General features: G+C 68.1%; 46 protein-coding genes (2 of these 46 only partly in view). 17 read left to right on the plus strand and 29 right to left on the minus strand.

The window, feature by feature from the left end:
- The 3 genes from ASG43_RS04100 to ASG43_RS04110 all read right to left on the minus strand — a co-directional run.
- Window positions 1–1,654, minus strand: partial view of a TRAP transporter large permease subunit gene (locus ASG43_RS04100; RefSeq protein WP_056500433.1) — the 5' portion only. Its footprint begins 176 nt before the window's first position; only the first 1,654 of its 1,830 coding nucleotides appear in the window; it begins with the start codon at window positions 1,652–1,654; the stop codon falls past the left edge of the window.
- 205 nt (window positions 1,655–1,859) lie between these two features.
- On the minus strand, window positions 1,860–4,256 hold the full coding sequence (locus ASG43_RS04105; RefSeq protein WP_082490583.1) for a methyl-accepting chemotaxis protein: 2,397 nt from the start codon (window positions 4,254–4,256) through the stop codon (window positions 1,860–1,862).
- Window positions 4,257–4,302: 46 nt separating this feature from the next.
- Window positions 4,303–5,253 (minus strand): substrate-binding domain-containing protein, encoded by a 951-nt coding sequence (locus ASG43_RS04110; protein WP_056500436.1) that lies wholly within the window; start codon window positions 5,251–5,253, stop codon window positions 4,303–4,305.
- A 768-nt stretch (window positions 5,254–6,021) separates the two neighbouring features.
- On the opposite strand from ASG43_RS04110, the gene ASG43_RS04115 reads away from it, so the two are divergent.
- Entirely contained in the window at window positions 6,022–7,062 is a 1,041-nt protein-coding gene (locus tag ASG43_RS04115) for a helix-turn-helix domain-containing protein (protein ID WP_056500441.1), read from the plus strand.
- An 883-nt stretch (window positions 7,063–7,945) separates the two neighbouring features.
- Here ASG43_RS04115 and ASG43_RS04120 read toward each other — a convergent pair.
- Window positions 7,946–8,992 (minus strand): glutamine synthetase beta-grasp domain-containing protein, encoded by a 1,047-nt coding sequence (locus ASG43_RS04120; protein ID WP_056500445.1) that lies wholly within the window; start codon window positions 8,990–8,992, stop codon window positions 7,946–7,948.
- A gap of 434 nt (window positions 8,993–9,426) precedes the next feature.
- Here ASG43_RS04120 and ASG43_RS21995 point away from each other — a divergent pair, with 434 nt between their 5' ends.
- Entirely contained in the window at window positions 9,427–9,603 is a 177-nt protein-coding gene (locus tag ASG43_RS21995; RefSeq protein ID WP_082490584.1) for a DUF2735 domain-containing protein, read from the plus strand.
- 208 nt (window positions 9,604–9,811) lie between these two features.
- Here ASG43_RS21995 and ASG43_RS04125 read toward each other — a convergent pair whose 3' ends face one another.
- On the minus strand, window positions 9,812–10,768 hold the full coding sequence (locus ASG43_RS04125; protein ID WP_056500447.1) for a glutaminase: 957 nt from the start codon (window positions 10,766–10,768) through the stop codon (window positions 9,812–9,814).
- A gap of 608 nt (window positions 10,769–11,376) precedes the next feature.
- On the opposite strand from ASG43_RS04125, the gene exbB reads away from it, so the two are divergent.
- From exbB to ASG43_RS04150, 5 genes are all read left to right on the plus strand, one after another.
- Entirely contained in the window at window positions 11,377–12,390 is a 1,014-nt protein-coding gene (exbB, locus tag ASG43_RS04130; protein ID WP_244487957.1) for a tonB-system energizer ExbB, read from the plus strand.
- 4 nt (window positions 12,391–12,394) lie between these two features.
- Entirely contained in the window at window positions 12,395–12,898 is a 504-nt protein-coding gene (exbD, locus tag ASG43_RS04135) for a TonB system transport protein ExbD (RefSeq protein WP_056500451.1), read from the plus strand.
- Window positions 12,895–13,998: an energy transducer TonB gene (locus tag ASG43_RS04140; RefSeq protein ID WP_056500452.1), complete on the plus strand. Its 1,104-nt coding sequence runs from the start codon at window positions 12,895–12,897 to the stop codon at window positions 13,996–13,998. Before exbD ends, ASG43_RS04140 begins: the two co-directional genes overlap by 4 nt.
- A 228-nt stretch (window positions 13,999–14,226) precedes the next feature.
- Window positions 14,227–14,484: a 30S ribosomal protein S21 gene (gene rpsU / locus ASG43_RS04145; protein WP_056500454.1), complete on the plus strand. Its 258-nt coding sequence runs from the start codon at window positions 14,227–14,229 to the stop codon at window positions 14,482–14,484.
- A 368-nt stretch (window positions 14,485–14,852) separates the two neighbouring features.
- The gene (locus ASG43_RS04150; RefSeq protein WP_056500456.1) at window positions 14,853–15,329 is read left to right on the plus strand and encodes an OsmC family protein; all 477 of its coding nucleotides are present in this window, start codon (window positions 14,853–14,855) and stop codon (window positions 15,327–15,329) included.
- A gap of 13 nt (window positions 15,330–15,342) precedes the next feature.
- Here the strand turns inward: ASG43_RS04150 and ASG43_RS04155 are convergent, their stop codons facing one another.
- Entirely contained in the window at window positions 15,343–16,224 is an 882-nt protein-coding gene (locus tag ASG43_RS04155; protein WP_056500457.1) for a rhodanese-related sulfurtransferase, read from the minus strand.
- Between the two features lie 10 nt (window positions 16,225–16,234).
- Window positions 16,235–17,293 carry a succinylglutamate desuccinylase/aspartoacylase family protein gene (locus tag ASG43_RS04160; protein WP_056500458.1) on the minus strand — a complete coding sequence of 353 codons (1,059 nt, stop codon included), beginning with the start codon at window positions 17,291–17,293 and terminating at the stop codon, window positions 16,235–16,237.
- A 182-nt stretch (window positions 17,294–17,475) separates the two neighbouring features.
- Here ASG43_RS04160 and ASG43_RS04165 point away from each other — a divergent pair, with 182 nt between their 5' ends.
- Window positions 17,476–18,177 carry a GntR family transcriptional regulator gene (locus ASG43_RS04165; RefSeq protein ID WP_056500460.1) on the plus strand — a complete coding sequence of 234 codons (702 nt, stop codon included), beginning with the start codon at window positions 17,476–17,478 and terminating at the stop codon, window positions 18,175–18,177.
- The gene (locus ASG43_RS04170) at window positions 18,174–19,115 is read left to right on the plus strand and encodes a sugar kinase (RefSeq protein ID WP_056500463.1); all 942 of its coding nucleotides are present in this window, start codon (window positions 18,174–18,176) and stop codon (window positions 19,113–19,115) included. Before ASG43_RS04165 ends, ASG43_RS04170 begins: the two co-directional genes overlap by 4 nt.
- Before the next feature lie 54 nt (window positions 19,116–19,169).
- Here ASG43_RS04170 and mntR read toward each other — a convergent pair whose 3' ends face one another.
- On the minus strand, window positions 19,170–19,619 hold the full coding sequence (gene mntR / locus ASG43_RS04175) for a manganese-binding transcriptional regulator MntR (protein WP_056500465.1): 450 nt from the start codon (window positions 19,617–19,619) through the stop codon (window positions 19,170–19,172).
- A gap of 366 nt (window positions 19,620–19,985) precedes the next feature.
- Between mntR and ASG43_RS04180 the strand changes: the two genes are divergently transcribed.
- The 4 genes from ASG43_RS04180 to ASG43_RS04195 all read left to right on the plus strand — a co-directional run bounded on the left by ASG43_RS04180 (window position 19,986) and on the right by ASG43_RS04195 (window position 23,878).
- On the plus strand, window positions 19,986–20,936 hold the full coding sequence (locus tag ASG43_RS04180; protein ID WP_056500471.1) for a tripartite tricarboxylate transporter substrate-binding protein: 951 nt from the start codon (window positions 19,986–19,988) through the stop codon (window positions 20,934–20,936).
- 62 nt (window positions 20,937–20,998) lie between these two features.
- Window positions 20,999–21,508, plus strand: coding sequence for a tripartite tricarboxylate transporter TctB family protein (locus ASG43_RS04185; RefSeq protein ID WP_244487958.1), 510 nt, complete (start codon window positions 20,999–21,001; stop codon window positions 21,506–21,508).
- Between the two features lie 11 nt (window positions 21,509–21,519).
- Entirely contained in the window at window positions 21,520–23,037 is a 1,518-nt protein-coding gene (locus ASG43_RS04190) for a tripartite tricarboxylate transporter permease (RefSeq protein WP_056500474.1), read from the plus strand.
- 133 nt (window positions 23,038–23,170) lie between these two features.
- Window positions 23,171–23,878: a TerC family protein gene (locus tag ASG43_RS04195; protein WP_056500476.1), complete on the plus strand. Its 708-nt coding sequence runs from the start codon at window positions 23,171–23,173 to the stop codon at window positions 23,876–23,878.
- Between the two features lie 182 nt (window positions 23,879–24,060).
- Here ASG43_RS04195 and ASG43_RS04200 read toward each other — a convergent pair whose 3' ends face one another.
- From ASG43_RS04200 to ASG43_RS04225, 6 genes are all read right to left on the minus strand, one after another.
- On the minus strand, window positions 24,061–24,246 hold the full coding sequence (locus ASG43_RS04200; protein ID WP_056500478.1) for a hypothetical protein: 186 nt from the start codon (window positions 24,244–24,246) through the stop codon (window positions 24,061–24,063).
- A gap of 174 nt (window positions 24,247–24,420) precedes the next feature.
- On the minus strand, window positions 24,421–26,325 hold the full coding sequence (locus ASG43_RS04205; RefSeq protein WP_056500481.1) for a hypothetical protein: 1,905 nt from the start codon (window positions 26,323–26,325) through the stop codon (window positions 24,421–24,423).
- 212 nt (window positions 26,326–26,537) lie between these two features.
- Window positions 26,538–27,788: an FAD-dependent oxidoreductase gene (locus tag ASG43_RS04210; protein ID WP_056500484.1), complete on the minus strand. Its 1,251-nt coding sequence runs from the start codon at window positions 27,786–27,788 to the stop codon at window positions 26,538–26,540.
- A gap of 188 nt (window positions 27,789–27,976) precedes the next feature.
- On the minus strand, window positions 27,977–29,497 hold the full coding sequence (locus ASG43_RS04215) for an amino acid permease (RefSeq protein WP_056500488.1): 1,521 nt from the start codon (window positions 29,495–29,497) through the stop codon (window positions 27,977–27,979).
- A 99-nt stretch (window positions 29,498–29,596) separates the two neighbouring features.
- Window positions 29,597–30,379, minus strand: a complete 783-nt coding sequence (gene eutC / locus ASG43_RS04220; protein WP_056500491.1) for an ethanolamine ammonia-lyase subunit EutC — start codon at window positions 30,377–30,379, stop codon at window positions 29,597–29,599.
- Between the two features lie 3 nt (window positions 30,380–30,382).
- A complete protein-coding gene (locus ASG43_RS04225) occupies window positions 30,383–31,753 on the minus strand; it encodes an ethanolamine ammonia-lyase subunit EutB (protein ID WP_056500494.1) in 1,371 nt (456 codons plus the stop codon).
- Between the two features lie 167 nt (window positions 31,754–31,920).
- On the opposite strand from ASG43_RS04225, the gene ASG43_RS04230 reads away from it, so the two are divergent.
- Complete coding sequence (locus ASG43_RS04230) at window positions 31,921–34,470, plus strand: heavy metal translocating P-type ATPase (protein ID WP_056500503.1); 2,550 nt, start codon at window positions 31,921–31,923, stop codon at window positions 34,468–34,470.
- 60 nt (window positions 34,471–34,530) lie between these two features.
- Here ASG43_RS04230 and ASG43_RS04235 read toward each other — a convergent pair whose 3' ends face one another.
- On the minus strand, window positions 34,531–36,600 hold the full coding sequence (locus ASG43_RS04235; RefSeq protein ID WP_056500506.1) for an NADH:flavin oxidoreductase: 2,070 nt from the start codon (window positions 36,598–36,600) through the stop codon (window positions 34,531–34,533).
- A 360-nt stretch (window positions 36,601–36,960) separates the two neighbouring features.
- Between ASG43_RS04235 and ASG43_RS04240 the strand changes: the two genes are divergently transcribed.
- Window positions 36,961–38,655, plus strand: coding sequence for a PAS domain-containing methyl-accepting chemotaxis protein (locus ASG43_RS04240; RefSeq protein WP_244487959.1), 1,695 nt, complete (start codon window positions 36,961–36,963; stop codon window positions 38,653–38,655).
- An 81-nt stretch (window positions 38,656–38,736) separates the two neighbouring features.
- On the opposite strand, the gene rpe is transcribed toward ASG43_RS04240, so the two are convergent.
- The 9 genes from rpe to ASG43_RS04285 form a co-directional block, all read right to left on the minus strand.
- Window positions 38,737–39,423 (minus strand): ribulose-phosphate 3-epimerase, encoded by a 687-nt coding sequence (gene rpe / locus ASG43_RS04245; protein ID WP_056500512.1) that lies wholly within the window; start codon window positions 39,421–39,423, stop codon window positions 38,737–38,739.
- Window positions 39,420–40,346 (minus strand): CbbX protein, encoded by a 927-nt coding sequence (gene cbbX, locus ASG43_RS04250; RefSeq protein WP_056500515.1) that lies wholly within the window; start codon window positions 40,344–40,346, stop codon window positions 39,420–39,422. Before cbbX ends, rpe begins: the two co-directional genes overlap by 4 nt.
- A gap of 179 nt (window positions 40,347–40,525) precedes the next feature.
- A complete protein-coding gene (locus tag ASG43_RS04255; protein ID WP_056500518.1) occupies window positions 40,526–40,945 on the minus strand; it encodes a ribulose bisphosphate carboxylase small subunit in 420 nt (139 codons plus the stop codon).
- Between the two features lie 120 nt (window positions 40,946–41,065).
- Window positions 41,066–42,535, minus strand: a complete 1,470-nt coding sequence (locus ASG43_RS04260) for a form I ribulose bisphosphate carboxylase large subunit (RefSeq protein ID WP_056500521.1) — start codon at window positions 42,533–42,535, stop codon at window positions 41,066–41,068.
- A gap of 153 nt (window positions 42,536–42,688) precedes the next feature.
- The gene (gene fba / locus ASG43_RS04265) at window positions 42,689–43,771 is read right to left on the minus strand and encodes a class II fructose-bisphosphate aldolase (protein ID WP_056500524.1); all 1,083 of its coding nucleotides are present in this window, start codon (window positions 43,769–43,771) and stop codon (window positions 42,689–42,691) included.
- A 31-nt stretch (window positions 43,772–43,802) separates the two neighbouring features.
- Window positions 43,803–45,029, minus strand: coding sequence for a phosphoglycerate kinase (locus tag ASG43_RS04270; protein ID WP_056500527.1), 1,227 nt, complete (start codon window positions 45,027–45,029; stop codon window positions 43,803–43,805).
- Entirely contained in the window at window positions 45,026–47,041 is a 2,016-nt protein-coding gene (tkt, locus tag ASG43_RS04275; protein WP_056500528.1) for a transketolase, read from the minus strand. Before tkt ends, ASG43_RS04270 begins: the two co-directional genes overlap by 4 nt.
- Before the next feature lie 15 nt (window positions 47,042–47,056).
- Window positions 47,057–47,932, minus strand: coding sequence for a phosphoribulokinase (locus tag ASG43_RS04280; RefSeq protein WP_056500530.1), 876 nt, complete (start codon window positions 47,930–47,932; stop codon window positions 47,057–47,059).
- 23 nt (window positions 47,933–47,955) lie between these two features.
- Window positions 47,956–48,999: a class 1 fructose-bisphosphatase gene (locus tag ASG43_RS04285; protein ID WP_056500537.1), complete on the minus strand. Its 1,044-nt coding sequence runs from the start codon at window positions 48,997–48,999 to the stop codon at window positions 47,956–47,958.
- Window positions 49,000–49,130: 131 nt separating this feature from the next.
- Between ASG43_RS04285 and ASG43_RS04290 the strand changes: the two genes are divergently transcribed.
- Window positions 49,131–50,090: a LysR family transcriptional regulator gene (locus tag ASG43_RS04290; RefSeq protein ID WP_056500540.1), complete on the plus strand. Its 960-nt coding sequence runs from the start codon at window positions 49,131–49,133 to the stop codon at window positions 50,088–50,090.
- Window positions 50,091–50,117: 27 nt separating this feature from the next.
- Here ASG43_RS04290 and fni read toward each other — a convergent pair whose 3' ends face one another.
- Complete coding sequence (fni, locus tag ASG43_RS04295; RefSeq protein ID WP_056500543.1) at window positions 50,118–51,185, minus strand: type 2 isopentenyl-diphosphate Delta-isomerase; 1,068 nt, start codon at window positions 51,183–51,185, stop codon at window positions 50,118–50,120.
- Between the two features lie 102 nt (window positions 51,186–51,287).
- Here fni and ASG43_RS04300 point away from each other — a divergent pair, with 102 nt between their 5' ends.
- A complete protein-coding gene (locus ASG43_RS04300; RefSeq protein ID WP_082490588.1) occupies window positions 51,288–52,286 on the plus strand; it encodes a polyprenyl synthetase family protein in 999 nt (332 codons plus the stop codon).
- A gap of 186 nt (window positions 52,287–52,472) precedes the next feature.
- Here ASG43_RS04300 and ASG43_RS04305 read toward each other — a convergent pair whose 3' ends face one another.
- The 4 genes in view from ASG43_RS04305 to ASG43_RS04320 are tightly spaced (at most 35 nt apart) and all read right to left on the minus strand, a layout consistent with a single transcriptional unit that may run on beyond the window.
- Complete coding sequence (locus tag ASG43_RS04305) at window positions 52,473–53,453, minus strand: phytoene/squalene synthase family protein (protein WP_244487960.1); 981 nt, start codon at window positions 53,451–53,453, stop codon at window positions 52,473–52,475.
- The gene (locus ASG43_RS04310; RefSeq protein WP_056500546.1) at window positions 53,446–54,972 is read right to left on the minus strand and encodes a phytoene desaturase; all 1,527 of its coding nucleotides are present in this window, start codon (window positions 54,970–54,972) and stop codon (window positions 53,446–53,448) included. The genes ASG43_RS04305 and ASG43_RS04310 overlap by 8 nt, the downstream gene beginning before the upstream one ends.
- Window positions 54,972–56,147: a lycopene beta-cyclase CrtY gene (gene crtY, locus ASG43_RS04315; protein ID WP_056500547.1), complete on the minus strand. Its 1,176-nt coding sequence runs from the start codon at window positions 56,145–56,147 to the stop codon at window positions 54,972–54,974. Before crtY ends, ASG43_RS04310 begins: the two co-directional genes overlap by 1 nt.
- Before the next feature lie 35 nt (window positions 56,148–56,182).
- Window positions 56,183–57,442: the 3' portion of a glycosyltransferase gene (locus tag ASG43_RS04320; RefSeq protein ID WP_056500549.1), read on the minus strand. The gene runs 12 nt beyond the window's last position; only the last 1,260 of its 1,272 coding nucleotides appear in the window; its start codon lies beyond the right edge, outside the window — the gene reads right to left on this strand; its stop codon occupies window positions 56,183–56,185.

Below are 57,442 nucleotides of genomic sequence, written 5' to 3' on the forward strand. Positions count from 1 at the left end.
GGATCACGCCGAAATCCGTGCCGTCGAGGCCTGCCGCGACCGCGAGGGGCACGAGGATCGGCCCGAGGAGCAGGATCGCGGCTCCGATGTCGAGAACGAGGCCGGCGGCGATCAGCACGAGATTGCAGGCGAGAAGGACGCCGACCGGCCCCTCTCCGAGCATCCGCGCCCATCCCGCGACGGCTCCCGCCACGTCGTCCACCGCCAGAAGGAAGGCGAAGGGCGCGGAGGCCGCGATGAGGAGCCCGATCGCGGCCGCCTCCGCGCCCGCCTGAGCGAAGGCGTCCGCGACACCCCTCCAGCCGATGCCGGCGACAAGGGCGAGACAGAGCGTATAGGCTGCCGCCAGCGCCGCCGCCTCCGTCGTCGTCACGATGCCGAACCGGATGCCGGCGACGACGATGATGCCGAGACCGAAGGCAGGCAGTGCCCCCGCAAAGGCCGTCCGTCGCTCGGCCGCGCAAGCACGGGGCTCGGGGACCGAGTCACGCGCCCGCAGCCGGATCGCGACCGCGAGCGCCAGCGCCATGACGCCACCCGCGGCGAAGCCGCCGACGAGCAGACCTCCGATCGACAGATCCGTCGCCGAAGCCAGCAGCAGGAAGGCGATCGAGGGCGGGATGACGTTGTCGAGCGTCGAGGTCGCGGCGATGATCGCGCCGGCCTCGGCGGGCCGCGTTCCACGCCGGACGAGCTCCGGGACGAAGGTACGCGCGCCGAAGGCCGCATTGGCGATGGAGGATCCGGACGCGCCGGAAAACAGCACGCTCGTCAGGAGCGTCGTCTGCGCGAGCCCGCCGCGCGTGTGGCCGACGAGCGCCGAGGCGAGCCGCACGAGCGCGGTGGCGGCGCCGGACGCGGCGAGCAGCCCGCCGACGAGCAGGAAGAAGGGCACGGCGAGGAGCAGGAATTTCGAGGCGCCCGACATCGCGTTCGCGACCAGCGCCGCGCCCGGCAGGACGCCGCCGAAGGGCGCGGCGGCGAAGGCGGCGGCAAAGAGGACGTGCGGCAACGGTGCGCCGACGAGGAGCCCGCCGGCGGCCACCAGCGCCGCGACGAGGCTCGGCGCGATATCGAGATGTGGCGCGCTGGCGTGGAGCGCTCCGCCGATCGCGGCGGCGAGGAGAAGGGCGGCGACGAGCGTTCCCGAACGTCGCTCGTCGAGCCGGCGCAAGGCCAGAGCGAGAAGCGTGGTGCCTCCGGCGATCGCGAAGAGGACGAAGCGCAAGCCCTCGGGCAGGCCGAGCGCAGGCGAAAGCCCGCCGATCTGCAGCGCGGCCTCGGAACCGCCCGCGATCAGGACGCCGGCGGACGACACCACGACGGCATCGGCCAGGGCGTCCGCATAGGCCCGCGCGACGCCCGGCCATTGCGCGACGGCGACGTCGAACCGCATGGCGAGCGGTCCGTCGAGCGCGAGCGGAGCACCGAACGCGATCAGGGCGAGGAACAGCCAGAGCGCCGCCTCCTCCGCTCCGAAAAGCCCGCTGCCGAACCCGTAGCGCAGCGCGACCGCCGCCATCACGTCGAGGAGAAGCAAGGCGAGGAGCAGCCCGCAAACGGCCCGGAGCACGGTCTGGAGGAAGGTGCGAGCCCGGCCCGCTCCGCGGACGCCGAGGGTTCGATCGCCCACAGGGTCCGGCCCGCGCGTCATGCCGACGGACCTTCGCGCCCGGCCGCCGCTTTCGCGACGATCCCGGCCTTTTCCCGGCCGGAGCGACGACGGCGAACGGCCCCGCCGAAACTGTTGATCAGATGCATGGGCGCTCCGGCTCGGCTCAGGCGCTCCCTATAGGCCAGGGCAGCCAGCTTGCGCATCCCCCGCTCCGGTCCGGAGCGGCAGGCGCGGTGCGGTCCGATCAGAACTCCGCCCAACCCTCTTCCTCGACGATCGGCGCCGGGCGAGGCGCGGCGCCCGAACGGCCGGAATGGCGCATCTCGGCGAGCGCAGCGCCGGGCCGAGGCGTTGACGGCCGGGCGACGGTCGGACGCGGTGCCGACGCCGAAGCTCGGGCGCTCGCGCCACGCGGTTCCGATGGCCGCGGCTCGGTCGGTCGAAGGTCCGGTGCCCTTGCCGTCGAGGGCGGCGTTCCGACGGGTCTTGGCGCCGGCCGCCGGATTGGGCCCGCCGAGGTCTGGCCGCCTGAGGTCTGGAAGCGGCCGAGGATCTCGCCGAGGTCGGCCGTTTCGCCGGCCAGCATCCGTGCGGCCGACGTCGTGTCCTCGACCATCGCCGCGTTCTGCTGCGTGACCCGGTCCATGGCGTCGGCAGCGCTGGAAATCTCGCCCAGACTCGTCGCTTGCCCGCGCGCCCCGCTGGCGATCTCAGCGACCACGGCGCTGACATGGCCGACCTCGGCCACGATCTCTTGGAGCGAGCGCCCGGACGCCGTCACGAGGTCGACGCCGTCCTTGACCTGGCTGGATGAGGCCGAGATCAGGGCCTTGATCTCCTTGGCGGCATCCGCGGAGCGCTGGGCGAGACCGCGCACCTCCTGCGCCACCACGGCAAAGCCGCGACCCGCTTCCCCTGCGCGGGCCGCCTCGACGCCCGCGTTGAGGGCGAGAAGATTGGTCTGGAAGGCAATTTCGTCGATGACGCCGATGATCTTGCCGATCTTGCCCGACGAAGCCTCGATCTGCGACATGGCCCCGATGGCCCGTCCGACGATCTCGCCGCCGCGCTCGGCCTTGGTCTTGGCGCTCGATGCCGCCGCATGCGCCTTGCCGGCATCGTCCGCGGTGCCGTTGACCCCGATCGTCACCTCAGACAGCGCCGCGACGGTCTGTTCGAGGTGGGCCGCCTGCTGCCGCGTGCGGTCGGCGAGGTCGCGCGAGGCCATCGCGATCTCGCCGAGCCCGGCGTCGATCGAACCGATCGAACCGCTGACGGACCCGACGGCGCCTTCGAGGGCGGCGATCGCCTGGTTGAACTCGTCGCGAAGGCTGGCGAAGGACGGCTCGACCGCGCCGATCCGCACCGTGAGGTCGCCCCGCGACAGGCCTTGCAGGGCTGCGGCGAGTTGCCCGAGCATCGCCTGCATGGCGGAGGTTTGCATCGCCTTTTCCGCTTCGAGCCGCTGGCGTTCCCGCTCGATCTCCGCGCGGCTGCGCTCGGCGTCGTGCTGTGCCGCGACGTTCGCGCGGCCCGCCTCTTGGAAGACGAGCAGCGAACGCGCCATCGCGCCGAGTTCGTGTCCGTGCTCCTTGCCCGGCACCGGAACGTCGGCCTCGCCGCGCGCGATGTGCTGCATCAATTCCGCCATGCGGCGCACCGATCCGGCGATGACCCGTCCCACGAGATAGGAGAGGACGAGGCCGACGGCGATGAGAAGGCCGCAGATGACGAGCGTCGAGACGCGGGTCGAGCGCGCCAGGGCCTCGGCGGCAGGCTCTACGTCGCGCTCGCGAGCGACGATCGATGGCCCGATCGCATCGAAGGCCGTCGCGATCTTCGCGGCAAGTGGCTTCAGGGTTCCGGTGCCGATCGCCGCGCTGTCGACACGGATCGCCTCGGCCTCCGACAGGCGCGCGCCGTAATGGGTGAGAAGGTGCTGCACGGATCGCGCCCGCTGAACCTGCGTCTCGTCCTTCAGCGCCGCTTGCAGCGCCGCATGTCGTTCGATCGCGATCGCGAGCTTGGCCTTGGCGTCCTCGTAGGCGGCGGCATCGCCGGCGCGGACCGAGCGCTCCGCCGAAACGAGGCTCTCTTCGACGGCCTCGCGCGCGGATCCCGCCAGATACAGCGTCTCGGCGTCCCCGGCTCGCCACGCCGATCGCATGATGTCCGACAGCGCCACCGCGCTCCAGGGTCCGACATCCCTCACCTTGTCGATCACCAACGTGCGCCGGCCCTGCATCTGAACGAGGCGCTCGAAGGCCTCGCCATAGGCGACGACGTCGCGGCGCATGTCCGCGAGCGCCGTGGCGAGCGCGGGATCGGCATCGAAAACGGCCTGCACGGAGGCGTCCTGCGTCGACAAGGCCGCAACGGCGGTCCGCAGGCGATCCACCGAGGCGGCATCGCCCGACAGATCGAAGGACAAGGCGGCGTTCTCCATCTCCTGGAGCATCTGGCGACGGTCGCCGACGACGAGACCCTGGCCGGCGATCTCGCGATAGGTCGAGAAGAGCGCGGAAATTCCGTCGACGCCCCGGATGGCGTTGACGGACATGAACACCATCAGAGCGATGAGCGGGACGAAGCCGAGCGTGATGCGGCTTCGGATGCCGAGGCGGTTCCACATGTCGGTCATTCCAACGGTCGTCGAGAGCGTCTGGGCAACGAGATCGAGGCCAAGGTCATCGAGCGGCGAGATAGGTGTCGACGTTCGCGCGCGTCACGAGTTCGAAGGGCACGAAGATCTTCGCGGGAACGATGCCGCCCGATGCGAGAGCCAGCGCCGCGTCGAGCGCCGCCTCCCCCTGTTGCTCGGCGTTCTGAAGGACCGTCACCTGCATGTCGCCGTCCCGGACCGCGACGAGGCCGTCCTTCGTCGCGTCGATTCCGGCGACGATCATCTCGTCCGTCCAGGCCGCTCCCGCCTTCAGTCCCTCGATCGCGCCGAGCGCCATCTCGTCGTTGTTGGCGATCACCGCATCGAAATCGGCGCCGGCCTCGAGCCATTCGGCGACGAGCGTCTGGGCCTGCTGGCGCGATCCATTGGCCGATTGGCGCTCGACGATCCGGATCCTCGAGCAGTCCTTCCCGGACACGACCTCGTCGATGTCGCGGGTGCGGGCGCGCGCGGCAGAGTGCAGGAGCTCGCCCATCACGACCGCGATACGGCCCTTGCCGCCGAGGAGACGGCAGACCTCCGCGGCCTGCAGCGTCCCCGATTCCCGCTCGTTCGACCCGACATAGACCTGCCCTTCCGGAAGCTCGTCGACATGGATCGGTTCTTTGTTGAGAAAGACGAGCGGAATGCCGGCTTTGCCGGCGAGCTGGCTCATGGGCATCCCCTGCTCGGCGTCGATCGCGACCACGATCACCGCATCGACCCGGTCGGCGATCAGCCCCTTCAGGAGGTCCATCTGCCGATCGGCATTCCCCTGAGCGTCCTCGACGGCGAGGTCGACTTCCCCGAGCGAGCCGGCATGGTCCTCGATCGACAGGCGAAGGAGATTCATGAAGTCGTCGGACCGGGACAGGAGGAGCCCGACCGTCTTCGCGTTCGCTGGCGTCGTCAGAAGAAGCGCGGCGGCGCCGATCACGGCAAGCCAGCGAATGACCGCCCTGTGACCATTCCACATCGTTCGAATCGTCCTGCACCGGAAGAACATCGTTCGCGCGAGATTACGACGATTATGGTTGACGAAACGTAACCAGGCGGAGCGGTGAGCGCCGGCGGGATGGAAAGCCGGGCCGGACGCTCGAGGCCCACGATCGACGGCCGGATGCTCTCGAACTCTCACATGATGGGGCATGCGGCCTGCCAAGCCCGCCGCCATCCACTCGACTGAAGTGTACCTCAGGAGCGCTCCATGATCTCCAGTTGCGCTCGATCAAATATAATACTTTCAAACGAAGACAAACCGAGCATTGCGCATCATTGAAACAGTTCAGTTTTCTACGTATAACTACGCATATCATGCAATTTATCGAACTTCATTTCCCCGCTAGATTGAAGGAATGAATGCTTATCTCTGAAGACGAAAATAAAACAAAACTTATAGTCAGACTTACATAAAACATAGAGCGTTGGGATTCGATGATCAATAGATCGACGGGCCCTGGCGGAATGAAGCGGAACGCCGCAGAGCCGCGGTCCCAGGCTCTGCTTGAGCGAGGAACCGGTACGATGATCAAGGGCCAGCACATCGGCTGAAGCGGCCTTTCGGCCGTTTCGACGTCGAACACCCTCCGTCTGCTGAACGAGACTTTGCGGGACTGCCGGCGAAGGTTCGACCGAATGCCGATGGATCGAAACATCCGCAATGCAACCAATGCCATTCAGAACTGCGGCTTGGATCGGCGCGGCATGAACAAACGTGAAGTGTGATAACAAAGGTTGACGTCAAATGGATGCTCGAACCCATTCGCACGATTTTTCCGCGTCGCCCGAGGGCGTGATCTCCTCGCTCTGCGCCGCCGAGTCGGAATGGAGCCCGGCGAAGACCCGGCGCACACTGGTGACATCGCTCGATGAGCTTGAAGCCTTCCGTCGATCCAGCTGTTTCTTCTCCAACGCGTCTGCGAACGGCCCGAGGATCGATCTCGATACCGAGGAACTGAACGGAGCTGGGTTTCACCTCTGGCGGAGCACCTCCGAAAGCGGCTTCAAGGCAGCCCAACCGGTCCATTCCGAACCGGATCTGATCATGATCCACATCGTGCGGAAGGGGAGCCTCCTGTTTCGAGGCCTCATCGACGAGCATCGCGTCGAAGCCGGCTTCGGCCTGATCGTGCCGTTGAGCGACATGGCGGAGTATCATACGTCCGATGCGCACGAGGCCTTCGGGCTGGTCTTCGACAAAGCATTGCTGCACCGTCACCAGCTGGATGTCCTCGATGCCAGAACGGGAGCTTTGCCGGAGTTCGAGCATCAAGCCGATCTGAGAACCCCGGCTCTCCAGAGCTTGACCCGGAACATGGCGGCGATGCTGTCGCACCGGGGCCATCGAACCGCGGCGGGCATGGACTCCTCACTCCTCTTCGACATGCTGTTGAGCCAGTTGGTGGGCGCATGGCCGCAACGCCCCGCGCGCCAGACCTTCCAGGCTCCGGCCTCGTCGCGTCACATCCTGCGCTCCCTCGAATTCATCGAAGCCAATCTCGCCCGCCAGATGTCCGTGGCGGAGGTCGCAAAGGCGGCCGGCATCGGTGTGCGCGCCCTCCAATCGAGCTTTCGCCGGGATGTCGGTCGGACACCCGTCCAGCACATCATCGATCGACGCCTGCAGGAAACGCACGACGAGTTGCGGCGCAACCACCAATCGTCGATCGCCACGATCGCTGCGCGATGGGGTTTCGTTCACATGAGCGACTTCTCGCGCCGCTATCGCCAACGCTTCGGATGCACGCCGTCCCAGACGCAAATCCGGTCCGCCGGCAACGTCTGAGGTCGACCCGCCCTCGAAGGGGGTCGCCCCGCCGGAGCGGCTTTTGTCCTGCACAAGGAGAGCGGAGGGAACGGCCCCGTCGGCCGAGATCCGAGCCGGAGGACGGGCGATGATCGTCGCTTGAGGTTTCGTCCGGACGGCCCCCTGCTTCGTCGATGCGCGGGAACTCGTCCCGTCACACCCGCGCGCACCGGCCGGACGGGCCGCCAGGAGGCGCAACAGAGCGAGCCCAGACTGCACCTCTTCGACGGAGCGTCCCTTGCGGTGAACGACGCGGGCGACGGGAGCCGTCTTTCGGCCGCGTCGCCCGCACGATGCCCTTCGCGACACGGAGGCCCGCCCTTCGGGTGGGCATTTGCGGGCATGTCGACGTGTATCGCGGCACTCGGGCAGGCCTGCGGCACGCCGGCCGCATCGCTCCTTCCTGAAGAGCGGGGAAAGCCGTCGGCACAGGTCAAATCATCGGATCGCCGGTCGACGATGACGCCAGCCGTCAATTGCGCAGGCCATGACCCCGCGCAGGCCGTGAGATGATGCAGGCTTTGCGACCGCAGAGGTCGAGGACGCTTCGACAGAGCACCGGCGACCGAAGTGACGGTCCAGCACCGGGGCGACGAGCGGGGATCGGAATGGAGTTCATCCGGCGGGGCGGCACGACCACGGAGAGACGCCTTTTACAGACGAGACCATCTCTCGGATCCTTCGCTCGAACGCGCGAGAACGATCGACTTTCCTGATGGAGGCGTCGGTTTCTGCGAGGACCGCGGCTGGGTCGCGGGTCAACACTGCAGGTTCTTGTCAGATCGCCCATCAACGACGAAACCCCGCCGGCTGAGCCGACGGGGTCGAGACGGTTCGATCATCGTCGCAGAGGCGACACCGCTCAGGCGGCTGCGGAAACGCCCGCTTCAGCACCCGTCGGGACTTCGGAGACGGTCTTCAGAACCTGCGAAGCGATCTGGTAGGGGTCCCCCTGGCTGTTCGGACGGCGATCCTCGAGATAGCCGCGATAGCCGTTGTTCACGAAGGAATGGGGAACGCGGATCGAAGCACCGCGATCGGCCACGCCGTAGCTGAACTTGTTCCAGGGCGCCGTCTCGTGCTTGCCGGTCAGACGCAAATGGTTGTCAGGGCCATAGACCGCGATGTGTTCGTCGAGATTCTTCTCGAACGCGGCCATCAGCTTCTCGAAGTATTCCTTACCGCCGACCTCGCGAAGATAGGTCGTCGAGAAGTTGCAATGCATGCCCGAACCGTTCCAGTCGGTGTCGCCGAGCGGCTTGCAGTGATACTCGATGTCGATCTTGTATTTCTCGGTCAGGCGCTGAAGCAGGTACCGCGCCATCCAGACCTCGTCGGCAGCCTTCTTCGAGCCCTTGCCGAAGATCTGGAACTCCCACTGACCCTTCGCGACCTCCGCGTTGATGCCCTCGTGGTTGATCCCCGCAGCGAGACAGAGGTCGAGATGCTCCTCGACGATCTGGCGCGCGATGTCGCCGACATTCGAGTAGCCGACACCGGTATAGTAGGGGCCCTGCGGCGCGGGATAGCCCGTCTCTGGGAAGCCGAGCGGACGACCGTTCTGGTAGAAGAAATATTCCTGCTCGAAGCCGAACCAGGCGCCGTCGTCGTCGAGGATCGTGGCGCGCTTGTTCGAAGCGTGCGGGGTCTTGCCGTCCGGCATCATGACTTCGCACATGACGAGGATGCCGTTGGTGCGGACGGGATCGGGATAGAGCGCGACCGGCTTCAGAACGCAGTCGGAGCTGCGACCTTCGGCCTGCATGGTCGACGATCCGTCGAAGCCCCAGAGCGGCAGCTGATCGAGGGTCGGGAACTCCGAGAATTCCTTGACCTGAGTCTTGCCGCGCATACTCGGCACCGGCGTGTAGCCATCGAGCCAAATATACTCGAGCTTGTATTTGGTCATCGCGTCTCTCTCATCTGTTGATCGTGCGAAACGATAATGGCGGGTCGCTCGCATCTTCGCGGGAGGTTCGAAGCGAGGCGACTGCCTTCTCCTATGCAGGGATCGTGCCAATCGGCACACGGGCGGTCGAGGGCAAGCCGGCCAATTTCGCAGCAAGCCTTTTCAATTGTGTGGGAAGCCCTACGCGCTGGGCGATTTTGGCCGTTTTTGTGACGCGCCACACCCTCACAAAATCTTATGTGATGCCGTTTTGTGCAGTCGTGACGGCCTGATGACGATCAAATCAGACCGCCTCCCCTCGCCCAAACCGCCAGATTGCTTATTTAGTGATCACATTGTGATTTATTTTTAGGCGATCGGCACAATTCGTTGCCAGGCGTGTTATGGTTCGATGTCACTGAGCGGCCACCGTCGGTCCGAAGAGGTCGAACGCCATGAACACAGAAATCGAACGGCCGAGCGCCGTCATCTACCAGTTCCCCATCCGTCGCCGTGTGCGCGCCGATCAGCGCTCGCAGTTGGATGCGATGCCGGCGTGCGAGGTCGCCGTGATCGACGGCTGGTATCACGCCGATGCGATCCGGGAAGCGGAGCCGACACGGCATTCCTGACATCCCGGTCCTGCCGGATATCGGCGCGAGGCGCTTGCGTCCGCACGTGCGGCCGGCAGGCGTGACGCGACAGGTTGCGGGCGCAGAGCCGGTAGCCTGCTTCAGCGCCGTTCTTTTCCGAATCTGCTGAGATGACGTTCGTCGCGGCTGAATTTCTCGCGGCTTCTGCGTGGATGTTCGATCGATGGTGCGGCACGCGGACCGCGCGTCACGTCCCGAAGATCGACCACCCCATGCGCCGGGTCAACTTCTCCAGCGCAATGCGGCCAAGATGCGAGTTGCCGGCGGCATCGAGCCCCGGCGACCAGACGGCCACCGAAGCCTTTCCGGGTGCAACGGCCAGTATGCCGCCTCCGACCCCGCTCTTGCCGGGAAGTCCGACGCGGTAGGCGAATTCGCCCGATCCATCGTAATGGCCGCATGTCAGCATGATCGCATTGATGCGACGGGCGCGCTCCGGGCTGACGACGCGCATTCCCGTCGCGGGATTGGCGCCGAGATGGGCGAGAAACCGTCCGGCCTGGGCAAGTTGCCGGCAGGACATGGCAATCGCGCAGTGGTGGAAGTAGACGCCGAGCGTGAAGTCGACGGGATTTTCGAGAACGCCGAACGAGCGCATGTAATTGGCGAGCGCGGCGTTGCGAAAGCCGGTTCGCTGCTCGGATGCCGCGACCGCCGCGTCGATGACGATCGAGGTGTCGTCGCTGAGAAATTGCAGGAAGCGCAGGATCTCGCCGAGCGCTTCGCGGGGCTGGCGGCGCGCAAGGATGAGATCGGTCACCGCGATGGCGCCGGCGTTGATGAAGGGGTTGCGGGGAATTCCCTTCTCGTTCTCCAACTGCACGATGGAGTTGAAGGGACTTCCCGAGGGCTCGCGTCCGACCTTCGCCCAGAGCCGGTCGCCCGCCATTCCGAGAGCCAGCGTCAGCGTGAAAACCTTCGAGATGCTCTGGATGGAGAACGGTGCTTCGCTGTCGCCGCCTGCCGCGACGTGTCCGTCGGCATCGATGACGACCAGCGCGAACCGGCCGGGATCGACCTCGGCGAGTTCGGGAATGTAGCTCGCCACCGTTCCCCGATCCGGCCTGTCCGCCATCTCGGCTGCGATCTCTCGGACGGCGCTATCGAGAGCGGCACGCTCGAGCGAGGCGGCGGTAACGGGCATGGCGACTCGCGACGGTGACGATCTTGGACGGCCTCGATTGATCTTGGCACCCCTGGCCGCGCTCTGTCCATGCAGGAGCGACGCATCGTCAAGCCGAAAGCTCATCCGGGCTGCAGAGACGCTCGCGCCGACCCGAGCGTCGGCGAGGAGCCGTTCGTGACCGCAGCGGGCGATGCCTCCGATCCCGATCGATGCGGCTCGACGCAACGCGGCGCGGTTCAATTCGGGGACCGGACCCACCCGTCGCACGCTCCGCCGTCGCGTTCGGCTGCGGTCTCCCGAATCGCCGCACCGGCCAGCGCGAAGCGGACCGAACCTTCATCGTCGGCAGGTCAACCCCTTACGATCGTTCGAGATTTAGAAGCATTCCAGAAGAGCTAAGCTGTCTGGACACCGGCGTCGCTCTCCGCATATGAGAAAACATGACTTCCATCATCCGGTTTTCGGATGCCGAAGAAACGCCTGAGCCCATCCTGTCGATTCCTGCACGGGATCCGTCCGACAGAACCGGCGGCGACGGCCCGTCGAGGTTTTCACACGTGCGTCTGAACCGCATCTTCACCCCGTCCGCGTCTCGCAGGAGCCGGGCTCGTTCAATCGCCGCGGCCTTGGCGGCCGCGTCCGCTGTTCTTCTGTTCGGCTTGCCCGCGTGGGCGCAGGAGGCGCTTCAGCCTCCCCTGGCGCCGGCCCCGGCTTTGGCCGCGCCGGACCGACCGATGTCGGCCCATTCCGGTCCCGCGGCGCAGGAATCGACCGGCCCGCGCGTCGTCGCCCCGACGACTGCGGCCCCGCCGCCCGTCGTCCCGGCCCCGTCGACATCGGTCGAGGCCTCCCGCGAAGACGCCACGTCCGAAGCGCCGCCTTCGCAGGATCGGCAGCCGGCGATCGCTGCCGACGGGGCAACGCTGCCGCACGATCTGTCCCCCTGGGGCATGTTCATGGCCGCCGACTATGTCGTGAAGAGCGTCATGATCGGCCTTGCCTTCGCCTCGCTCGTGACCTGGACGATCTGGCTCGCCAAGGCCCTGGAGCTCTGGTCGGCACGCGCCAGGGCCGGCCGCGCCCTCCGCTGCCTGGAACGCGCGACGACGCTGAACGAGGCCACGGCCCCGCAAAAGGGCTCGCGCTGGCCCAAACGCGGCCCCGTCGCGGCGCTCGCCCGTGCCGCGACGCTCGAAGTGGAGCGCTCCGACGGCCTCGATGCGGAGGGCGTGAAGGATCGCGCCGCCGTGGCGCTCCAGCGGATCGAAGCGCGTGCCGGCCGCACGATGGCGCGAGGAACGGGGCTTTTGGCCACCATCGGCTCCACGGCCCCCTTCGTCGGCCTCTTCGGCACGGTCTGGGGCATCATGAACTCGTTCATCGGGATCAGCCGGTCCAACACGACCAATCTCGCCGTCGTCGCCCCCGGGATCGCCGAGGCGCTGCTCGCCACGGCCATCGGCCTCGTCGCCGCGATCCCCGCCGTCATCATCTACAACGTCTTCGCACGCTCCATCGCCGGTTACCGCGCCGTGCTCGGCGACGCCTCGGCGGAGATCCTGCGCCATCTCAGCCGCGATCTCGACCGCCGGTCCGACGGCTCGGCGCAGCGCCCCGCCGCGCTCCTGGCGGCGGAGTAGTCCGATGGGGATCAGCCTCAAGGAGAGCGGCGACGAGGGTGGCGGCGAAGTCGCCGACATCAACGTCACGCCGTTCATCGACGTCGTCCTCGTCCTCCTCATCATCTTCATGGTCGCCGCCCCCTTGTCGACGGTGGACGTCCCGGTGGATCTGCCGGTCTCCAACGCCGCGCCACAGCAGCGCCCGGACGAGCCGGTCTTCCTCACCGTCCGGGAAGACCTCTCGCTCTCGCTCGGCAACGAGACGGTCGCCCGCGAAGCGCTGCAGACCGGCCTCGACGCACGATCGGGCAACGACCGCGATGAGCGCATCTTCCTGCGCGCGGACGGCGCGGTTCCCTATGGCGAGTTGATGTCGGTGATGAACCTGTTGCGCGCCGCGGGTTACCTCAAGGTCGGCCTGGTCGGCCTCGAAGGCGCGCCGGTGCCGGCGGCCTCAAGCAGCCCGGCGCCAGGGGCCGCCGAAATGCCTTCGCCCGGCGCACCCGTCGGGCCGTCCGGTCCGTGACGCCCTTCGCCGTCGATCTCCGCTCGCTCGAAGCGGCGAGCCAGGGTGGGACCGCCCTGCGCTGGAGCGCGGCGGTCCTTACCGTCTTGACCGCCTATTGCGCGGCGATCTGGCTCGCCCTCTCGCTGCCGGCCCCGGAGGGCGCCGAGGGCGAGCCCCAGGAAGCGGTCATGATCGAACTGGAGCCGCTCACGGCCCTCGAGGAGGCGCCGCCGCCGGCTCCGGAACCCGAGGCCGCGGCCGAAATCGCGGAGACCGCGCCGACGCCGGAGCCAAAGGTCGAGGCACCACCTCAGCCGCCGGAACCCAACGCGACGCCGGAGCCGACGCCGCCCCCCCTTCCGCCGGAGCCGGTCGTCGAGCCGCTCCCGCCGGAGCCGGCACCGCCCGAACCATCCCCCCTGCCCTTGCCGCCGGAAGCGCCGCCGCAAGAGCCGGCTTTGCCGGAACCCGTCGTCGAGGAGCCTCCGACACCCGTCGAGGAGCCCGAGCCCCTGCCGGAGCCGACGACGCAGGAGGCCGTGCCGGACCTGACGCAGACGAACGCCATCGCCGCAGCCGTGCTGAACCCGCCCATCCCGACGCTGCGCCCGCCGCCCCCGCGCCCCGACGTCGTGGCGGAGCGCAAGACGCGCGTGGATAGGCCGGCGCCGGCCCGTCCGAAGCCGGCCCGTCCGAAGCCGGAGCGTTCAAAGCCCGATCGGCCGAAAGTCGAGCGCGCGAAACCCGAGCGCCCGCGACAGGCCGCCGAGCGTCCGGCGCCGCCGGCGCGTTCGGCCGCGCCGCGGTCCGACACGCGAGCGGCCAGCCGCAGCGCCAGCGCCCCGCGCGTGTCCTCGGCATCCTGGCAGCGGCAGGCGGTCAGCCACTTCCGGAAGTATCGCCGCCGACTCCAGACACGGGAGAAGGGAACCGCCCGCGTGGCCGTGACGATCGACCGGAGCGGCCGCGTCGTCGGCGCGAGCCTCGCATCCTCGTCGGGAAGCGCGGTCCTCGACGGAGAGGCCCTCGCGCTTGTCCGCCGCGCGAGCCCGATTCCCGCCCCGCCGGAGGGCGTCGGTGGCCGGACGCTGTCGCTCACCGTACCGGTGAGCATGTGACGAACATGGCGAAAAGCTTGTCCCACCAAGGCTTTTCCATATGAAATCGGTCGACGGCGAAAAAACCCATGGCGCCGGGACCGCAAAATGTGCAACACACGGCACGAAGCCCACGCGCACGCCATGACGAGCGTGTGGTCGCCCTATGGAAGAATGCTTGCCGCCTTCGGTCGTCCAGCCCGGACGAAATGGCGGACCTTTGCTCGAACCACCAGGTTAGGACAGAATTTGCGAGTCGAAGTTCGGGATAACAACATCGATCAGGCCCTTCGGGTCCTCAAGAAGAAGATGCAGCGCGAAGGCGTCTTCCGCGAGATGAAGGCACGGTCCTTCTACGAGAAGCCCTCCGAGAAGCGTGTCCGCGAGAAGCAGGCTGCCATCAGCCGCGCCCGCAAGGTCGCCCGCAAGCAGCAGCAGCGCGAAGGCCTTCTGCCGAGCCCGAAGAAGAAGGTCATCGAGCGCGGCGCTCCCGCGGCGCGCGCCTAAGATCCTCTTCGCCGTCGGACGAAGGTTCGACGACGCCGATTCGATCGCGCTCTTGCGGGTTCCGCCCGCAGGAGCGCTTTCGCATGGGCGCTACTCCCGCAGCCCACGAGACAGATCGGTCCCGGAACCGGGGCGAACCTCTCTGCGGGCCGACGGCACCGTTCGACCGTCCGTCGATTCCCGCGCTTTCGACATGGCCGGCGGGCGTGGCCCGTGGCATCCTCCCGTCGAACGTCTGGACATGGAGCGCCGCATCGGACCGAGCGGGAGGATGGCATGTCCGAAGGCGGCTGGACCACGCGGGAACGAGGCGCTGAGGCCGCGTGACGCGACCGGCAGGGACCTCATCGCCGCGAGGAGGAAGAACCATGGCCGGCAAGACCCATGCCTATGCCGTCACGGTTCGCTGGACGGGAAACCGGGGCAGCGGCACGCTCTCGTTTCGAGATTATGACCGCGATCACGAGATCAGCGCCGACGGCAAACCCAATATCGGCGGATCGTCCGACCCGAGCTTTCGCGGCGACCCCACGCGCTGGAATCCGGAGGAGTTGCTCCTCGCGTCCCTCTCCGCCTGCCACAAGCTCTGGTATCTCGGTCTTTGCGCGCAATCCGGGGTAACGGTTCTCGCCTACGAGGACATGGCGGAGGGCGAGATGGTCGAGGAAGCCGACGGCGCCGGTCAGTTCGTCCGTGCCACTTTGCGCCCTCGCGTGACAATCTCCGCCGCATCCGACCCGGCAAAGGCGGCAGCTCTGCACGAGACGGCGCATGCCATGTGCTTCATCGCCCGTTCGGTCAATTTCGTGGTGGCCTGCGAACCCGTCATGCGTTGCGAGGCTTGATGATTCGCGGCGATCAGACGGCCCTGGCCTCGATCTGCCGCTGGCGCATGCGAAGGGCATCCGCGCGCTCCGGGGTGAGCGCGCTCACGCAATGCGGGCAGGACACCCCGATCTCGTAAGCGGGCGCGGCGAGATCTTCGGCCGAGAGCGGCGCGCCGCAGCCGTAGCAGCGATCCCAATCCGCCTCGCTGAGCCCGTGACCGAGCGCCACCCGGCCGTCGAACACGAAGCACTCGCCCTGCCAGCGGCTGGCCTCGGCCGGCACGTCCTCGAGATATTGGAGAATGCCGCCCTTGAGGTGGAACACCTCGGAGAACCCGTGGGCGAGCATATAGGACGACGCCTTCTCGCAGCGGATGCCGCCGGTGCAGAACATCGCGACCTTCGGCGTCCTGGCGGGATCGAGATGGGCCGCGACGAAATCCTTGAACTCGGTGAACGTGTCGATCTCCGGATCGACCGCGCCCTCGAACGTTCCGACGCGCGTCTCGTAGCGGTTGCGCGTGTCGAGCACGAGAATGTCGGGATCCTCGATCACCGCGTTCCAGTCCGCGGCTTCGACATAGGTGCCGACGCGCAGCGTTGGATCGGCCTCCGGAGCCCGCATCGTGATGATCTCGCGCTTCAGCCGAACCTTCATGCGGTTGAACGGCTTCTGCGCGGCGTTGGAGAACTTGAGTTCTCCCCGGCGGATGCCGAAGAGCCCGTCGAGCCCCTCGATCAGCGCCTCCATCGCCCCCTCGGGGGCCGCGATCGTCCCGTTGATGCCTTCGGGCGCGACGAGCAGCGTTCCGCAGGCGTTCGCGGCCTCGCAGAGCGCGCGGGCCTCGCCTTGCAGGCGCGCGGGGTCGGCGAGCGCAACGAAGCGGTAGAGGGCGGCGACGCTCCAGATCATGCCGGCACCGTCAGGATTCGAGCGAGCCCGGACGCGCCGTCGCGGACGGTGCCGAGCCCAGGATCTTCAGGAGATCCTCGCCGGTGCGCGTCAGGCGCTGGCGGCGACGCGTCAGGACGAGGCCGGCCTGCGGCGCGGTGACGACCGTCTCGCCGCCCGCCTCTCCCGGAGCGGTCAGGATGGTGACGAGGGTCTGGCCGGCCTCCACATGGTCGCCCGGCCCGACGTGAAACAGGAGCGCCCCGCCGACCGGTGCGCGGATCATCTCGACATGGTCGAGCGGCGTCACCGGGCCCGACCAGGGCCCGAGCGGCGGCTGCGTCTCGTCGCGGACGGTGCCGCGGGCGACGAGGAAGCGGTAGAGCCCGGCGGCATCCGCATCCGCCAGTTCCGGCGTCACGTCGGACTGTCCGCGGAACTCGACCGTCGTCACCGCCAGACGCCGCCACGCCGGGTCATCCGGCGAACGATGCTTGTGCGGCGACCACGCGGCCTCCTCGAAGGCGCCGTCGGACGTGTCGTCCCAGAGGAGGATCGCCTGCGAGCCGAGCGCGGCGGCAAGATCCTGCAGGTGCGGCCAGAGCTGGCGCGCGACGTAGAGATAGGACGGCCCCTCGTCGTCGCAGTGGAGATCGAGAATGAGATCGTGGCCGAGGGACAGCTTCAGGAGCCGCGCTTTCAGGCGCTTCTCGGCCGCGATCGGTGCGTCGTCGCCGGGAAGCCCGCTCGTATCGGTCGAGGACAGAAGGGGAAAGTCGCGATTGAAGTTCGTGCGCGTCGTGAAGGAGAAGCGCGCGAGATGCTCGTGGAAGAGATGCTGCCCCGTGGCGATGGGGTTGGCCTGCGGGACGATCGTGACGCGCCCGAGGAGACGCCCGTCGCGTTCGGCAGCCTCCAGCATCGGCACGAGCCGGTGGAGGGCGACGACGCCCGGTAGCTCGTTTCCGTGGAGCGCCGCCTGGAGATAGGCGGTCGGCGCGCTCTGGTCCGTGCCCTCGAAGGAGAGGACGGTCAGCCGCCACTCCGTGCCGGGCGTGTCGCCCTTCAGGATCTCGACGGTCTTCTTCATCGCGGCAACTCCTGGCGGATCGACCGGGCTCGGGCGGCCGTGGCTCCGGTCGGTCGGGTGTCCGGCGCGTTTTCGGCCGGACGCGGCGGAAAGGCAAGTCCACCGGTCCGGCGGGTCCCCGACGGGCGTTGCCCGGCTCCCCCCATTCGATTATGCGGGGGTTCGGTGCAGGAAGGCTCCCGATGTCGCTCGATCCCATTCCCCTGGATGCGCTGACATCCTCGCGCAGCACGATCGCCGAATCGATCCACGAGGAACTGCGCCGCGCGATCCTGGAGCTGCGCCTGCAGCCGGGGACCAAAATATCGGAAGCCGAGATCGCCCGCCGTCTCGGCGTGTCCCGCCAGCCCGTCCGCGAGGCCTTCGCCCGGCTCGGGCGATCGGGCTATCTGCGCATCCAGCCCCAGCGCGCCACCGAGGTCGTCCGCATTTCCACCCGCGAGGTGATGAACGCCCATTTCATCCGAGAGGCGCTGGAGGTCGCGACCGCGCGCCGCGCGGCGCTGGAAAGCCCGCCGGGCATGGCCGAGCGCCTCGGCGCGTGCCTCGCCCGCCAGGAGGCGGCGCAGGAAGCGGACGACCGGACGAGCTTCCAGCGCGAGGACGACGCCTTTCATTTCGCCATCGCCAAGGAGGCCGGCTGCGGCTTCGCCTGGCGGCTGATCGACGAGCAGAAGGCGCAGATGGACCGCGTGCGCTTCCTGTCGCTCGCCTTCGGGCAGCCCGCCGCCCTGAGCGATCACCGGGCGATCGTCGCGGCGCTGCGCACTGGGGATCCCGACGCTGCGGAAGCCGCCATGCGCGGTCACCTCGCGCGGATCGTCGGCGTGGTGGAACGACTGCGCCAGGATTTCGCCCACTACTTCCAGGACAGTGACGCATGACGCAGATCGACGCCGCAAATTCGAGGCCCCGCCGCATTCTGTCCATCGGCGAGTGCATGGTCGAGCTGTCGCAGGGACCCGGCGGGCTCCTGCGCCTCGGCTTCGCCGGCGATACGTTCAACACCGCATGGTACCTTCGCCGCGAACTCGACGCCGGTTTCGAGGTCGCCTATCTTTCGGCGGTCGGCTTGGACAAGACGTCGGACGACATGCTCGCCTTCATGGCGGCGGGCGGCGTCGACACCGCGCTCGTCCGCCGGTTGCCCGGCCGGATGCCGGGGCTCTACCTCATCCATCTCGACGGCGCGGAACGCTCGTTTTCCTACTGGCGCGACACGAGCGCGGCCAAGGCGCTCGCCGACGACGCGGACCATCTCGACGCGGCCTTCTCGTCCGCCGACGCCTTCTACGTCTCCGGCATCACTCTTGCGATCCTTGCAGGTCCCGCCCGCGAACGGCTCCTGACCCGGCTCGGCGCAGCCAAGCGGGCGGGCAAGCTCGTCGCCTTCGATCCGAACATCCGGCCGCGTCTCTGGCCGGATGCCGAGGAGATGCGGTCGGCGATCGAGGCCGGCGCCTCCGTTTCCACCATCTGCCTTCCGAGTTATCCCGACGAGAAGACGGCCTTTGGCGACGCGTCCCCCCAGGCGAGCGCGGCGCGCTACCTCGCCCTCGGCGCCGCGGAGGTCGTGGTGAAGGACGGGCCGGCTCCCGCCATTCTGGGCGAAGCCGGCGTCGCCGGTTTCACCGAGCTTCCCGCTGCCCCCGCCGTGCAGGCGGTCGACACCACCGGCGCAGGCGACAGCTTCAGTGCCGCCTATGTCGCCGCTCGTCTACGCGGCCTGTCGCCGACGGACAGCGTGCGCTGCGGCCATGCCTTGGCCGGGGAGGTCGTGCGCCACCACGGCGCGTTGATCCGCGGCACCGCCGAGACCTGAACGCCTCCGGCTGCGGCTGCCGCTCCGGACGATGCGCTCGATGCGCTCAATGCGCTACCGGCGCAGATGATGGCGGAACGCCTCCAGCGTCTCCGGGCCGACATGATGCTCGATCCCCTCCGCGTCGAGCTCCGCCGCTTCCGGGCTGACGCCGAGCGAAAGAAGGAAATCCTCGACCAAGCGATGGCGCTGCCGAGCGGCGAGCGCCACTTCGCGACCCCGTTCGGTCAGGAAGATCGAGCGATAGGGTTCGGAATTGACGAGCCCGTCGCGGATCAGCCGCTGCACGGTCCGCGCGACGGTTCCCGGCGAAACGCCGAAGCAGTCGGCGAGGTCGGCCGCGCGCGCCTCGCCGCGCGAGGCGATCAGGTCGTCGATCATCTCGACGTAGTCTTCGGCGAGCTCCGACTGGTGGGCCTCGCGAACTCTCGCGAAACGGGCCGCGTGGCGGGACCCGATCGCCTCGTCCTGCCGGGGCCGCCCCTTGTCCTCACCATCGGTCATGAACCGTTACACCCTGATGCCGTCGTTGAACCGATGGGTTAGCGCGTCGATGCGCGGGGCGCAAAGTTTGCCACACGACAAACCTTGCACGTGAGGAGCGCAGAGAACCAGCATCTAAAATTTTAAGTCCCGCCGAGCCCTTGCCAGTTCGACGTTTCTGTAAGAGGACGCTTCTCGCTCGCTCAACGACCCCATAAGCTCGCATTCCGCCTGCCGCGACCGTGTCCGGGCTCGCGATGGGCGGCAGGCGACGAGCAGCGACCGTGATCGGGAGACGCGGACCGACGTAGGAAACACGAGCCGCGTCTGGATGACGGCCGATCGGGCGCGTCGCTCCGGCCGGCAGAACCAACCGGAGGAACTTGCATGAAGACGTTTCTGATGGCCGCCCTGGTGGCAGGCCTGTTTGTCGGAACCGCCAACGCCCAGACCAAATCCTATGAGATCATGGCGCCGGCAGCGCCCGGCGGCGGCTGGGACCAGACCGCGCGCGCCATGCAGGACGCGTTGCAGACCGAGAAGATCGCTTCGAGCGTGCAGGTCGTGAACGTGCCCGGCGCCGCCGGCACGATCGGCCTCGCACAGTTCGCGAGCGATGCGGCCGGCAAGCCGGACGCGCTCATCGTGGGCGGTTACGTCATGGTCGGCGGCATTCTCACCAACCAGTCGCCGACGACGCTCGCCGACGTCACGCCGATCGCCCGCCTCACCGGCGAATACGAAGCGCTCGTCGTGCCCGCCGCCAGCGACATCAAGACCTTCGCCGACCTCGCCGCCAAGCTGAAGGCCGATCCGGGTGCCGTCACGTGGGGCGGCGGTTCGGCCGGCGGCACCGACCACATCACGGCCGGCCTCATCGCCAAGGGTCTCGGCGTCGATCCGACCACAGTGAACTACATCGCCTTCTCCGGCGGCGGCGAGGCGCTCGCCGCCATTCTCGGCGGGCAGCTGACCGTCGGCATCTCCTCGACCGGCGAGTTCGAGGCGCAGATCAAAGCCGGCGCGCTTCGTGCCCTCGCGGTGTCCGCCCCCGCTCCGATCGCCGGCATCGACGCCCCGACGCTGAAGGACGAGGGCTTGAACGTCGAGGTCCAGAACTGGCGCATGGTCGCCGCCGCGCCCGGCATCACGCCCGAGCAGAAGGCCACCATCTCCGCCGACATCGAGACGATGGTGAAGTCGGCCAAGTGGCAGGAGCTTCTGAAGACCCGCGGCTGGTCGGACACCTACCTCTCGGGCGAAGCCTTCGACAAGCAGCTGCAAGCCGACATCGAGTCCACCACGGTCATCCTCAAGGACATCGGCCTCGTTCAATGACATCCACGAGCCCTGAAACTCGCCCAGACAAACCCCGAGGCCGCGGGACCGATCTTCCGGTCGTGCTCGTGTCCCTCGGCCTGATGGCCCTTTCAGGGCTCGTTGCCTACGAAGGCTGGCGGGTCTCCGCCCGCCGCGTCGTCTATGGCCTCGGACCCGGCACGGTTCCCTACTTCGTCGCGGCCTCCCTTCTGGTGCTCGCGATCGGGACGCTGATCGCCGGGATCCGCGGCACCTTCCCCGAGCGGGACAAGGATCTTCCGGCACCGGTCGTCTGGATCGTCGCCGGCCTCGTCGCACAGCTCGTCCTCCTGCGCTATGCCGGCTTCTCCATCGCCACCGGCCTCCTCTTCGCCGCGACCGCCAAGGCCATGGGCCGCGGTCCGCTCTGGATGACGGTTCCGATCGGCTTCGTCCTCTGCTTCGTGATCTGGGTCGTCTTCACGCAGGCGCTCAACCTGTCGCTGCCGGCAGGGCCCATCGAAGAGGCCTTTCTATCGGCGATCACGCCCGCGCCGGAAGCGCCCGTCCTGCCGGCGACGCCACCCCCTGCCGCACCCGCAGCCCAGTAGGACTTCCGAGAATGGATACGTTCGCGCTTCTCGGCCAAGGCCTTCTCACCGCCGTCGAGCCCTGGAACCTTCTCTATGCCCTGATCGGCGTCACGCTCGGCACGATCGTCGGCGTCCTGCCGGGCATCGGACCGGCCCTGACGGTCGCGTTGCTCCTGCCCGTGACCTACCGGCTCGATCCCGCGGGATCGCTGATCATGTTCGCGGGCATCTATTACGGCGGCATGTACGGCGGCTCGACGACGTCGATCCTTCTGAACACGCCCGGCGAAAGCGCCTCGATCGTCACCGCGCTCGAGGGCAACAAGATGGCGCGGGCGGGCCGGGGCGGACCGGCGCTCGCCACCGCCGCCATCGGGTCCTTCGTCGCCGGCCTCATCGCGACCCTGCTGCTCGCCTTTCTCGCGCCCTACGTCGTGTCCTTCGCCATCAAGTTCTCGGCGGCCGATTACTTCGCCCTGATGGTGCTCTCCTTCGTGACCGTCTCGGCCGCCTTCGGTGATTCGGCGTTGCGCGGCCTCACCTCGCTGATGCTCGGCCTCACCATCGGCCTTATCGGCATCCCGCAGCAGGGCGGCCTTCCGCGCCTGACCTTCGGCCTGCGCGAACTCTCGGACGGCATCGAGGTGACGACGCTGGCCGTCGCCCTCTTCGCCATCGGCGAGGCCCTGAGCGTCGCGGCGGCGGGCAGCCGGACGCCCGACACCGTCGAGGCGATCAAGGGCTCGGTCTGGATGACGGCGCGCGATTGGAAGCGTTCCTGGGGCGCATGGCTGCGCGGCACGTTCATCGGCTTCCCCATCGGCGCCATGCCGGCGGGCGGCGCCGAGATCGGCACGTTCCTCTCCTATGCGACCGAGAAATCGCTGACCAAGCATCCCGAGGAGTTCGGCAAGGGCGCAATCGAGGGCGTCGCGGGACCGGAGGCGGCCAACAACGCCTCCGCCGCCGGAACGCTCGTCCCGCTCCTGACGCTCGGCCTGCCGACGTCGGCGACGGCGGCGATCATGCTGGCGGGCTTCCAGCAGTTCGGCCTTCAGCCGGGGCCCCTGCTCTTCGCGTCCAATCCGACCCTGGTCTGGGGACTGATCGCGAGCCTTCTGGTCGCCAATTTCATGCTGCTCGTCCTCAACCTGCCGCTGGTGGGGCTCTGGGTGAAGCTTCTGACGATCCCGCGCCCCTGGCTCTATGCCGGCATCCTCGTCTTCGCGACCCTTGGCACCATCGGCGCCAATCCCTCGCCCTTCGAGCTCGCCGCGCTCCTGACCTTCGGACTGCTCGGCTACGGTCTTCGGCGCTTCGGCTTTCCGATCGCGCCGGTCGTGGTCGGCCTGATCCTCGGGCCGCTGGCCGAATCGCAACTCAGCCGCGCCATGCAGCAGAGCCGGGGCGATTTCACGATCCTCGTGACCTCCTGGACCTCGATCACGCTCCTCTCGGTCGCGCTGATCGCCCTCGTCGTTCCGATGATCCTGCGCTATCGGGGCCGCGGCAAGGTGCTCGCGGCCATGGCCTCCGACGAGGATTGATCCGACCCTTCGGCTGCGTTTCGCCACGACCGCGTTTTGGCTGCGGGCACCGTGTTGCGGCGCAGCCGAAGGGAATAAGAACAGCGCCTTGGCGCACGCACGGCATTCCGGCTGAATTCGAGGGAACCCCCGCATGGACTTCATTACGAGCGAGTCGCTGATCGCGCTCGGGCAGATCATCATGATCGATCTCGTCCTGGCCGGCGACAATGCGATCGTCATCGGCCTCGCCGCCGCCGGCCTCCCGAAGGAGCAGCGCGCCAAGGCCATTCTCGTCGGCATCATCTTCGCGACCGGACTGCGCATCCTGTTCGCCGCGATCACGCAGCAATTGCTGGAGCTCGGCGGCGCGCTCCTCATCGGCGGCGGCTTCCTTCTCCTCTACGTGTGCTGGAAGATGTGGCACGAGCTGCGGACGCCGCAGCACGATCTCGACGACGCGGAGCATGCGCTGAATGCCGACGGCACCGTCTCCGGCGCGCCCCGCAAGACCTTCGCCCAGGCCGCCTGGCAGATCGTCATCGCCGACGTCTCGATGTCGCTCGACAACGTCATCGCGGTCGCAGGCGCCGCGGGCGAACATCTCTGGGTGCTGATCGTCGGCCTGATCCTCTCGATCGCGCTGATGGGACTGGCGGCGAGCTACATCGCCCGCCTTCTCAACCGGCATCGCTGGATCGCCTATGTCGGCCTCGCCATCATTCTCTACGTCGCTTTGAAGATGCTTCTGGACGGAGCGGAGCAGCTCTGGCCGGGCACGTTCGAGGGGATCCCCTTCCTCGGCGGCGGCCACGGCGCCGAGGCACCGGCGATGGCGCCGGCCGTCGCTCCGGCGAACTGAACGACGCAGCGACTCGGGATCCCGCCCTCTTTCCGAGAGGGCCGGGCCCCAAAGCAACGCAAGCCGCAACGAAAAAAACCCGCAAGGCGCGAGCCCTGCGGGTTTTTTCAGATCTTCGCTGTCGAACCGATCGAAGCCGAGCGACCCGTCCGGAGCGGACGGGTCGACACGACGTCCGGCGATCAGCCCTGGCGGCCGATGCCGTCCCACCGGGCGGGGTCGATGCCGACGGCCGTCAGCGCGCGGTTGGACGGGCGACGACCGCCTTCGGCTGCAGCCGCGCACTCCGTGGCCCCGGCGAACACGTCGACGAACGACGCGAAGGTCGAACGGAGCGAGCGGTGGGAGCGGGTGTTCGGGCGGGTCATCGGGGTCTCTCCTTGTTGTTGAGAGATAGATGGCACTGCAACATGCGATGCAGAAGTGACGAGATCGAACCGCTGGCATGCGAAGAATGCATAGCGTAGCGCGCGTCCGGCCCTGTCGCGTTCAGCTTTGCGCAAGCATTTCCTGCCTGCCGGCCAACCAAGATGCCCGTGCACTCACTGATGCGCGAGCACGATGATGCGGTCGTCCGGCATGAAGTAGAGAGGGGTCGACTTGCGCGGGTTCACCGTGACGCCGCCCATCGCCCGGCGGTCGGGTTCGTTCTCCCGGCGGCGCCGATAGCCGAAGGCCACCTCGCCCCGACGCCGGGCGGCCTCGACGATGGTGAAGAAGGTCACCGGCCGTTCGATCGACACGTAATCCGTGACGGGGCGCATGTAGATTTCGGCGCCGTTCTCGTCGAGCAATTCGTCGAAGATCGCGGTGAGCGAGGCGTTCTCCGAAGCCTGCGCGAGCATCAGGCTGACGAGCTTGTTCGACACCACGAAGTCGTCGGCCCGCGTGACGTCGGCCAGTTCGCGGTTGCGCACGTCGGTCATCTCGCTGACGACGCTGATGTGGCGCCCGGCGCCATCCGCGATCCGCCGGAGATGCAGGAGCGTCACGAGGGTTCGCGTATCGGCCGGCTGCGGTGCCATGTGGTCGCTGTAGCCGAGCACGATGACGCGATCGTAGCTCGGGATCTCCAGCGCTTCCAGGGAGGGGCGGTCGCCGGTGTCGACGACGCAGAACTCGACATGCAGGCGATCGCTGGCCAGATTCAGTCGTTGCAGATCGTCCCGAAGCTCCGGCGTGTCCGCCGCGATGGTCAGCAGCGAGCCGGGCTCGACATAGCGCGAGAGTTCGCGCGCGATCACGAGACCCCGGCGGTTCCAGCCGAGGATCAGCGTACGTTCCGCCCGCAGCCCTTGCGGTTTCGCGAGCGTCAGCGCCGAGGGGTCGAAGACGTCGCGTCCGGGCGCCGCCACGACGATCGTGTCGTCGTCCTCCGCCACGATCACTGCCCTCATCTCGGCCGACACGACGAGATCCATGGGCGGGTTGAGCCGCACCCGCCCATCGGCTTCGCAGACGCCGATGAGGGACGATGTGTCGTAGGCGAGAATCGCGTCGCCGAAGGCGAGCCCGACGATGTCGGGCTGCGGGACCGTGTAGATCTCGCATCCGTCGAAATCGAGCAGCTCGGAATAGACCGCGCTCAGTCCCGCCTGCCGGCTGGACTGGACGACGATGCGCGAGATGAGGTCGTCGGCGAGGACGAGCTGCACTTCGGGGCCGCCGACCGCGCGAGCGACGTCGGCATTGCGCGTGTCCCGGATCTCCGCGGCGATCTGGTAGCGATCCGCGCGTCGCTTGGGATCGTTGACGAGGGCCAGAATCGTCTTGACGACGCTGGAATCGGGATCGTCGCCCTCCGGCGAGAGCACGATCACCGATTTCGAGGCGTTGGGACTGACGATGGCGAGGTCATAGAGATCGGTCGGATCGCCGCTCCGGCAGATCACCCGCGTCGTTCCGAGGCGTGGGACCTTCATCGCGATCTCGTCCTCCATCTCCACCTTGTCGCGCGGCGCCATGATGACGATCCGCGAACGCTTCTGGTTGGCATTGGCGACGACGAGTTCGGCGACGATGTCGAAGATCGAGGGCGACCAGTTGAAAATGACGGTGTGACCATGCTCCAGGACGCGGCTGCGGCCCTTGCGCAGATCTTCGAGCTTGTTGTTCACGCCCGCCGAGAGGATGCCGATCAGCGAGGAGAAGATGAAGATGCCGGACAGCGTCACGACGAGCATCACGACGCGGAACGGCCAGCCCGTGTCGCCGCCCATCGTCCCGGCATCCATGGTTCGCATCAGCGTCTCCCAGGACGCTTCCACGAAGTCGAGAGGCTCGGCGCCCTGAGGCGCGACGCTCGTCAGCGCGATGAAGGCGCCCGCGACGACGATGATCACCAGCGATGCGATGGACAGCCATCCGATCAGGGCGATCGGTCCCGCGGCCATGGACTTGTCGAACTCGTAGCGAAGACGTTCCGACCAGGGCACGTGTTGTTTCATCGCAGACCGCCCGAGCGGCACCCCCCGGCGCTCACCCGCCCTTCGGCGGAACGGCAGCCCCCGGCCCGGAGGCACCGCTCATTCTCCGGTCGACTTCCTTTGCAGGAACGGACGAGCTTGAAAAGTCGCCTGAGCACCCACGGCCGCCTTTTCCGTTCCAAAGCGCGGAAAGCGATCGTCGGACGGCCTCGGCGAACGGAATGGGTCAGCTCTCACCGAGCGGGCGACAGTTCCGCCAGATGACGCTTCAGATCGAAATCGTCGGCCGAGACATCGGACCGCAGCACCTTGAGATCGCCCTCCAGGATCCGCCGTCCCAGCATGTGCTCGCCCGGCCGATTCACCGTCTCGATGCCGAGAAGCTTCTCTCCGCGGAAGCAATAGGCGACGAGCCGGCCGGCTTCGCGCGATCCGGAGAGGTGCACGTGGTCGGCGCCGGTCGTGATCCCGGCGATCTGCAGCTTGAAGCTTCCCTGGTCGCTCCAGAACCAGGGCACGCTGCGATAGGGTGCCGTGCCGCCGAGGATGCGCGCGGCGACGCACTTGGCCTGATCGATCGCGTTCTGCACCGATTCCAACCGCACCGGACCGTCCGCGAACGGACTTTCGAACACGGCGCAATCGCCGATGGCGAAAATCGCGGGGTCCTCGGTCGTCATGAAGGCGTCGACCTGGACGCCGCCGCGCGTCGCAAGCCCGGCTTCGGCCGCCATCTCGTCGTTCGGCACGACGCCCGTCGCCATCAGCACGAGATCGGCCGGGATCACCGTGCCGTCGGCCAGCCGCACGCCCGTGGCGTCCCCGCTCGCGCCCTCGCCCTCGCCCTCGATGGTCGCGACGGAGGCGCCGAGGCGCACATCCGTGCCCATCGCCCTGTGTGCTTCGAGGAAGAACTCGGACAGGACCGGCGAGACGACGCGTCCCATCAGCCGCGCCGCGCCCTCGAGCACGGTCACGCGAAGCCCCCGCGCCCGCGCGGAGGCGGCGACCTCGAGCCCGATGAACCCGCCGCCGACGACGACGAGGCGCGCGCCCTCCACCAGCGCCGCGCGAAGCCGCTCGGCTTCTCCGGCATCGCGCAGGGCGTGAACGTTCGGCCGCGACACGCCGCCGATCGGCGGCAGGCGGTTGCGCGCGCCCGTCGCGAGCACCAGCCATTCGTAGGACAGGTCGTCGCCGGAGGACAAAGCCACACGCCTGTTCGTCCGGTCGATCGATGCGACGCGCGTGCCGAGGCGGGTCTCGATCCGGTTGGCCTCGTAGAAGGCTTCCGGCTTCAGGAGAAGCGTCTCCAGCCCTGCATCGGCCTTGAGATAGGCCTTCGACAGGGGCGGTCGCTGGTAAGGCAGGCGCGGCTCCTCGCCGACCAGCACGATCTCGCCGGCGAAACCGCCGGCCCGAAGGCTCGCGGCGACCTGAAGGCCCGCCTGGCCGGCGCCGGCGATGACGACGGCCCCGCTCATCGGGACCGCCCCGACCTCGAAGCGCCGGGGCCGCTCACTTCAGGAACGCCGTCCGTCGAACCCGCCAAGCACATCATCGTCGCAGAACCCGGAACCCGTATCGCTGCGACCCTTCTAGAATGCCGGCCGCCGCCCGTCCATCGCCGGTCTCCCGCCGCCGGCCCCGCTGGCCGCCTCGCCGGCGGACCTCACTCGGCCGGTTTCGCCGCAACGGCGGCTGCGCGAACCTGCGCGTGTTCGATGGCGAACTCCTCCTCCGGGGAGAGGATCAGCTTGTGCCGGCCGACCAGCGCGAAATAGGCGATGGCGACCGCGAACCAGAGCGCGACCCAGACGACGCCCTTGAAGAAGTTCGGGTCCTGGACCTGGTAGAACAGCGTCACGATGGCGATCGCGATGGTCAGCACCGCGCCGGGAATGCCGAGCGGCGAGCGGAACGGCCGCTCGATCTGCGGCATGTTCCTGCGCAGGAGGATGAACGAGAGCGCCTGCAGGATGTAGGAGAACATCGCGCCGAAGACGGCCATGTTGAGGAGGATGGTGCCGATCGCCGCTCCGCCCTGTTCCGCGCCGAGCGCGAACCAGATCGTCAGCATCACGGAGAGCCCCACGAGCGCGCCCGCGATCATGGCGACATGCGGCGTCTTGAACGTCTTGTGGGTCACGGAGAGGAAGGTCGGGAAATATCCGGCCCGCGACAGGGAATAGACCTGCCGCCCCTGCGCATAGAGGATCGTGTGGAAGCTCGCGATGAGGCCCGTCAGCGCGACGCAGCCGAGCAGCACGACGCCGCCGTCGCCATAGACCGCCTTGAACCCGTCGAGCAGCGGCTCCAGAGCCGAGCCGAGATGGAAGGAGCCGACGCCGGGCAGCGAGGGATTGAGGAGGACGATCATGAAGGCGGACAGGATCAGCGTCGCCATGCCGAGCATGATGCCCCTCGGCATGTCCCGCTTCGGGTCGACCGATTCCTCGGCCGCCAGCGGCAACTGCTCGATGGCGAGGAAGAGCCAGACCGCGAAGGGCAGCGTCGCCAGCACGCCGGAAAAGCCGAAGGGGAACCAGGGGCCGTTGCCCTCGGGCAGTTCCACCGCCGCCCCGTCCGGCCCGACGCCGATGTTCAGCGCCCAGCGCGAGAAATCGATGTTCGGGATCGCCGAGATCCAGAAGAAGACGAGAACGGCCAGCGAGATCAGCGTGATGACGAGCGTGACCTTGAAGGAGAGTTCCAGCCCGTAGATGTTGAGCGTCAGGAAGATCGCGTAGAAGGCGACCCAAACGAAGGGCGAATAGGCGGGATCGAGACCGAGGATCGAGTTCACATAGGCCGTGATGAAGGTCACGATGACCGCCGGCGTGATGACGTATTCGACGTTTTCGCACAGCCCCGTGACGAAGCCGCCCCAGGGTCCCATGGCGGTGCGCGCAAAGGAATAGGCGGCGCCCGTGTGCGGCAGAGCCGGGCTCATCTCGGCGATCGAGAAGGTCAGGCCGAGATACATCACGGCGATGATCATGCCGGCGACCAGCATGCCGCCCCAGCCGCCCGTCGCGAAGCCGAAGTTCCAGCCGGAGAAGTGGCCGGAGATCACCGCCCCCACGCCGAGCGCCCAGAGCGACCAGACGCCCGCATACCGCGACAATCCACGCTTGTCGAAATAGGCGGCATCCGCCGTTTTGTAGGAAACGCCCGTCGTGCCGTCCTGCATCGCTTGCCCCTCGCGATCATGTCACTCTGAAGTGAAACCTTCTCCGACCTGCTGTCAATCGCATCACACGCACAAAATGCCCAGCGACGAGGCAGCCACTCATGGAGACGTCCCGGCGATGGGGATGGACGTCGCGGCGGTTTCGATCAGCCCTTCGTCGTCCTTCAGCCGGACGCCGCTGAAGCCGAGCGCGAGCGAGCGCGTGAGCAGCCCCGCCAGTTTGGCGGCGGCCAGCGACGGCGCCAGCCCGCCGATGCGGATGTTGGAGACGCAATTGCGGTCGGCATCGGTGCGCCCGCTCCGCGGCGCATGCGTGATGTAGGCGCCGAGACTGTCGGCGGCGGACAGGCCCGGCCGCTCTCCGATCAGCATCAGCACCAGCCGCGCCCGGAGGGCTTCGCCGATCGGATCGGAAAGAGCGACGCGCGCGCCCGTGGCGAGCAGGACCGGCGTGACCTGAAGATCGCGCGGGAGGAGCGCGAGGACGCCGAGCGCGGTCTCGGCCGCATAGGTGTTGACCGCCTCGGCCGACAGCCCGTCGCCGATGACGAGGCAGAGGTCGGGCGCGCCGAGACCGAGGGCTTCGAGATCCGCCTTCGACGCGCAGGCGAGGCGCCGCCCGAGATCGGGACGGCGCAGATATTGGGGGCGACCCTCGGCCTCGCTGGCGACGCGAAGGCTATGGACGCCGCCGTCGCCGAGCGCGGCGGCGATCGAGTCCTCGTCGAAGCGCGCGTGCACCGCATCGCGTGCCCTGGCATGCGCCTCGGCGAAATCGAGATGGGCGGCGGTCGGCAGACCCGCGCCGTGACGGCCGAGCGCGATGCGGGCCTGCGTGTGCCGGCGAAGCACGGCGAGCGGATGGTCGGGGCTGCCGCTCATGGATCAGGACGCCTCCAGCAGGCGCGAGCGCGATAGAAGCTCCACGTCCAGCGCGGCCTCCTTCGCCGGCGGCGCAAGGCGTCCGGCCCCGTCGAGGAGACCCAGTCCCTGCGCCCAGGCTTCGAATTCCGGCGCGGCGCGCAGACCGAGCGCAGCCCGGAGATAGGCGGCGTCGTGATAGGACGTGGACTGATAGTTCAACATGATGTCGTCCGAGCCCGGCACGCCCATGACGAAGTTGACGCCCGCCACGCCGAGCAGCGTCAGAAGCGTGTCCATGTCGTTCTGATCGGCCTCGGCGTGGTTGGTGTAGCAGACGTCCACCCCCATCGGCAGGCCGAGCAGCTTGCCGCAGAAGTGGTCCTCCAAGCCGGCGCGCACGATCTCCTTGCCGTCGTAGAGATATTCCGGTCCGATGAAGCCGACGACCGTGTTGACGAGCAGCGGATCGAACGCGCGCGCCACGGCATAGGCCCGCGTCTCGATGGTCTGCTGGTCGATGCCGTGATGGGCGCCCGCCGACAGCGCCGAACCCTGGCCGGTCTCGAAATACATCGCGTTGCGGCCGACCGTTCCCCGGTCCAGCGAGGCGGCGGCGTCGTGTGCCTCCTTCAGGACGGCGAGATCGATGCCGAAGGAGGCATTGGCCGCCTGGCTTCCCGCGATCGACTGGAAGACGAGGTCCACCGGCGCACCGCGCTCCATCACCTGCAGCGCCGTCGTGACATGGGCGAGGACGCAGGACTGGACCGGACAGCCGAGTTGCAGGCGCATCTCCTCGATGAGATCGAGGAGCCGGATCATCGCGTCCGGACTGTCCGTCGCGGGATTGATGCCGATCGTGGCGTCCCCGCAGGCGAAGTGCAGTCCGTCGAGGATGGAGGCCGCGACCCCCTTCGGATCATCGGTCGGATGATTCGGCTGAATGCGGACCGACAGGCGTCCGGGCAGGCCGACCGTGGTGCGGAAGGCCGTCACCACCGGACGCTTGCGCGCGATGGCGATGAGATCCTGGTTGCGGCAGACCTTGGAGACGGCCGCCACCATTTCCGGCGTCAGCGCGAAGGTGAGCGCGGCGATGGTCTCGAGGGTCGCCTCGTCCGAGAGAAGCCACTCCCGGAACGAGCCGACGGAATGGTGGGCGATGGCGCGGAAGGCCGCGCCGTCGTGCTGGTCGAGGATCAGCGCGGAAACCTCGTCGACCTCCGGATCGATCAGCGGCACGTCGAGAAAGGTCTGGAGCGCGGTATCGGCGAGGACGCGCTGGGCACGGACACGCTCGGCCTGCGAGGCGGAGGCGAGGCCGGCCAGGACATCGCCGGAGCGTGCCGGGGTCGCCCGCGCCATCAAGGTCTTCAGCTCGTCCGGCGTCATCCGGCCCTCCCCGCTCCGACAGTCTGATCTTGCCGCACTGGAAGGCATTTCACGGGTCTGGTCAAATTCGATCCACATCGGGGAAACCCGACCCGACGCCTCTTGACCTTCCCGTGACGGGAAGCCCCATCTGCAGAGGGTACGACCGCCGACCGAGGAAGCTGCCCATGTCCGTTGATCCACTGCACGATCGCCTGCACCGTCATGATCATGCCCACGTTCATGCGACAGGGACAGGCGCAGGCGCAGGAGAATTCGTCACCCGCGATCCCGTCTGCGGAATGACGGTCGATCCCGCGGCCGGCAAACCGAGCCACGAGCACGATGGCCGGCTGTTCCACTTCTGCTGTGCCGGTTGCCGCGCGAAATTCGAGGCCGATCCGGCCGCCTATCTCGAGGCGACGGATCCGGTCTGCGGCATGAGCGTCGACCGCGCGAGCGCCCGGCACATTGCCCGGCACGAGGGCCGGCGCTTCTATGTCTGCTCGGCCGGCTGCGAGACGAAATTCACCGCCGATCCCGCCGCCTATCTCGGCGAGCGCCCCGCACAGCCGCCGGCGCCGTCCGGCACGCGCTACACCTGCCCGATGCATCCCGAGGTGATCAGCGATCATCCCGACGACTGTCCGAAATGCGGCATGGCGCTGGAGCCGATGGGGATCCCCGATGGCGACGAGGGGCCCAATCCCGAACTCGTCGACTTCACCCGCCGGTTCCGGGTCTCGGTCTTGGCGGCCGTCCCGCTCCTCGTCCTCACCATGGGACCGATGGCCGGCCTGCCCGTGCGGTCGCTTCTCGGCGAGCGCGCCGCCGTTCTGGCGGAATTCGCGCTGGCGACGCCGGTCGTGCTCTGGGCCGCCCTCCCCTTTTTCCGCCGGGGCTGGCGCTCGATCGGGAACAGAAGCCCGAACATGTGGACGCTGATCGCGCTCGGCGTCGGTGCCGCCTACGCCTACAGCGTGGTCGCGATGATCTTTCCCGGCCTGTTTCCCGCGTCGTTCCGGACCGTCGGGCCCGGCATGGGTGGCCTCGACATGGGCGGTCCGGACATGGGGGGCGCGGTGCCGGTCTATTTCGAGGCCGCGACCGTCATCGTGGCGCTCGTCTTCGTCGGGCAGATCCTCGAACTGAAGGCCCGCGAGCGAACCGGTTCGGCCATTCGCGCCCTTCTCGACCTCTCGCCGAAGACCGCACGACGCCTCCGGCCGGACGGGACCGACGAAGAGATCGACGTCTCCGCCGTCCGAAAGGGCGATCGGCTCCGCGTGCGCCCGGGATCGAGCATACCGGTCGACGGGACGGTCCTCGACGGCCGCTCCTCCGTCGACGAAAGCATGATCACGGGCGAGCCGGTGCCGGTGGAGAAGACCGCGGGCGATGGCCTGACCGGCGGCACGATGAACGGGTCCGGCTCGCTCGTCATGCAGGCGGAGCGGATCGGGGCGGAGACGACGCTCGCGCGGATCGCCGAGATGGTGGCGGGCGCGCAGCGCTCCCGCGCGCCCATCCAGGGGCTCGCCGACCGCGTCGCCGGCTACTTCGTGCCGGCGGTGGTGGCCGTGGCGATCCTCGCCTTCGCGGCCTGGGCGCTGTTCGGCCCCGCGCCCTCCATGACGCATGCCCTGGTCGCCGCGGTCTCGGTCCTCATCATCGCCTGCCCCTGCGCGCTCGGCCTTGCGACGCCGATGTCGATCATGACGGCGACCGGGCGCGGCGCGCGGGCGGGCGTCCTCGTGCGCGAGGCGGAAGCGCTGGAGAGGCTCGCCGGGATCGACACGCTCGTCGTCGACAAGACGGGGACGTTGACCGAGGGACGGCCGGTCCTCACCGACGTCGTCGCTCTCGACGGCGACGAGGACGGACTGCTCGCGGCGGCCGCGACGCTCGAGCGCGGCTCCGAACACCCGCTGGCGGAGGCGATCGTCCGGGGCGCGCTGGCGCGCGGGCTGACCCTCGGCGAGGCCGCGGACTTCCGGTCCGAAACCGGCAAGGGCGTGCGCGGAACGATCGGCGGACGCTCCTTCGCGCTCGGCAATCTCGCCATGATGGCAGGGCTCGATCTCGGCGCCTCGCGCGCAAGGGCCGAGGCTCTCCAGGCGGAGGGCCGCACCGCGATGTTCATCGCCGTCGATGGCAGGATCGCCGGGATCGTCGCCGTCGCCGACCCCATCAAGGAAAGCGCCGGCGCGGCCATCGCCGCCCTGCACCAAGCCGGCATCCGCGTCGTGATGGCGACGGGGGACACCGAGCGCACGGCAGCGGCCGTCGCGCGGCGGCTCGGCATCGACGAGGTGCGGGCCGGTCTCCTACCGGAGGAAAAGCAGGCGCTCGTCGCCGAACTCCAGGCCGGCGGCGCGAAGGTCGCCGTGGCCGGCGACGGGGTCAACGATGCCCCGGCCCTCGCGGCGGCCGATGTCGGGATCGCGATGGGCACGGGTGCGGACGTCGCGCTGGAAAGCGCCGGCATCACCCTTCTGAAGGGCGACCTCGGCGGCATCCTGCGGGCCCGCCGCCTCGCGGAGGCGACGCTCGCCAACATCCGGCAGAACCTCGCCTTCGCCTTCGGCTACAACCTCATCGGCGTGCCGGTCGCGGCGGGCGTCCTCTATCCCGTCTTCGGCTGGCTTCTCTCGCCGATGCTCGCCGCGGCCGCGATGAGCCTGTCGTCGGTTTCGGTCATCGCGAATGCCTTGCGCCTGCGAACGGTGAAGCTCTGACGGGGTCGGGACGGGCGCGCTGCGCCGCCCGAACCGACATCGCGCCTCGCCCGGACCGACCTAAACCAGCATCGCGTAGCGCAACCCGTCGTAGATCGCCGCGTGGATGTTGCGCGACGACACGGCATCGCCGAGCCGAACGAGGTGAAACCCGCCGGCGGCGTTTCGGTCCGGAAGCGGCCAGCGTTGGGCGAGAAGCGCCTCGTAGTCGACCGCTCCGAGGTTCTTCGACTGCGGCTTCAACGCGAAGTAGAGCTCGTCCATCGCCGCGGTGCCGTGCTCGACCACGACCTGCCGCACCTCGCGCTCCTCGATCGCACCAGGAGCCCAGGCAGACGCCAGCATGGCGACGAGCCCGTTGCCCCGTCGACGGACGCCGGTGAGGCGCGTCGCGATGGTGACGCGCGTCGCCGTCTCGGCGAGCGCTTTCTGATAGGGCACGTGGTTCATGCCGCCGATCTCGGGCGCGAAGTTGCGCTCGGGCGACACCACCTCCAGCGCGACGCCCGACCGCGCGATCATCTCGGCCGCGGACATGCCCTGGTGCCCGCCATGGTCGTCGTAGAGGAGCACCGGCCCCTCCGGCTTCACCGCGCCCGACAGGATGTCCCAGCTCGAGACGACGAGATCCTCGCCCTCGGAAAGCTCCGGGTTCTGCGGCAGGCCACCGGTCGCGACGAAGACCATGTCCGGCGCTTCGGCGAGCACGTCGGCTCCTTCCGCGTAGACGTTGTAGCGGATCTCGACGCCGAGCCGCTCGAGTTCGGACAGGCGCCAGTCGACGATGCCCTGGAGTTCCCGGCGCCTGGGCAGGCGCGCGGCGAGACCGATCTGCCCGCCGGCCGACCCGCTCGCCTCGAAGACCGTGACGCGGTGGCCGCGTTCGGCCGACACGCGCGCGGCCTCCAGCCCCGCCGGCCCGGCGCCCACGACGATGACCCGCTTTGCCACCGGCGCCCGGCCGAGAACGTGCGGCATCGTCGCTTCGCGGCCCGTCGCGGCATTGTGGATGCACAGCGCGCCGCCGCCCTCGTAGATGCGGTCGAGGCAGTAGGTCGCGCCGACGCAGGGACGGATCTCCTGCTCGCGTCCGGCGATGATCTTCCTCACGATATGCGGGTCGGCGATATGGGCGCGGGTCATGCCGACCATGTCGAGCTTGCCCTCCGCGATCGCATGGCGGGCGGTCGCGACATCGGCGATGCGCGCGGCGTGAAACACGGGATAGCGCGTCGCCGCCCGGATCTCGCCCGCGAAGTCGAGATGCGGCGAGGCGGGCATGCCCTGGATGGGAATGACGTCGACAAGGTCCTTGTCGTGGTCGAGATGACCGCGGATCACGTTGAGGAAGTCGATCTGGCCGGAGCCGACCAGCCGCCGCGCGATCTCGACGCCCTCTTGGCGGGACAGGCCGATGTCCCAGGCCTCGTCCACCACCATGCGCGTGCCGACGATGAAGTCCGGACCGACGGCCTTGCGCACGGCGTCGACGATCATCCAGGTGAAGCGCATGCGATTGTCGAGCGAACCGCCGTGCTCGTCCTCGCGCCGGTTCGTCGCAGGCGACCAGAAGCTGTCGAGAAGATGGGCATAGGCCTCGATCTCGACGCCATCCAGCCCGGCCGCCTTCATGCGCGCGGCGGCCGCGCCGTAATCGGCCGCGATGCGTTCGAGATCCCAGTCCTCGGCCGCCTTCGGAAAGGAGCGATGCGCCGGCTCCCGGATGGCGGAAGCGGAGACGACCGGCAGCCAGTCGCCCTGATTGGCGCCCGTGCGCCGCCCGAGATGGGTGATCTGGATCATCACCGCGCAGCCCTCCTCGTGGCACTCGTCGGCGAGGCGCTTCATGTGGGGGACGATCTCGTCCTTGTAGGCATGGAGATTTCCGAAGGCCGGCGGCGAATCCGGCGAGACGATCGCCGAGCCCGCCGTCATCGTCATCGCGATCCCGCCCTTCGCCTTTTCCACGTGATAAAGGCGGTACCGGTCCTTCGGCATGCCGTCCTCGGAATAGGACGGCTCGTGCGCCGTTGAGATGATCCGGTTCTTCAGCGTGAGATGACGCAGCTGGAAGGGCTGCAGCAGCGGATCGTTCGAGGCGAGTTTCTGCGGATGGGCAGTCGCGGGCATGGCGGAACCTCGATGACACGTTGCCCCATCATGCGCATCCGGGCGGCCGCAGTCGATCCAATCGAGACACGCCCTGGCTTGTTCGCGACGGCTCCGGGCCGGCCACTCGTCGCTTCACGCCGTCGGGCTCTCCAGGCTCGAACGCTTCGATTGTAAGTTTATCATAATATATATGCCGAAGAAATTTTGTCAGACACAGTATGAACTATATGATACTTATTAGTAGGTTTTTTAGTCTTCACGAAACCTTGAGGAATTGCCGCTAAATTGATCAGTATCGGTCTCTGCAGAACACCTCTAAACAGAGCGATTGACGGGAAGACGGAAATGCTTTTCCAGGGTTCAAGTGCGTCGGATATCATGGCGGCCCTCGATCGGTCTCTCGCCGTCATCGAATTCGACCTGAAGGGGATCGTCCTCAAGGCGAACGAAAACTTCTGCCGCACCCTCGGCTATGCCGCGTCGGAGATCGTGGGACAGCATCACCGCCTGTTCGTCGGCGACGAGATGGCACGCTCCGCCGAATATGCCGAGTTCTGGCGGCAGCTCGGCGAGGGCCAGTTCGTCTCCCGCGCGTTCAAGCGCTTCGCCAAGGGCAACCGCGAGATCTACATCCAGGGTTCCTACAACCCGGTCAAGACGAAGGGCGGCAAGGTCTACAAGGTCGTCAAGGTCGCCTCGGACATCACCGCGGAAACCGTGAGCGCGATGGCCGATGCCGGCAAGATCGCGGCCATTTCCCGGGCCCAGGCGGTCATCGAGTTCACGCCCGAAGGCAATATCCTCACGGCGAACGAGAACTTTCTCGGCGCCCTCGGCTATCGAGTCGACGAGATCGTCGGCCGTCATCATCGCATCTTCGTCGATGCCGCCACCTCCCAGTCCTCGGCCTACGAGGACTTCTGGCAGAAGCTGCGCCGCGGCGAATTCCAGGCCGACGAGTTCAAGCGCATCGGCAAGGGCGGCAAGGAGGTCTTCATCCAGGCCTCCTACAACCCGATCTTCGACGACGAGAAGCGGGTCAGCCGGGTGGTCAAGTTCGCGACCGACGTCACATCGCGCGTCACGGCGGTCCGCGTCCTCAGCGAGGGCCTGACGGAACTGGCCGGCGGCAACCTCACGCGGCGCATCGACCAGACGTTCATCCCGGCCTTCGAGAACACGCGGCAGAGCTTCAACACCTCCCTGGAAACGCTCCAGGCCGCCATGCGGGCGGTTTCCCACAAGGCGAACGGCATTCTCTCCAACGCGGACCAGATCCGCAAGGAAGCCGACCATCTCTCGCACCGGACGGCCGAGCAGGCCGCAGCGCTCGAGCAGAGCTCCGCCGCTCTCGCCGAACTGACGGGCTCGGTCCGGGAGGCCGCGCAAGGGGCCGATGACATCGGCCAGCTCGTCGCCCGCACCAAGGGCGAGGCCGAACGCTCCGGCATCGTCGTCTCCAAGGCGATCGAAGCCATGGGGGAGATCGAAGGTTCATCCGACAAGATCGGCCGGATCATCGGCGTCATCGACGAGATCGCCTTCCAGACGAACCTCCTGGCCCTGAACGCCGGTGTCGAGGCGGCGCGGGCCGGCGAGGCCGGACGCGGCTTCGCCGTCGTCGCGCAGGAGGTGCGTGGCCTCGCCCAGCGCTCGGCCGAAGCCGCCAAGGAGATCAAGACCCTGATCTCGGCCTCCTCCAACCAGGTGAAGGGTGGCGTCGAACTCGTCGGCGCCACGGGTCGCGCCCTCGACGACATCATTTCCAAGGTCGCGGAGATCGACAATCACGTCACGAGAATGGTGGCCTCGGCCCGCAGCCAGTCGGTTGGCCTCAACGAGATCAGCATCGCGATCGGGACGCTCGACCAGGGCACGCAGCAGAACGCGGCCATGGTCGAGGAAGCGACCTCGGCGGCCAACGAGATGGCGAGCGAAGCCGACGCCCTCAACACCCTGCTGGGGCAGTTCACGATCGAGCCCGAACAGCGCCGGGGACCGGCGCCCTCCCCCGCCCGCGCTCTCAACGACCGGCTGCAGCAGGCCTATCCCCGCACCGGCACCTACGGTTGAGGGATCCGTCGTGACGGAAAAGGGGCGGCGCCGAACCCTCGGCGCCGCCCCGTTCACGGCTCGATCGGCGAAGAAGACGGTTCAGGCCGCGCGGGCCGCCGCGGCCTCGACGCTGTGGCGGATGGCGGTCATGTTGCGGGCATAGTCGGCCGGCGTTCCGCCCTTGAAGACCGCCGAGCCCGCAACGAGAACGTTCGCGCCCGCCGCCACGACGAGCGGCGCGGTCTCGGGTGTCACGCCCCCGTCGATTTCGATGTGGATCGGCCGGTCGCCGATCATCCGCTTCACCCGCGCGACCTTCTCGACCACGGAGGGGATGAAGGCCTGCCCGCCGAACCCGGGATTGACCGTCATCAGCAGCACGAGGTCGAGCCGATCGAGCACGTATTCGATGACGCTTTCCGGCGTCGACGGATTGAGCGAGACGCCGGCCTTCTTTCCGAGCGAGCGGATGGCCTGGAGCGAACGGTCGAGATGCTTGGTCGCCTCGGCGTGGACCGTGATGATGTCGCAGCCGGCATCGGCGAAGGCTTCCAGGAAATTGTCGCAGGGCTCGATCATCAGATGGCAATCGAAGACCTTGGCCGACGCCTTGCGGATCGCCTTGATGATCGGCGGGCCGAAGGTGATGTTCGGCACGAAATGACCGTCCATGACGTCGAGATGGATCCAATCCGCGCCGGCCGCATCGACGTCGCCGACCTCCTGGCCGAGGCGGGAGAAATCCGCCGAGAGAATGGACGGGGCGATGATGAGATCGGTCGTCATGCGGGCATCTCCGGATCTGTCGTTCCGCCTGCTTGGCTGAAGACGCGGCTCGCGGCAATGTCGCTCGCCTCGATGGTGGACAAGGCGTCGGCATCGAGTGGGCCGAGCCCGCCTTCGAAGAGCCGGTTCGCCTGGCGCAGACGCGCCCGGTCCAGCGCGTTGCGGATGGAACGCGCATTGGCGAAATGCGGCTGGGTGCGGCGATGCCCGATGTAGCTCTCGAGCACGGCGCGCGCCGCCTCGCTCAGGCGGTAGTTCTGCCGCTCCAGCATGCCGAGCGAGATCTGCAGGAGTTCTCCGTCGGAATAGTCGGGGAAGTCGATGTGGTGCGCGACGCGCGACCGGAAGCCCGGATTGCTTTCGAAGAACTTGTCCATCCGGTCGGCATAGCCGGCGAGGATGACGACGAGATCGTCGCGCTTGTTCTCCATGACCTGCAGCAGGATCTCGATCGCCTCCTGCCCGTAGTCGCGCTCGTTGTCGGGACGGTAGAGATAATAGGCCTCGTCGATGAAAAGGACGCCGCCCATCGCCTTCTTCAGGATCTCCTTCGTCTTGGGCGCGGTGTGGCCGATATACTGGCCGACGAGGTCGTCGCGCGTGACGGAGACGAGATGGCCTTTGCGGATGTAGCCGAGCCGGTGCAGGAGGTCGGCCATCTTCAAGGCGACCGTCGTCTTGCCGGTGCCGGGATTGCCGGTGAAGCTCATGTGCAGCGTCGGCGTGTCGTGGGCGAGCCCCATGGACTTGCGCGCCCGCTCCACGAGCAGCAGCGCGGCCGTTTCCTTGATCCGCTTCTTCACGGGCTTCAGCCCGACCAGCGTCCGGTCCAACTCGTCCAGCACCTCGCCGACGCCGGCCTCCTCGTATTCGCGCTGGAGGTCGACGGTGGCGGGACGTTCGACGGTTTCAGTGGTGCTCATGGGATCCTCGGATTCGATGAGGTCGGAGCGAGGTGCCCCCCCTCTGCCTGCCGGCATCTCCCCCTCGAAGGGGGGAGATCAGTCACGTTGAGGCCAAAGCGGCCGATCTCCCCCCTTGAGGAGGAGATGTCCGGCAGGACAGAGGGGACGCCTCGCGCCGCCGCTGTCCCAAGGTCACCTCAGGCGTAGCGCTCGCCCTCGGGACGATCGAGCGAGTAGCCCTCGGTCGAGTACTTGATGTTGCGGCCCTTGTCCTCGCTGCGCTTCAGGCGGAAGCCCGGCTCCTCGGCGGGGCGGTTGACGAGGAAGGACAGCTTCACCGATTCCCAGCCATGGGTGGAATCGAAGGCGGAGACGCGGATGTAGCGGTTGCCGTAGACCTTGCGGCATTCGCCGAGCTCCATCATCACGCCGGCCGCGTCCGGAACGTCGAACATCGGGTGGCCCCACATGTCCCAATAGGTGTTCCGGGGATGGGGGTCGTCGGTATACTCGATGTTCACGGCCCAGCCGTTGTCGATGCAGTACTGGACCTGGGCCGCGATCTGCGTGTCGGTCAGATCGGGCAGGAACGAGAAGGCGCCTTGGGTGATGCGCATGGGATGTCTCCTGAAGGTTCGAAGGGCCCGCGAGGGGCGTCTTGAGATCGACGAGACGGGGCGATGAAGCGCCCCGCCATACGACCTTCGACGTGTCGAAGGTCAGGGCCACGGGTCTGATCAGGCGGCGGTCGCCGTGGTCTGGTAGTCGGGCGCGTCGGTGGAGGCGTAGTTGAAGGTCACGTCCTTCCACGTATCCAGCGCCTGGCGGAGCGGGGCGCAGCTCTTCGCCGCGTTCGCCAGGATCTCGGGTCCCTCGTTGACGATGTCCCGGCCCTCGTTGCGGGCGAGCACCATGCATTCCAGCGCGACACGGTTGGCCGTGGCGCCGGCCGCGATACCCATGGGATGGCCGATCGTGCCGCCGCCGAACTGCAGGACCGTGTCCTCGCCCAGGAGGTCGAGAAGCTGGTGCATCTGCCCGCAATGGATGCCGCCCGAGGCCACGGGCATCATCTTGTTGAGCGACGCCCAGGGCTGGTCGAAGAAGATGCCGTTCTGGAGGTTCTGCGGCGTGAACTCGTCGCGGCAGATGTCGTAATAGCCCTTCGTCGTCGCGGGATCGCCTTCGAGCTTGCCGACGACGGTACCGGCATGGATGTGGTCGACGCCGGCGAGCCGGGACCACTTGGCGATGCAGCGGAACGACACGCCGTGGATCTTCTGGCGCGTGTAGGTGGAGTGTCCGGCGCGGTGGAGGTGCAGGATCATGTTGTTCTTGCGCGCCCATTTCGCCATGGACTGCATCGCCGTCCAGCCGATGACGAGGTCGATCATGATGATCGTCGAGCCGAGGTCGCGGGCGAATTCCGCGCGCTCGTACATGTCCTCCATCGTCGCGGCGGTGACGTTGAGATAGGTGCCCTTGATCTCGCCGGTCGCGGCCTGCGCCTTGTTGACCGCCTCCATGCAGTAGAGGAAGCGCTCGCGCCAATCCATGAACGCCTGGGAGTTGATGTTCTCGTCGTCCTTGGTGAAGTCGAGGCCGCCCTTCAGCGCCTCGTAGACGACGCGGCCGTAATTGCGGCCGGACAGGCCGAGCTTGGGCTTCACCGTCGCGCCGAGCAGCGGGCGGCCGAACTTGTCGAGGCGCTCGCGCTCGACGACGATGCCGGTCGCCGGACCCATGAAGGTCTTCACATAGGCCGTCGGCAGGCGCATGTCCTCGAGGCGCAGGGCCTTGAGCGGCTTGAAGCCGAAGACGTTGCCGATGATCGAGGCCGTGAGATTGGCGATCGAGCCGTTCTCGAAAAGATCGAGATCATAGGCGATATAGGCGAAGTAGCTCCCCTCGCCGTTCGGCACGGGATCCACCCGGTAGGCCTTGGCGCGGTACTTCTCGGCCGCCGTCAGACGATCCGTCCAGACGACCGTCCAGGTCGCGGTCGAGCTCTCGCCGGCCACCGCCGCCGCCGCTTCGATCGGATCGACGCCGTCCTGCGGCGTGATGCGGAAGCAGGCGATGACGTCGGTGTCCTTCGGCTCGTAGTCGGGCTCCCAGTAGCCCATCTTCTTGTATTCCATGACGCCGGACTTGTAGCGGTCCTTGCCGGTGACGGTCTGGGACTTCTCCTGGAGGGTGCTGGACATGGTCGTTTCCTCGCTTTGTACGTCGGGCTTCCAAATTTTCGACGCAGGTCTTCGTTGCGGCATTTCCGGGGGAAAAGGCCGATGGCGGAAGGCTTGGGGTGAGCGGCCCTGTCCTTCGGAAAGGGCCGCTCTGAGGTCAGGGGTGCAAGGCGCCTATTCGGCCGCCTCCTGCATCGTCACGGCCGGGCTGAGCTCGCCGCGCTGATAGCGCTTGGCCATGTCGTCGAGCGACAGGACCTTGATCTTCGAGGCCTGTCCGGCCGTTCCGAACCGCTCGTTGCGGTCGATGCAGAGATCGCGCAGGGCATCCAGCGCGGGCTGCAGGAACTTGCGCGGATCGAACTCCTGCGGCTTCTCCTGCGCGATGCGCCGGAACTGTCCGGTCATCGCCATGCGGCAGTCGGTGTCGATGTTCACCTTGCGCACGCCGTGGCGGATGCCGCGCACGATCTCCTCGACCGGAACGCCCCAGGTCTGGGGCATCTGGCCGCCGTATTTGTTGATGATGTCCTGCAAGGCCTGCGGCACCGAGGACGAGCCGTGCATCACGAGATGCGTGTTCGGCAGCTTTCGGTGGATCTCCTCGATGACCCCCATCGCCAGGATGTCGCCATCGGGCTGGCGGGTGAACTTGTAGGCGCCGTGCGAGGTGCCCATGGCGATGGCGAGCGCGTCGACGCCGGTGCGCGCGACGAAGTCGACGGCCTGATCGGGATCGGTCAGAAGCTGGTCGTGGCTGAGCACGCCCTCCGCCCCGTGACCGTCCTCGGCCTCGCCCTGCCCCGTCTCCAGCGAGCCGAGGACACCGAGTTCGCCCTCCACGGAGGCGCCGACCCAATGGGCCATGCGCGTGACGCGCTCGGTGATGTCCACGTTGTAGTCGTAGTCGGCGGGCGTCTTGGCGTCCGCCTTCAGGGAGCCGTCCATCATCACGGAGGTGAAGCCGTGACGGATGGCCGTCATGCAGGTGGCCTCGTCGTTGCCGTGGTCCTGGTGGATGCAGACGGGGATCCCCGGATACATCTCGACCAGCGCGTCCATCATCTTCGAGAGCATGATGTCGTGGGCATAGGACCGCGCGCCCCGCGAGGCCTGGAGGATGACCGGCGCGTCGCATTTCGACGCGGCGGCCATGATGGCGAGCCCCTGCTCCATGTTGTTGATGTTGAAGGCGGGGACGCCGTAATCATGCTCGGCCGCATGGTCGAGAAGCTGTCTGAGTGTGATCTTGGCCATGCGCTCGAGTTCCTCCAGGTCTGGGTGCCTCTTATGAGGCGTGTTGCTCCGGCGACGCCGGTGCCGCCTTCAGGATCTCGATGCCGGGGAGCTCGCGCCCCTCCAGCCATTCGAGGAAGGCGCCACCGGCCGTCGAGAGATAGGTGAAGTCGTCGGCCGCGCCCGATGCGTTGAGCGCCGCCACCGTGTCGCCGCCGCCCGCCACCGTCACGAGCGAGCCGGCCTTGGTGAGGCTCGCCGCGGCCAGCGCCACCGCGTTGGTCGCGGCATCGAAGGGCGGGATCTCGAAGGCGCCGAGCGGTCCGTTCCACAGGAGCGTCCGGCAGGATTGAAGCGCCTGCGTGATGGCCGCGACCGTCTTCGGCCCGACGTCGAGCGCCATGGCGTCCGCGGGGATCGCATCGACGCCGACCGTCTCGTTCGCGGCATTCGCCTTGAACTCGCGGGCGACGACGAGGTCGACCGGCAGGTGCAGCGTGCAACCGGCCTCCTCGGCCATGGCCATGACCTTCTTCGCCGTTTCCAGCGCGTCCGGCTCGTAGAGCGACTTGCCGACGTCGTGGCCCTGCGCGGCGAGGAACGTGTTCGCCATGCCGCCGCCGATCACGAGGTGATCCATCTTCGGCACGAGGAATTCCAGGACGCCGATCTTCGAGGAGACCTTCGCGCCGCCGACGAGCGCGGCGACCGGGCGCTTGGGCGCGGTGAGCGCCGCCTCCAGCGCCCCGACCTCGGCCATCAGGGACGGGCCGGCATAGGCCGGCAGGATCGTCGCCAGCTGGTAGGTCGAGGCATGCGCCCGGTGGGCGCAGGAGAAGGCGTCGTTGACGTAGAGATCGCCGACCACCGACAGCCGCAGCGCGAAGTTGCGGTCGTTCGCCTCCTCGCCCGGATGGAAGCGGACATTCTCGAAGACGGCGATCTCGCCGTCCGCGAGGTCCCCCGCGACCGTCTCGGCCGCCGGACCGACGCAGTCGTCGGCAAAGCGCACCGGACGCTTCAGGATCCCCGCCAGGACCTCCGCGACGGGCCGCAGGGAATAGGCGCGGTTGACCTCGCCCTTGGGGCGGCCGAGATGGCTGAGGATCACGACCCGCGCGCCGCGATCGGCGAGGTCGGCGACGGTCGGCGCGAAGCGCTCCAGGCGCGTCGCGTCGGTGACCTTGCCGTCCTTCATCGGCACGTTCACGTCGGCCCGGATGAGGACCGTCTTGCCCGCGACGTCGACGCCGGCGATGGGACGAAGCGCGCCGCTCAACCGACCAACTCCTTGGCGTTCGAGAAGATCGCCTCGGCGGTGATGCCGAACATCTCGTAGAGCTTGGGCGCGGGGCCGGAGGCGCCGAACGAGGTCATGCCGATGAAGCGGCCGCTCTCGCCGATCCAGCGATCCCAGCCAAAGCGCGCGGCGGCTTCCACCGCGATGCGCGGCGCGGTACCGAGCACCGAGGCACGGTAGGCCGCGTCCTGCTCCTCGAAGAGCTCCCAGCAGGGCATGGAGACGACGGCGGCCCGAATTCCTGCCGCTTTCAGCTTTTCCGCGCCGGCCAGCGCGATCTCGATCTCCGAGCCCGTCGCCAGGATCGTGACCTGGCGCTCGCCGCCTTCCGCCTCGCGAAGGACGTAGGCGCCCTTCCGCGACCGGTTCTCGGCGACGTCGCCGGCCCGCACGACCGGCAGGTTCTGGCGCGACAGCGAGAGGACGGACGGACGACCCGTCTCGGTCATCGCGATCTCCCAGGCCTCGGCGGTCTCGATCGCGTCGGCGGGGCGGAAGACGAGCATGTTCGGCGTCGCGCGGAGCATGGCGAGATGCTCTATCGGCTGGTGCGTCGGACCGTCCTCGCCGAGCCCGATCGAATCATGCGTCATGACGTAGATGACGCGGATGCCCATGAGGGCGGAGAGGCGCATGGCGCCGCGGGCATAGTCGGAAAAGACCATGAACGTGCCGCCATAGGGGATGAACCCGCCATGCAGCGCGATGCCGTTCATGGCCGCGGCCATGCCGTGCTCGCGGATGCCGTAATGGAGGTAGCGGCCCGAGAAGTCGCCGGGCTTCACGCTCGTCATGCCCTTGGTGAGGGTGAAGACGGAATGCGTGAGGTCGGCCGATCCGCCGATCGTCACGTCGGTCGCGTCGTTGATGACCTGGAGCGTCGCCTCGGAGGACTTGCGGGTCGCGATCTTCGGCTGCTCGACCGACAGCTTCTCGCGGAAGGCAGACATGATCTCGGCAAAATCGGCTGGCAGGGTCGTGGCGTTGGCGCTCTCGAACTCGGCCTTGCGGTTGGAGGCGGCGAGGCGCTCTTCCCAGTCCGCGCGCGCCTTGGCACCCTTCTCGCCGACCGTGCGCCAGCCCTTCACGACCGCGTCCGGCAGGACGAAGGGTTCCGACTCCCAGATCAGCTCCTTGCGGGCGACCGCGATCTCCTCGTCGCCGAGCGGCGCGCCGTGCGCCTTCTCGGTGCCGCGCACCTTCGGGGAGCCGTAGCCGATGACGGTCCGGCAGGCGATCAGCGCCGGCTTGTCGGACTGGCGGGCCTTGGCGATGGCGGCGTGGATCGCGTCGTCGTCATGGCCGTCGATCGCGACCGTCGTCCAGCCGGCGGCCTCGAAGCGCTTCAGCTGGTCCATCGAGGTCGAAAGCGAGGTGCGACCGTCGATCGAGATCTCGTTGTCGTCCCAAAGGACGATCAGCTTGTTCAGCTTCAGGTGCCCGGCGAGATCGATCGCCTCGTGGCTGATGCCCTCCTGCAGGCAACCGTCGCCGGCGATGACATAGGTGTAGTGGTCGACGATGTCGTCGCCGAAGCGGGACTGGGCGAGGCGTTCGGCGATCGCCATGCCGACGGCGGTGGCGATGCCCTGGCCGAGCGGACCGGTCGTCGTCTCGATGCCGAGCGCGTGGCCGTATTCGGGATGGCCGGCGGTCTTGGCGCCGATCTGGCGGAAGGACTTCAGCTGGTCGATGCCCATGTCGGAATACCCGACGAGATGGTGGATCGCGTAGAGCAGCATCGAGCCGTGGCCGGCCGAGAGCACGAACCGGTCGCGGTCGGGCCAGGAGGGATTGGCCGGGTCGATCTTCACGAAGTCGCGGAAGAGCACGGTCGCGACGTCGGCCATGCCCATCGGCATGCCGGGATGGCCGGAATTGGCCTTCTGAACCGCATCCATGGCCAATGCGCGGATCGCGTTCGCCATGTCGCGGGGATTGCGGTCGACCGTGCCGTCGGCGGGCTTGGGGGTGGAGAGAACGTTGGACATTTCAGCCTTCGAAGATCAGGACGCGCGGCGCTTGCGCTCGATGAGCTGCAGGATCAGCGGCGTCAGGATGAGTTGCATGGCCAGGTCGAGCTTGTTGCCCGGGACCACGATGGAGTTCGCTCTCGACATGAACGAGTTCGGGATCATCGAGAGAAGATAGGGAAAGTCTATACCCCGCGGGATCGCGAAGCGGATGACGAGCATCGACTCGTCGGGTGTCGGGATCCAGCGTGCGATGAACGGGTCGGAGGTGTCGACGATCGGCACGCGTTGGAAGTTGATGTTCGTCAGGGCGAATTGGGGACAGATGTACTTCACGTAGTCCGGCATGCGCCGGAGGATGACGTCCATCACCGCCTCGGTGGAGTAGCCACGCGTCGCCTTGTCCCGGTGGATCTTCTGGATCCATTCGAGATTGATGACCGGGACGACGCCGATCTTGAGGTCCACGTGCTGGGCGAGGTCGACCGTGTCGGTCTTCACGCATCCGTGGAGACCTTCGTAGAAGAGAAGATCGCTCTCCGGCTGGAAGGCCTGCCAGTTGCTGAAGGTGCCGGGATCGGCACCGTAGATCTTGGCCTCGTCCGCATCGTGGATGTAATGGCGCGTCTCGCCGCGGCCCTTCCGGCCGTAGTCCGCGAAGACCTCCTCGAGCTTGTCCAGGACATTCGCCTCGGGGCTGAAATGCGAGAAGTGCTTGTTCCCCGCGGCGTCCTCTTGCGCGATCTTGTCCTTCATCGCCTGACGATCGTAGCGGTGGAACGCGTCGCCTTCGATGAAGACGGCGTCCACGCGCTCGCGCCGGAAGATCTGCTCGAAGATCCGCTTCACCGACGTGGTCCCGGCACCGGACGAACCCGTGATCGCGATGATGGGATGCTTGGCGGACATCGGCAGTTCCTCCAGTCGAACGTTCAGGCCCTGAACAGGCTTCTTTTTCCAAAGAGCGGCGAGCGGTCGCCGATCGCGGACGGATCGGTCATGTACCGGGTGACGCGGGCGACCTCCCGGGCGGAGCCGAACACGAGCGGCGTGCGCTGGTGGAGGGTCTCCGGCACGATGTCGAGGATGCGCGTGACGCCGTCCGTGGCGGCCCCGCCTGCGTTCTCGACGCAGAAGGCGATCGGGTTGGCCTCGTAGAGGAGGCGAAGGCGGCCCTGGTGGTAGCCCTTCCGTCCATCGCCGGGGTAAAGGAAGATGCCGCCGCGGATGAGGATGCGGTAGCAGTCCGCGACCATGGAGGCGATCCAGCGCATGTTGAAGTCCCGCTCCCGCGGACCGTCGGTCCCGGCGAGACAATCGTCGATGTAGAGGCGGATCGCCTCGTCCCAGTGACGGTAGTTCGAGGCGTTGATCGCGAATTCATGCGCCTTCTCGGCGATGGCGACGGAAGGCCGGAATTCCACGAAGCCGCCGAAGCCGGGCGAGAAGGTGAAGACGTGCGTTCCGTTGCCGAGGCTGAGGACGAGGAGAAGCTGCGGGCCGTAGATGAAGAAGCCGGCCGCCAACTGACGCGAGCCCGGCTGCCGGAAGACGCTGTCGGGATCGGCGCGATGGGCGTCGGTCACCGGCAGGATGGAGAAGATCGTCCCGATCGAGACGTTGGTTTCGATGTTCGAGGACCCGTCGAGCGGGTCGATGGCGATGGCGAGCGCTCCGTCGGCCTTCAGCGCGACGGCTTCGTCCTGCTCCTCGGAGCCGTAGAAGGCCATGTCCGAGGCCTTGGCCGCGTCGAGGAAGACGCGATCGGCGAGGACGTCGAGTTCCTTCTGGATGTCGCCGCCGCCATTGCCGACGTCGCGGCTGGCGCCGAGATTGTCGGAGGACGAGCCCTGGATGATCGTGTTGCGGACCTTGACGGATGCGGCGGCAAGATGCCGGATGGCGTCCGCGACCTTGCGGCGGAGCGGGTCGGTCCCGGCCTCAGATCCGAGATGGGCGTCGAGTGACGATGCCATGCGTTTCTCCCTGTCGGTTCCTGGGGTTCTGCGACCCCATGTCCCCGATACAGTGCGACTATGCAGAGCGCGACGCGCTTAGTAAAATTTAATCTCTTTACCTCTTCGATCAGTTTAATTAAGTGTAAGGAATGCGCACCCTCACGCTTCGCCAACTCCGCTCCGTCCAAGCCATCGACCGGCATGGCACGATTGCCGCGGCCGCTCGGACCCTGGCGCTGACCGCCCCGGCCGTTACCTTACAAATCAAGCAGTTGGAGGAAGAGTTCGGCCTGATGCTCTTCGATCGCACCAGCGACGGCATGCACCTGCGCGAAGCGGGACATGCCGTCCTGCGGGCCGCGAACGCGATCGAGACGATCTTGCGAAGCCTCGGCGACGAGATCGACGCCATCAAGGGCCTGCGCCACGGCTCGATGCGGCTCGGGGTCGTCTCGACGGCGAAGTATTTCGCACCCAGCCTCATCGCTGCGTTCCGCCGCGAGCATCCCGACATCGAGATCAAGCTCGTCGTCGGCAATCGTTCGGACATCATCGACGGCCTTCGCTCCTACCACCTCGATCTCACGCTGATGGGCCGTCCGCCGCGGGATTTTCCCGTCAACGCGACGGCCTTCGGCGATCATCCCCTCGTGATGATCGCCGCGCCCGATCACGTCCTCGCGCGGGAACGCGATATCGAGAAGGCGCGACTTCTCGCGGAGACGATGATCATCCGCGAGCCCGGCTCGGGCACGCGCAAGGCGCTGGAGTCCTTCTTCGCCAGCGTGCCCGACGCGCTCGACCGCGACACGGTCGAGATGAACTCCAACGAGACGATCAAGCAGGCCGTCATGGCGGGATTGGGCATCGCCTTCATCTCCGCCCACACCGTCGCCTTCGAGGTCGAGATGGGACGGCTCGCCATTCTCGACGTCGCGGACATGCCGATCCGCAAGCAATGGTTCACCGTCTCGCGCACCGACCGCGCCAGCTCGCCCGTCGAGGAGGCCTTCAAGACCTTTCTCAGCCAGCGCGGCGCAAGCTTCCTGCCCCTGCTCGACCGCCTCTATCCCGCGAGCACGGTCGAACCCGGCGCCGGGCCCGCCTGACCGGACGACGCGGGCTTTCGCGCGTTCTCAGTCCGCATCGAGGAGCCGCGCGGTCCGCAGCGCGGCCAGATCCTTCGAGCCGGTGCAGAAGCAGGCGATCCGGAGTTCGGTCTCGACGGTCCCGAAATGCGATACGATCGCGGCCACCGAAGCCTCGGCCGGGCCGAGCCCCGCGGCGGCCTGCCCGACCAGATCGGCGCCCAGCCGAATCGCACGGGCCGCGTCGAGCCCGTTGCGGATCCCGCCGGAGCCGATGACGACGGCCTGCGGGCAGGCGGAGCGGACCGATGCGATCGCGCGCGCGGTCGGAATGCCCCAGTCTGCGAAGAGGAGCGCCGTGTCGCGCCGTGCGGGCGTCTCGGCCCGCTCGGCCTCGACCGCCGCCCAGCTCGTGCCGCCCGCGCCGGCCACGTCGAGGATGCCGACGCCGACCTCGGCGAGCCGCCGGGCCACGGCGCCGGACAGGCCGGCTCCGACCTCCTTCACCACGATCGGAACCGGCAAGGACCGGGCGAGGACACCGATCGCGGCGAGCGCCCCCGTCCAGTTGCGGTCGCCGCCGGCCTGCACGGCCTCCTGCAAGGGGTTGAGATGGATGATCAGCGCATCCGCCTCGATCATCTCGACGGCCCGCCGGGCCTCGTCGATGCCGTAGCCGAGGACGAACTGGGCGGCGCCGAGATTGGCCAGGATCGGGATGTCGGGGGCCAGCCGGCGCAGGCTCGCATCGAGACCGCCGTCGCCCCGGCCCTCGATCGCGATTCGCTGCGAGCCGACGGCGAACGCGATCCCCAGCGCCTGCGCCGCCTCCGCCAGACGCTGGTTGATGCCTGCGGATCGCGCGGGTCCGCCGGTCATCGAACTGATGAGCAGCGGCGCCCGCAGACGGCGCCCGAGAAACGACGTGCCGAGATCGATCGCGTCGAAATCGAGCTCGGGCAAAGCCTGGTGCTCGAATCGGACGGCATCGAAACCGCTGTCCGCGCGCGGGGCCGCCAGTCGCGGCGCGAGCACGATATCGAGATGATCGCCCTTGCGGGCGCCGATCGCAGGAACGGGATCGTCGGCATTCTCTGCCAAAGGCGGCCTCTTCATGCGGTCCTTTCGTCGCAGCGCGCTAAAACATACGCTGCCCTGCCTAGCCGGACTTGGTCAGGAGCGTGCTAGGATCAAGGGATGACACGGCTCGGGGATGGGATGGCAGGGCGTAACACTGACGATGACGGGTCGAGGTCCTTCGGCACGCCCCTTCTCCGCGCCTCGGGACATGCTCCGGGACGTCTCGACGCCTATCGTGAGCGGATCGACGAGCGTCTGGCGGCGCTGATCCCGGCCGTGCTGCCGGGACACGACGCGCTGGGCGAAGCCTTCGCCGACAGCCTTCTGGCGCCGGGCAAGCGCCTGCGCCCCCTGATGACGGTGATCGCCGCCGAAGATCTCGGCGGACGGACGGCGCCGGCGATCGACGCGGGCTGCGCGGTGGAAATGGTGCATGCGGCATCCCTTGTTCTCGACGATCTTCCCTGCATGGACGATGCGGCGCTGCGCCGCGGCCGTCCCGCCATCCACGTGCGTCACGGCGAGGATCTCGCCGTCCTCGTTTCCATCGCCGCTTTGGCCGGCGCCTATCAGGTCGTCGCGAATCTCGACGAGATCTCGGCCGAGGCACGCTCGGACTGCGTGGCGATCCTGTCGCACGCGGTCGGCGTCGCGGGTCTCGTCGGCGGCCAGTTCGAAGACCTCCGGCGTGGGCGGACGGCCCGGCCCGTCGCCGAGATCGCCGCTGCCAACGGCCTGAAGACCGGCGTCCTCTTCTCCGCCGCGGTGGAGATCGGCGCGGTGACGGCGGGTGCCGACGAGACGGCGCGCGCGACCCTGCGCCACTTCGCCCGAGAGCTCGGCCATGCGTTCCAGCTCCTCGACGACCTGCTCGACGGCGCCTCCGATCCCCTTCTCATCGGCAAGGACATCGGCAAGGACGAGGGCAAGTCGACCATCGTGCGGATGGTGGGCGTCGCTTCGGCCCGGCGACGGATGGAACGGCACCTGGAGGCGGCGGGCGCCGCCCTGGAGGACCTGTTCGGTCGGGGCAGCCGGCTGCAGCTGGTCGTCGATGCGATCTTCGCCGATCGCCTGCCGCTGATCGCCGACCTCGAAGACGAGAAGCCCATCGGACAGGAGATCGGCGCGCGCTGACCGGCGCGCGCTCTCGGGCGAGGGCTCTTGGGCAAGGGCTCTCGGACGAGGGCTCGGGGGCACGCGATCCGTCCACGCCGGGATCGCGGCGTTCGCCGGCGGGGACGCGCGGCCGCCGGCGCACACCAAGCCGGGCTGGCGTCGGATCGGCCGCCACGGCTGGTGGGAGGAAGGTGTCTATCCCGGCTACGGTTCGACCGACGATGCCGGGAGCGCATGCGTCCACAGCCGCTCATCCCGCCTCGACGAAGCCCGGCGCCGGGGCCCGAACGCCGTGACCGCGCCCGTCGCGACATGCCCGAGCTTGTCCGACCGCGAGGTCGAGACCCGGCCGTCCCAGGCCCTCGGCCCCGCCGCGACCACCCTGAGGCCGATCTCGCGATAGACGCCGAGAGCGGTCGCGACGGCCCAGGCGGAGCGGCGCGGGAGCGCGTCGATGCCGATGCGGGCCGAGGCGTAATAGGGCTCGGCCGCCGCGACGAGCCGGCGCGCGAGCGAGGCGACCCGTTCGCGGTTGTCAGGATTTGCGATTTCGTCGCGGGGCAGGCCGGCCTCCGCGAGCCAATCGGCCGGGAGATAGACCCGCCCCACCGCCGCGTCCGGAACGATGTCTCTGGCGATGTTGGTGAGTTGGAAGGCAAGCCCGAGATCGGCCGCGCGCACCAGCGTCGCCGCGTCCCTCGCGCCCATCACCCGCGCCATCATCACGCCGACGACGCCGGCGACATGGTGGCAATAGTCCAGAACCTCCTCGAAGCGCTCGTAGCGGCGCGCCTCGGCGTCCATCCGGAAGCCGTCGAGATGCTCCAGCGCCAGCGCGAGCGGAACGTCGTGGCGCGACGCCACCTGCTGCAGCGCCTGGAAGGCGGGCTCCGCCATCGCCTCGCCCGCGAAGGCGCGGCGCGTGCGATCCTCCAGCATGGCGACCCGGTCGATCGGCGCCGTGGCGTCGGCGAGCCCGGTCCGGTGACCGAGCTCCTGGTCGTCCACGACGTCGTCGCAGTGCCGGCACCAGGCATAGAGCATGATGGCGCCTTGCCGCGTGCCGGGATCGAAGAGACGCGCCGCGGCGGCGAAGCTCTTGGAGCCCCGGGCGATCGTCGCCTCGGCGGTGCGGCCGAGGTCGGCCGGGGCCTTCCCTCCCCCCGGCAGGGTCGCCTCAGACACGCGCGGCATCCGCGATCATCAGCCCCGCCGTCGCCTTGGCCGAGCCGACGACGCCGGGAACGCCGGCGCCGGGATGGGTGCCCGCGCCGACGAAGTAGAGATTGGGGATCGCGTCGTCGCGATTGTGCGGCCGGAACCAGGCGCTTTGCGTCAGCACCGGGTCGAGGGAGAAGGCCGAGCCGACATGGGCGTTCAGTTCGTCGCGGAAGTCGTTCGGCGTGAAGATGCGGGTCGTCACCAGATCGGCCTTCAGGCCCGGAATGTAGCGCTCCTCCAGATAGTCGAGGATGCGGTCGCGATATTTCGGACCTTCGGTCTCCCAGTCGATGCCCGCCTTGCCGAGATGGGGCACGGGCGCCAGCACGTAGAAGCTGCCCGCGCCCTCCGGTGCGAGCGAGGGATCGGTGACGCAGGGGTTGTGGAGGTAGAGCGAGAAGTCGTGCGGCAGCGTCGCCCCGTTGAAGATCTCGGCGATGAGATCGCGGTAGCGCGAGCCGAAGCAGACCGTGTGATGGGCGATGTCGGGCCGGTGCCTCTTCAGTCCGAAGTAGATGACGAAGAGCGACATGGAGAACTTGCGCTTCTTCAGGCTCTTGGCAGCCGCTATGCCACGCTTCGTGCCGCGCAGGAGATGATCGTAGGTGTGGACGACGTCGCCGTTGGAGGCGACGAGGTCGGCGGGAAAATGCCGGCCGTCGCGCAGGGTCACGCCCGTCGCGCGCCCCTGCGAGGTTTCGATCCGATCGACCTCCGCGTTCAGCTCGATCGTGCCGCCGAGATCGGCGAAGAGCTGGGCCATGCCGCGCACCAGCGCGCCGGTACCCCCGCGCGGGAACCAGACGCCCCATTGCCGCTCCAGCGCATGGATGAGCGCGTAGATGGAGGAGGTCGCGAACGGATTGCCGCCGACGAGAAGCGAGTGGAACGAGAAGGCCTGCCGGAGATGCTCGTCCTCGATGAAGCCCGCGACCTTGGAATAGACGCTGCGCCAGGCTTCGAGCTTGGCGAGCGCCGGCCCCGCCTTGATCATGTCGCGGAAGTGGAGGAACGGCACGGCGCCGAGCTTCAGGTATCCTTCCTCGAAGACCGCCTTGGAATAGGCGAGGAAGCGCCGGTAACCCTCGACGTCGCGGGGATTGCGGGAAGCGATCTGTCGGTCGAGCCCGTCCTGATCGTTGACGTAGTCGAACGTGTCGCCGTCCTCCCAGGCCAGCCGGTAGAAGGGACTGACCGGCAGGAGCTCGACATGATCCGACATGCGCCGGCCGGCATTCGTCCAGAGCTCCTCGAGCGCGGACGGATCGGTGATGACGGTCGGACCCGCATCGAACGTGAAACCCTGGTCCTCGTAGACATAGGCCCGGCCGCCCGGCTTGTCGCGCTTCTCCAGGAGAACCGTCGCGATGCCGGCCGTCTGGAGGCGGATGGCGAGGGCAAGACCGCCGAAGCCGGCGCCGATCACGACGGCGCTTCGCGGCGCGGTGCCGGTTTCGACGGCTTTTGTGGGTCTGTCCAGCATCAGGCGGCATCCTCAGGCGCGAGGCTACGGGGAAAGGCGAGAGCGCGCAGCGCCCGGCCGACGGGAACCGGCGGCTTTCCCGCCAGGATGCGCGCCTTGTCCCCGAAGGACAGGCGTGCGGCATAGAATCGGGCGATCACGTCGTCCGGCAAGCGGTGAAAGTGCTGGAGGATCTCGTAGCGCCGTTCGGAGGCGCCCGCGAGAAACAGCATGCGGTTGAGCAGGCGAAAGAACCGGCGCTCGCGCCAGAGGCGGTGGGAATGATCGCGCGTGGCGGCGAAGAGGGCGGGCGCGGAGAGATCCGCCAGTCCCGCCACGACATCGGCGAGCCGCACGGCATCGGGCAGCGAATAGCCCGTCGTCGGATGGAAGAGCGCGGCCGCGAGACCGGCGGCGGGCAAGCCGCGCCGATCCGCCCAGAACCCCTCGATGTCGCCGCCGAGCGCGATCGGCAGGATGCCCTCCTCCTCGCGCAGGACCGTCTGCGCGCGCCAGCCCCGGGCCGCGACATAGGCGTCGATGCGCCGGCGAAGGCCCGCCGGGTCGAGCCCCGGTCCGTCGGCATAATAGGTGTCCTCCACGAGGAGGCGCCGCGCGTCGAGGGGCAGCGTGTAGACGAAGCGATAGCCGTCGTCCTGCGCGACCGTCGCGTCCATCACGGTCGGCGCGACGAGACCGTGCGGCTCGGACAGCAGGAGTTCGCGGCCGAGGAACTTCTGGTAACCGAGCAGCAGCCGGGCGCTCGGCCCCGGCCCCCGCGCGTCGAGGACCGCACCGGCCGCGATCCGCGTCCCGTCCTCCAGGACGACGCCGTCCGGCGCAAGCGCCGCGACCCGCGTCCGGCACCGCACGAGGCCGGGACGTCCGGCCTGGAGCACGCGCGCGAAGCGCTCCGAGGTGACCGAGGCATAGCCCGTGCCGATGCGGCGCGAGCGGCGGGGAAACCGGACGTCGTAGTCGTTCCAGCGATGCACCACGAAGGGTTCGAGCCAGGCCGTCTCGTCCGGCGAGAGGTCCCCGTCGTGGAAGCTCCAGGTGTGGTTGCCGCCGGGCGCTTCGCCCGCTTCGAGGACGAGGACGCCGATCTCGGGCCGCAGCATCGCGAGCCGATGCGCGACGAGCCCGTTGGCGAGCCCGCCGCCGGCCAGCACGAGGTCGAAGCGCTCAGGCGCCATGGCCGGCCCCCGCTTCGTCGTCTCGACTCCGGCGCTCAGGCAAGGACGGTCGTCCGCCGGGCCGAGGCCGTGTCCGCGAGTATCGCTTCGATGAGGTCCGCCGCCAAGTCCGCTCCGCCCGATGCCGCGATGTCCCGGCCGATGGCGGCCGCTCGTTCCCGGTACGCAGATGCGTGAAGCAGGGCCTCGAGGGAAGAGGCGACGCGCCGGGGAGACAAGAGGACGCGGGAGGCGCGCAGCCCGACCCCGTGGTGGACGATCCGCGCGGCGACGCCCGGCTGGTCGAAGGCGATCGGCACCGCGAGCATCGGGACACCCGCCGCGAGCGCGTCCATCACCGTGTTCATGCCGCCATGGGTGATGCAGACGGAGGCTCGCGCCAGAACGGCCGCCTGCGGCAGGGTGTCGAACACGTGGTCGGCATCGAGGCCGGCCGCCTCCTCCGGCGAGAGCCCTCCGCAATGCGCGACGACGAGCGAGACGCCGGCACGCCGGCAGCCCTTGGCGAAGGCGCGCAGGAGGCCGAGGCGATGGCCCTGCATGGTTCCGAGCGAGGCGAAGACCAGCGGCCGGCCGGGGTCGGGCGTGAAGGGCAGGAGCGGGTCGCCGGCGGCCGGCCCGGCGCGAATCGGGCCGACGGCATGGAAGATCGGCGAGGCGGGACGCGGGAAATCGAAGCTTGCGACCGTCTGCGACAGCCGCAGAACGGACGACAGGCAATCGGCGAGCGTCGAACGCGGCGACAGGCCGAACGCGTCCGACCAGCGCCGGAGCGTCCGCCGCTGCTCGGTGAGAAGAAGCCAGGCGATCCGCGCCCCGCCCCGATTGCGCTTCAGGCCCTTGCGCGAGGGATCGTAGGGCCAGCCGAGATAGGGTGGCGGCATGCCGGGCGCGGTCTCGACGGGAAGCGCGGCGGCGAGCGAGACGAAGGGAAGGCCGAGGCCTTTCGCCATCAGGCCGGCGGCCGGCTCCATCTCGTCGCCGATCACCGCGTCGAAGGCTTCCGCGCGGAGGATCGCGGGTCCGTCGCGGCAGAGCGCATCGGTGAGGGCGGCGGTGTCGGAGACGGTTCGCAGGATTCCGAGCGGCCCGGTCGGCCGGGCGGCTCGGCGCAGGAGGTCCTCGAGGTCGAGCCCGTCGACCGGCCCGACGGTCCGGACCGGCCAGCCGCCCACGACGAGACGCTCCAGTCCGGCATTCGCCACGAACACGCAGGTATGGCCGCGCGCCGCCAGCCGTCCGGCCAAGGCCTCGAATACGCGGACATGGCTGGGAAAGGGAGGACAGATCAGGGC

Origin of the sequence: Aureimonas sp. Leaf454 (assembly GCF_001424685.1) — a bacterium.
GTDB lineage: Bacteria > Pseudomonadota > Alphaproteobacteria > Rhizobiales > Rhizobiaceae > Plantimonas.

Excerpts from the sequence above, each read along its gene's own strand:
- ASG43_RS04125 (WP_056500447.1), bottom strand. The coding sequence starts at position 10,768 with ATGCCCGTTACCGCCGCCTCGCTCGAGCGTGCCGCTCTCGATAGCGCC.
- ASG43_RS04200 (WP_056500478.1), bottom strand. The coding sequence starts at position 24,246 with ATGACCCGCCCGAACACCCGCTCCCACCGCTCGCTCCGTTCGACCTTC.
- ASG43_RS21995 (WP_082490584.1), top strand. The coding sequence starts at position 9,427 with ATGAACACAGAAATCGAACGGCCGAGCGCCGTCATCTACCAGTTCCCC.
- ASG43_RS04230 (WP_056500503.1), top strand. The coding sequence starts at position 31,921 with ATGTCCGTTGATCCACTGCACGATCGCCTGCACCGTCATGATCATGCC.
- ASG43_RS04260 (WP_056500521.1), bottom strand. The coding sequence starts at position 42,535 with ATGTCCAGCACCCTCCAGGAGAAGTCCCAGACCGTCACCGGCAAGGAC.
- eutC (WP_056500491.1), bottom strand. The coding sequence starts at position 30,379 with ATGAGCGGCAGCCCCGACCATCCGCTCGCCGTGCTTCGCCGGCACACG.
- ASG43_RS04160 (WP_056500458.1), bottom strand. The coding sequence starts at position 17,293 with ATGAAGAAGACCGTCGAGATCCTGAAGGGCGACACGCCCGGCACGGAG.
- ASG43_RS04310 (WP_056500546.1), bottom strand. The coding sequence starts at position 54,972 with ATGCTGGACAGACCCACAAAAGCCGTCGAAACCGGCACCGCGCCGCGA.
- crtY (WP_056500547.1), bottom strand. The coding sequence starts at position 56,147 with ATGGCGCCTGAGCGCTTCGACCTCGTGCTGGCCGGCGGCGGGCTCGCC.
- ASG43_RS04280 (WP_056500530.1), bottom strand. The coding sequence starts at position 47,932 with ATGTCCGCCAAGCATCCCATCATCGCGATCACGGGTTCGTCCGGTGCC.
- ASG43_RS04190 (WP_056500474.1), top strand. The coding sequence starts at position 21,520 with ATGGATACGTTCGCGCTTCTCGGCCAAGGCCTTCTCACCGCCGTCGAG.
- exbD (WP_056500451.1), top strand. The coding sequence starts at position 12,395 with ATGGGGATCAGCCTCAAGGAGAGCGGCGACGAGGGTGGCGGCGAAGTC.
- ASG43_RS04105 (WP_082490583.1), bottom strand. The coding sequence starts at position 4,256 with ATGACCGACATGTGGAACCGCCTCGGCATCCGAAGCCGCATCACGCTC.
- ASG43_RS04180 (WP_056500471.1), top strand. The coding sequence starts at position 19,986 with ATGAAGACGTTTCTGATGGCCGCCCTGGTGGCAGGCCTGTTTGTCGGA.
- ASG43_RS04195 (WP_056500476.1), top strand. The coding sequence starts at position 23,171 with ATGGACTTCATTACGAGCGAGTCGCTGATCGCGCTCGGGCAGATCATC.
- ASG43_RS04150 (WP_056500456.1), top strand. The coding sequence starts at position 14,853 with ATGGCCGGCAAGACCCATGCCTATGCCGTCACGGTTCGCTGGACGGGA.
- tkt (WP_056500528.1), bottom strand. The coding sequence starts at position 47,041 with ATGTCCAACGTTCTCTCCACCCCCAAGCCCGCCGACGGCACGGTCGAC.
- rpe (WP_056500512.1), bottom strand. The coding sequence starts at position 39,423 with ATGACGACCGATCTCATCATCGCCCCGTCCATTCTCTCGGCGGATTTC.
- ASG43_RS04170 (WP_056500463.1), top strand. The coding sequence starts at position 18,174 with ATGACGCAGATCGACGCCGCAAATTCGAGGCCCCGCCGCATTCTGTCC.
- ASG43_RS04255 (WP_056500518.1), bottom strand. The coding sequence starts at position 40,945 with ATGCGCATCACCCAAGGCGCCTTCTCGTTCCTGCCCGATCTGACCGAC.
- ASG43_RS04120 (WP_056500445.1), bottom strand. The coding sequence starts at position 8,992 with ATGACCAAATACAAGCTCGAGTATATTTGGCTCGATGGCTACACGCCG.
- ASG43_RS04300 (WP_082490588.1), top strand. The coding sequence starts at position 51,288 with ATGGCAGGGCGTAACACTGACGATGACGGGTCGAGGTCCTTCGGCACG.
- ASG43_RS04285 (WP_056500537.1), bottom strand. The coding sequence starts at position 48,999 with ATGGCATCGTCACTCGACGCCCATCTCGGATCTGAGGCCGGGACCGAC.
- ASG43_RS04210 (WP_056500484.1), bottom strand. The coding sequence starts at position 27,788 with ATGAGCGGGGCCGTCGTCATCGCCGGCGCCGGCCAGGCGGGCCTTCAG.
- ASG43_RS04290 (WP_056500540.1), top strand. The coding sequence starts at position 49,131 with ATGCGCACCCTCACGCTTCGCCAACTCCGCTCCGTCCAAGCCATCGAC.
- fni (WP_056500543.1), bottom strand. The coding sequence starts at position 51,185 with ATGAAGAGGCCGCCTTTGGCAGAGAATGCCGACGATCCCGTTCCTGCG.
- ASG43_RS04215 (WP_056500488.1), bottom strand. The coding sequence starts at position 29,497 with ATGCAGGACGGCACGACGGGCGTTTCCTACAAAACGGCGGATGCCGCC.
- ASG43_RS04110 (WP_056500436.1), bottom strand. The coding sequence starts at position 5,253 with ATGTGGAATGGTCACAGGGCGGTCATTCGCTGGCTTGCCGTGATCGGC.
- ASG43_RS04205 (WP_056500481.1), bottom strand. The coding sequence starts at position 26,325 with ATGAAACAACACGTGCCCTGGTCGGAACGTCTTCGCTACGAGTTCGAC.
- ASG43_RS04165 (WP_056500460.1), top strand. The coding sequence starts at position 17,476 with ATGTCGCTCGATCCCATTCCCCTGGATGCGCTGACATCCTCGCGCAGC.
- ASG43_RS04235 (WP_056500506.1), bottom strand. The coding sequence starts at position 36,600 with ATGCCCGCGACTGCCCATCCGCAGAAACTCGCCTCGAACGATCCGCTG.
- ASG43_RS04240 (WP_244487959.1), top strand. The coding sequence starts at position 36,961 with ATGGCGGCCCTCGATCGGTCTCTCGCCGTCATCGAATTCGACCTGAAG.
- fba (WP_056500524.1), bottom strand. The coding sequence starts at position 43,771 with ATGGCCAAGATCACACTCAGACAGCTTCTCGACCATGCGGCCGAGCAT.
- ASG43_RS04155 (WP_056500457.1), bottom strand. The coding sequence starts at position 16,224 with ATGATCTGGAGCGTCGCCGCCCTCTACCGCTTCGTTGCGCTCGCCGAC.
- ASG43_RS04225 (WP_056500494.1), bottom strand. The coding sequence starts at position 31,753 with ATGACGCCGGACGAGCTGAAGACCTTGATGGCGCGGGCGACCCCGGCA.
- mntR (WP_056500465.1), bottom strand. The coding sequence starts at position 19,619 with ATGACCGATGGTGAGGACAAGGGGCGGCCCCGGCAGGACGAGGCGATC.
- cbbX (WP_056500515.1), bottom strand. The coding sequence starts at position 40,346 with ATGAGCACCACTGAAACCGTCGAACGTCCCGCCACCGTCGACCTCCAG.
- ASG43_RS04115 (WP_056500441.1), top strand. The coding sequence starts at position 6,022 with ATGGATGCTCGAACCCATTCGCACGATTTTTCCGCGTCGCCCGAGGGC.